Genomic DNA, 53352 nt, shown 5'->3' with positions numbered 1-53352 from the left:
GCTTCAGCGCCACCTCCTCGGCGCCCGTCATCGACTCGAGGGTCGTGCTGCGCTCGACGGGCGTCCGCTTCACGACGTCGGGGTCGTCGAGGCGCTCGCGGGCCGCCTCGATGTCGGCGAACGTCACGGTCCCGTGGTCGGCAGTGGTCATCCGCGGGTCACGCCTCCTGGCCGAGCGACCCCGTGTCGGGGAGGTCGACGGGAACGTCGACCTGCTGGCTCGTCGCCTTCACGGTGTTGTACAGCAGCATCGTGATGGTCATCGGGCCCACGCCGCCCGGCACCGGCGTCACGAGGCCCGCGACCTCCTTCGCGCTCTCGAAGTCGACGTCGCCGACCAGCTCGTACCCCTTCTCGTTGTCCGCGTCCACGCGGTTCACGCCGACGTCGACGACCGTCGTGCCCGCCGAGAGCATCTCGCCGTCGACGAGCTCAGGGACGCCCGCGGCCGCGATGACGATGTCCGCCTGGCGGGTGTGTGCGCCGACGTCGTCAGTCCGGGAGTGACAGACCGTCACCGTGGCGTTCCCGCCGGCGTCCTTCTGGATGAGCAGATTCGTCATCGGCTTCCCGACGATGTCCGACCGCCCGACGACGACCGCGTGCTTGCCGGCGGGGTCGACGCCCGCCGCGTCCAGCAGCAACTGGACGCCGTGGGGGGTGCACGGCTTGAACCGCGCGTCGCCGGCGACGAGGCGGCCGACGTTCTCCGGGTGGAAGCCGTCGACGTCCTTCGCGGGGTCGATGCTCCGGAGGACGCGGCGCTTGTCGACGTGGTCGGGCACCGGCATCTGGACGAGAATGCCGTTCACGTCCGGGTCGGCGTTGAGCTCCTCGACCGTCTCGAAGAGCTCCGCCGCGGGCGCGTCGGCGTCGAGTTCGCGGTGGACGCTCTCGATGCCGAGGTCGTCGCAGGCCCGCTGTTTCATCGACACGTACGTCTCGCTGGCGGGGTCGGTGCTCATCAGCACCGTCGCGAGACTCGGCGTCGCGCCCGCGTCCGCGAGCGCGTCGACGCTGTCCCGGAGCTGCCCGCGGACGTGGTCGCTGACCGCCGACCCGTCGAGGACGTTGCCGTCGCGGACGAAACTCACTGCCGCTCACCTCCGCGCTGGTCGCGACCGCCGGCGAGGCAGCCGCGTTCGAAGTGGGAATCGCGCATCGTATGCCTACGTTCGGCGCGACGGGTATCAATGACGTGGGCTGGCGGCGGGCCGCGGCGGGGACGCGTGCCGCGCCGGCGGCCCGTTCCACATCACCTCAGCGAACCGGCAGGAGTTGCGGAGCCGCGACCGGCGCGGCGGCGGGCCGGGAAAGACCTAACTGCGGCCTGGGTCCTTTCTCCGACAGCGCTCGACCGCTGCGACGGCGACGACGGGGCCGCGGAGACCGGCCGCGTCGACGACGGCCGAACCGGAATCGGCCCAGCCGACCGCTGCGGTCACGCGTGACGCCTCCGGGACGCCAACAATGTCACTCGACACGCCTTCGAACACGACGGACGGGACGACGGCGCTGCTCGCCGACCCGAGATTCGAGCTGATGCCGTTCGACAGCTTCGCCGACCAGATGGCGGCGCTCCCGGCCGGCGCCACCATCGCCATCACGACGTCGCCGACGCTCGGGCTCGACGCGACCCTCGAGTGGACCGAGAGGGCGACCGAGGCCGGCTACGAGATCGTGCCGCACGTCGCCGCGCGGTACGTCGAGGGCCCCGACCACCTCGACGAGGTCGCGGGACGCCTGGTCGACGCGGGCGTCACGGACATCTTCGTCCCGGGCGGCGACCGCGAGGAGCCCGCGGGCGAGTTCGACTCCGCCCACGACCTCCTCGTCTCCCTCGAGGAGCTCGGGTACGACTTCGAGGACGTCGGCATCACCGGCTACCCGGAGGGCCACGAGTTCCTCAGCGACGCCACGCTCCACGACTCGATGGCGGAGAAGGCGCCGTACGCGACGTACGTCGTGACGCAGCTCTGCTACGACCCCGAGGCGATCGTCTCCTGGATCGAAGCGGTCCGCGAGCGCGGCGTCGACCTCCCCGTGGAGGTCGGCGTCCCGGGCGTGATGAAGTACCAGCGGCTGCTCGGCATCTCCCAGAAGGTCGGCGTCGGCGACTCGGTGCGGTTCCTGAAGAAGACCAGCGGCGTCCTCGGCTTCGTCCGCCAGCTCGTGGGGTCGCGCGGGAAGTACACGCCCGACGACCTGGTCGAGGGCCTGGCGCCGTACGCCGACGACCCCGAGTACGGCATCCGCGGCCTCCACATCTACACGTTCAACCAGGTCCCGGACACCGAGGCGTGGCGGCAGTCCGTCCTGTCGGAGTGATGGACCGACCGCGGCCCCGACGGCGCTTACTTGCGGCGGACGCGAACGGGCCCGCGGCGGCGGAACAGCGCGGTGACGACGCGCTCGACGACGCCGGGCTTCGAGAGGCTCGGCGTCGCGGGGAGATACTGCTCGAACGCGGCTGCGTCCGGGACTCGTGACCGTTCGGTGGCGTCTCGCTGTCGGCTCATGTGACTGCTCGTAGCTGTCGCGTCCGTGAAAACGTTCCGAATCCGGCTCGTGACGACCGTTACGGCGACATCCCCCGTTCGACCGGGGAGCACACTCCCTCGATCCCGCCTGCCCGTTCGACCCGGGAAGCCACCTCGTCGACCTCGAGTGCCCGGTCGACCTGGGAGCCCGTCCCGTCGGTCGCGACTGCCGCGGCCGGGCCCGCCAGTCCACAAATGGTGGGTTTTCGAACACGTAGTGGTTCGCCGCGATTCGGCCGGCAGACGCCTGACCGGCGACGCGACGAGCCGATCCACTGAAGTCCAGAAAAACGCCGACAGGGGCGCTGTGAACCGCCTCCTCTATTTTCCCCTCGGTCTGACTACGGGAGTCTTTTATGAGGGTTCGGCGAGCGGGACCTAGCACCGATGACGGACGACCAACACCCGAACCACCCGGGCGTCGACCAGTCCGACAGAGTGCTCCCGCGGAACCTCCGCCAGACCGGCGACCCCGGGATCGAGATGCTCGTGTCCACGCGCGTCAGGAAGTCGCCGTTCTTCCACAAGTCCTTCAACGAGGAGGGCGCGTGGCGCTGCACCGTCTACAACCGCGTCTACCACCCGCGCGGGCTCGTCGAGCCCGAGGACGGCGGCGCGATGGCCGAGTACGAGGCGCTGACGAACAGCGTCACGCTCTGGGACGTCGCGGTCGAGCGCCAGATCCGCGTGAAGGGCCCGGACGCCGAGGCGCTCACGAACTACGTCATCACGCGGGACGCCACGGAGATCGAGCCGATGCACGGGAAGTACGTCATCCTCTGCAACGAGGACGGCGGCATCCTCAACGACCCCGTGCTGTTGCGCCCCGAGGAGGACGAGTTCTGGTTCTCCATCTCGGACTCGACGCTCATGCAGTGGCTGCAGGGCGTCAACGTCGGCATGGACTTCGACGTCGACATCGACGAGATCGACGTCGCGCCGATGCAGATCCAGGGACCGCTCTCGGAGGACGTGATGATCGACGTCGTCGGCGAGGAGGTCAGCGACATCCCCTACTACGGCCTGATGGACGCCGAGATCGACGGCTGCGAGGTGCTCATCAGCCAGACCGGGTTCTCCGGCGAGAAGGGCTTCGAGGTGTACGTGAAAGACGCCTCGAAGTACGCCGAGCGCGTCTGGGACCCCGTCCTCGAGAGCGTGAAAGACCACGGCGGCATGCAGATCGCGCCCGGCCACCACCGCCGCATCGCGGCCGGCATCCTCTCGTGGGGCCAGGACATGGACCACGAGACGTCGCCGTTCCAGGTGAACCTCGGCTACCACGTCCCCGACGACAAGGACGCCGACTACGTCGGGAAGGAGGCCCTCGAGGCCCAGAAAGAACAGATCGAGAACGGCGAGTACCCGTTCAACCTCAAGCTCGTCGGCCTCAAGATGGCGGGCGAGCCCATCCGGGACTACGCGCCGGACTTCTGGCTCATCTCCGACCCGGAGACCGGCGAGGAGTGCGGGTACGTGACGTCGCCGTGGTACAACCCGGACCTGGAGACGAACATCGCGCTCGGGTTCGTGCCGGCGGAGAAACTCGAGGCGCCCCTCGACGACCGCGTGTACGACGCGGACCTCGACACGGAGTTCCGCGTCCACCTGCCGGACGAGTACGCCGAGGAGCCCGGCGAGCCGGTGTACGCGACGGTCGCGAAGGTGCCGTTCAAGGAGTCGGTGAACCCGAGCGCGCGCGAGCAGGCGAAGCTCTCCGCGAAACAGCAGTCCGAGGAGTGACGCGAGCGGGCGGCGCCGGCGTCGGCCGCGCGGCTACCGCCGCTCCGTCCGCTCCCCGTCCGGCGACACCGGCTGGAGATCGGTGACGTCGGGGTCGAAGCCGAGCCACGCGCTCAGCGCGATGGCGACGACCACGAGGTAGACGGGGAGTCCGGTGACGAACGCGACCCCGACGTGGAAGCCGTTGACGGTCCCGGTCGCGTAGAGGAGCGCCGCGAGCCCGACGGCGAGCGCGGTCGCGGCGTACACGCCGAGGCTGAACGCTCTGTCGGCGTCTGGCCCCGGCTGGACGACCGGCGTGTCTGGCAGCGAAGCCATACCGATTAGTTGCCGCCGGAGCACCAAAACTGTGTCACTCCGGCCGCGAGAGGCGGGCCGTCGCACCTTAATGGCCTGCATAATTTGCCGTGAGGATTTATTCCGCTCCCCGGAGTGCCAACACACGACATGGGCGTGGGGAACGAACTCCAGGAGCTCGGCCGCTTCCTGGACGACTGCGAGCGCCAGACGGACGCCGTCGAGTGCTTCGACGTCGCCGCGGTCACCGACGTCGGCGACCGCCGGCTCGCCGCGGACCTCGAACTCACCGTCGCGCTGTCGACCGGTCCGGCCGACTGCATCGAGCTCTCGGACCCCGTGGTGGGGGCCGACGGGACCGTCAGGTTCGCGCTCGGCGCGGCGTCGGACCTGCCGACGGACACCGACCACGACGTCGCCGTCGAACCGACCGCGGCAGCCCTGAACGGCGACGGGACGGCGACCGTCACGCTCGCAGCGACCGTCCCGGCGACCGCCGCGCAGTCGCCGCCGGACGGAGACGCCGAAGCCGGTCTCCCCGAGGACGACCACGGTGCGGCTGCGTCGGCGACAGACGACCAGACCGCGGCCGCGTCAGCGACAGACGGGCCGCCCGTCGCGGGGGACGGTGGCACCGCCACCCGCCCGGTCAGCGCCGACGAGGACGACGGCGACGGCGAGGGCGACGAACCGACGCTCGGGGGTGACAGCGTCGCGGTCGACGACGAGAGCGAGGACGAGCGCGACGACGCCACGCAGCGTCGTTCGTCGTCCGTCGCCGGGGACGCTTCCGGACCGACGAAGCCCAGCGAGTGCGAGGTCCCGCCGTTCAAGGACAGGGCGCTGCTCGCGGACGTCTACGAGTCCTGCGAGACGTTCTCGGAGATGGCCGACGCGCTGCCGATGGACGTCACCGGGGAGACGGTCCGCCGGTACATGATCGAACACGACATCCACGAGCCGACGACCTACCAGACGGGCAGTGACGGCGGCCAGTCGGCGGACCGCAGCGACGACAAGGCGGCCGGCAGCGATGTCGGCCAACCGGCAGACGGCAGTGACGGCCAGCTGTCGAGCAGCAGCGAGGACGCCCGCCCGTCGAACAGCAGCGAGGACGCCAGGCCGGTCGTCCTGTCCGACGGCATCGGTCTCCCGGACGACGTCACCGTGGACACGCTCGTGGAGACGGTCCGGACGTCGAACACCATCTACGAGGTCAGACAGGACATCGACGTCGACCGCGAGGACGCACTCGAGATGCTCCGCGAGCTGAACCTCCTGGACCTCGTCGTGGGCCGCCTGGCCACAGAGGGTGAACGCGAGATCACGCACGACGACGTCGTCGACTGTCTCCGGGAGGCCTCCGCCGTCGAGTGACCCACTGGGCCGCCGCGTGACCCACTGGACCGTCGGGTGATCCACTGGGCCGCCGCGTGCCCCACTGGACCGTCGGGCGACTAGCCGGGCCCTCGGTTGACTGGCCGGACCGTCGGCGTGTCAGCACGACCCAAGGGGTTAAGGCGGGGCCTGCCCGACCATGTGGTACGCAGTCGGCCGCCCCGGGCCGGCCGCCGACCCCCAGATGGCCACGTTCACGGAAGTCCGGTTCGGACACGAGGACGGCGCGCTCGCAGACACACTCGCAGCGCTGCCCGACGTCGACGTCCGCGTCCTCCCGGACACGCGCACCGACCCTGAGCGCGTCGTCTACGCGTTCGCGTTCGAGGGCGCGCCCGACGGGCGGCTCCGTGACGCGCTCGAGGCCGACCACACGGTCCGGGACGCCCGGGAGATCGAGGGGTTCGGCGGCCACGACTTCTGGGGCATCGAGTTCGCCTCCGAGACGGAACTGCTCGGGCCGGCGGTCGTGGCTGCCGGGGGCTTCGTCGTGGACGCGCGCAGCGCGAGCGCGGACCACCAGCCCAGGGGGTGGGTCGAGCGGTGGTCGACGCCGGACACCGCTGCGGTCCACGACGTCTGGGAGCACGCCCGGGACGAGGGCTTCGCGTTCGAGATCCTCGACGTCCTCCGGCAGACGGACGCGGCGACGCAGTACCCGGTCGGCGACGCGCTCACCGACGAGCAGAAGCGCGCGCTCCGGGCCGCCTACGAGTGCGGCTACTTCACGGACCCCCGGGAGGCCTCGCTGGAATCGGTCGCGGAGACGCTGGACCAGTCACCGTCCGCGGTGAGCGGCTGCCTCAGGCGCGGCATGCGGTCGCTCATCGGGACGACGCTCGCCGTCGACGAACCGGAACCGTGACCCGAACAGCCACCGCCGGCGGTGCGGCCGGCCACAGCGACCACCGAACGGGGGCGACGGGACAGTGATCACGACGACGGTGTTCGTCGACCACCGGGACCTCGCGCTCGTGCCGACCATCCGCCAGCTGCCGGAGGCGGACATCGAGGCCGTCGCGCACGCGGGCACCGCCCCGGAGCGCGACGGCCACTACTTCGTCGTCCGGACTGCGAACTTCGCGGCGTTCGAGCGGTCGCTGGACGCCGACCACACGGTCGCGTCCTACGCGGCCGTCGACGGGTCCGGCGACGCGCGGACCTACCGCGTGGTGTACAGCGAGTCCGCGACGCTGGTCACCCCCTCGATGACAGAGGTCGGCGGCCTCGTCCTCCGGTCGTGGAACCGCGACACCGGCTGGGCGCTCGAACTCCAGTTGCGTGACCGCGACGCGCTGCGCGACGTCGACCGCTTCGCGCAGGACCACGACGTCCACGTCGAGGTCCTGGAGATCCGCCAGACCGACGGCGACGGCTACGACGTGGACGCCGGCACGGAGTTCAGCCTCACGGAGCCACAGATCGAGGCGCTCGTCGCGGCGTACGCCAACGGCTACTACGACGAGGACCAGGACGTCACGCTCGCGGAGCTGTCGGAGCTCCTCGGCATCTCCGAGAGCGCGGTCAGCGGCCGGCTCCGCCGCGGGGCCGCTCGGCTCGTCGAGGCGACGCTCGTCGACGAGGACGAGCAGTGACTGACCGCGCGACCGGTCCGCCGGTCGCCGCCGACGACGCCGGGTTCGCGGCCGACCTGGAGACCCGACCGCTGTCGGCCTAGTTCCCGTTCGAACCGCCGCTCTCGCTCTCGACGCCCATCGCCTCGAAGAGCTTCCGCGTGACGGCCTCCTCGGTCAGCGACAGCAGGGTGTCGCGGTTGTCCTCGGTCGCCTCGATGCCGGTGAAGATGCCGAGCGGGATCTCCGCGGACGCCTGCGTGGAGTGGCCGGCTGCCTCCCCGATCTCCTCGAACGCGTCGCCGAGCACGCGGCCGATGTTCAGCCGGATGTCCTTCGAGCGCGCGGCGAGGTAGATGGTGTCGTCGACGATGCCGAACACCGCCGTGGTCGTGATGCCCTCGAGGTTCAGGAGCTGGCTGGCCGCCTGGGAGAGCGCGTCCCGGTCGCTGATGAACCCGGCGTTCGAGACGAGGTGGCTGCCCTCGACCTCGCGGTTCGTGATGGCCTCCGCGAGGACGTCCAGGGTCTCGGGGCTCATGTTCGGCGACTCCACCTGCTCGAGCGTGTCGTGGTCGGCGAACGGGTAGAGGTACGCCGCCGCGGTGAGGTCCGCGGGCGTCGTGTCCCGGCGGAAGTCCAGGGTCTCCGCGCGGATGCCGTACAGCAGCGCTGTCGCGACCGCCTGGCTGACAGAGAGGTCGAACTCCTGGATGTACTTCGTGAGGATGGTCGACGTCGCGGAGACGTTCGGGCGGACGTCCGCGAACTCCGCTTCGTAGGCCTCCTCGACCTCGTAGTGATCGATGAAGATGTCCACCTTGCGGTCCAGGGAGATGTCGCCGGCCTTCGCCGGGTCGACGAGCGCGACGGTGTCGTAGTCGTCGACGTCCACGTCGTCGTACGGCGTCAGTTCGATGTCCAGGAGGTTCACGAACGCGCGGTTCTCCTGGTGGCCGATGTCGCCGAAGTAGAGGATGTCGGCGTCGACCCCGAGGTGGTCGGCGATGGCTTCCAACGCTGCCGCCGCGGCGATGGAGTCCGGGTCGGGGTTGTCGTGGGTGACGATGGCCATCCGCTCGTCGGTGTCCTCGATGACGGCCGCGAGCTGCCGGGCCTTGTACTCGAGTTCGCCGGACTCGAGGGCGCGCAGCGCCGCGTCCGCGATGACCGACGACGGGTTGATGACGACGTCCGCGCCGAGCTCGCGGAGCTCGTCGCTCGTCACGGGGTCGCTGGCGCGCACGACGACGAACTGCTCCTCGTCGCGGCCGCGGATGTTCGCGACGGCGGCCTCGTTCGCCTCGACGTCCGACGCCATGATGAGGACGACGTCCCGGTCGGCGACCAGGCCCGCCACCTCCTCGTCCCGGATGTCCGAGACCTGCGCGTTCAGGTCCTGGTCGCGCAGCGCCTCGACGCGCGACTCGTCGCGGTCCACGATGAGGACGTCCTTGCCCCGTTCGACCAGCTCCTCGGCGACCGCGTGCCCCACGCTCCCACACCCGAGGATGGCGTACGTGGACATCGAGGAGATGGTGGCCCGGCTGCTCATGATGGTGCCGGATAACGGGGGCCGTCACTTAACCTTCCCGACCTCTCCCCGAGGTGCCGGAGCGGGCGTCTGGCGGCCGCCAGCGACGCGAACCGCTCACTCGTAGGTGAGCGTCATGCCGTCGTCGAACCGGAGGTCGCCGCCGTTGAGGTGGCTGCCGAGCTCGGAGAACCCCAGCACGAAGAGGTTCGCGACGTCCACGGGCGCCATCATCTCGGACGCTCGCGCCTGCCCGAGCATCACGTCCTCGACGACCGCCTGCTCGCTGACGCCCCGCTCGGCGGCGGTGTCCGGAATCTGGTCGACGACCAGCGGCGTCTTCACGTAGCCGGTGGAGACCGAGAACCCGCGGACGTCACCGTCGCCCTCGGCGGCGATGGACTGCGTGAGGCCGCGCAGCGCGAACTTCGCGACGTTGTACGCCACCTTGTCCGAGGTCACGTAGTGGCCGTGCACGGACGCCATGTTCCCGATCGCGCCGCCGCCCGACTCCCTGATGTGGGGGAACGCGTGCTTCGACAGCAGGACGGGCGCGCGCACCATCACGGCCTGCATCGCGTCGTAGACGTCCATCGGGAACTCCTCGAGGGGCGCGACGTGCTGGAGGCCCGCGACGTTCGCCACCCACCGCAGGTCGCCGAGGTCGGCCGCCGCCTCGACCGCCGCGACCGCGTCCTCGTCGTCGGTGAGGTCCGCCTCCAGGGGCGCTACCGCGCCGTCGGCGTCGAGGTCCTCGGCCCTCGACTGCGTCTCCGCGAGCCCCTCGGCGTCCACGTCCAGCGCCGCGACCGTCACGCCGTTCACCGCGAGCGCCAGCGCCGTCGCGCGCCCGATGCCCGACGCCGCGCCCGTCACCAGGGCCACGGACGTCGGCGCGAACCGGTCGTCGTCGACGACGTGCACGTCCGCGCGCTCCAGGGTCGGAGATTCGACTGCCATGCCCGCGTCTTCCCCGTGCCGGCCCTTAAATTCGCGCCGTCCCGGCGTCCCGAATCAGAACGTATTTCAATCGCACCGGCCAACGAACGCCTGCACTCGGGCCGGTAGCTCAGTTCGGCAGAGCGACGGACTCTTAATCCGTCGGTCGCGTGTTCAAATCGCGCCCGGCCCGCTTTTCGAGACGCAGTGACCGCGAGCCACCGCCAACTGCACGACGGCCGGCGCTCCGTTCTGGCGGCGTTGGGTGTGGTCGACGTCGAAACTTTTTGTCACCCCGGGGTGAATCCACCGTCGTGAACCACAGCAAGGGGTTCCTCCTGGCGCTCGTTCTCGCCCTCCTCGGCCTGTCCGCGCTCCTCGTCGAGCCGTTCGTCCAGTACGTGCTCGGTGCGGTGTTGCTCGCGTACGTCCTCTACCCCCTGCAAGTACGCCTCGAGGCGCACACGTCGCCGATGGTCGCCGCCTCCCTGCTGGTGTCGCTGGCCACGGCCGGACTGGTCGTGCCGTTCGGGTTCGTCCTGGTCACGATCGTCGAGCGCGCGGACGACGTCCTGCGGCGGCTCAGCTTCGACTCCGCGGCGGTCGAGTCGGCGGAACGACGCGTCCTGGAGCTCACCGGCCTCGAGGTCGACGTCGGCGACCAGCTCGCGGAGACCGGCCGGGAGTTCGGGCGCGTCGTCGTCGAGCGCTCGGTCGACGTGGTCGGCACGCTCGCCTTCCACCTCCTGGGCGTCGTGCTGGCGCTGTTCCTCCTGTACTACCTCCTCAAGGACGGCGCCGACCTGCACCGCTGGCTGCGGGAGACGACGCCGCTGCCCGCGGACACCCAGCGCGCGCTCGCCGACGAGATCGACGACGTGATGTGGGGCGTGGTGTTCGGGCACGTGTCCGTCGGCGTCGTCCAGGGGGTCGTCGCCGGCCTGGGGTTCTTCGTCGCCGGCGTCCCGAACGCGCCGTTCTGGACGGCCGTGATGGTGGTCATGGCGATGGTGCCGCTGGTCGGGACGATTCCCATCTGGGGCGGGGCGGTCGTCCACCTCTACCTGGTGGACGAACCGGCGCTGGCGGCCGGCCTGTTCGTCTACAGCGTCGTCGTGGTGGGGCTGACCGACGACTACCTCCGGCCGTTCGCGGTCGACCGCTACGCGAAGCTCAACCCGGCGGTCGTCCTGCTCGGCATCCTCGGCGGCTCGTACGCCTTCGGCGTGATGGGGCTGTTCTTCGGGCCCGTGCTCCTCGGCGCGCTCAGGGCGACACTCGGCGTCCTCGCCGAGTACTGGAACCGGGACGGCGAGACCGCCTGACGGCCAGTGCGGGCGCTGCGCGCGCCGGGACGGCCGTCGTTGGGCGGGCCACAAGCGCTTTCGGTGACAGCGTGGAAACGGGTAGTCGATGGCGTCACTCCGCTCACTGCTGGCTCGCGAGCGCGTGAACGCGTTCGGCGCGTGGGTCGTCGTGGCCGCGCTGGCCGTGGCGGGCAGCCAGTTCCTCCGCGCGAGCGAGCCGGACTGGACCGCCCTGACGCTCGTGCTCGTCGCTGCCGCGGTGCTCGTGCCGCTCGTCGAGCGCGACCCGTCCGTGACGGTGCCGGGGGAGTTGCTGGCGCTCGTCGCGGTGCCCGTGGTCGTGCGAGCGTTCGGCGTGCTCCCGTCCGTGACGCCGTTTTTCGCCATCGCGGGCGTCGCGCTGCTGGTCGCGGTCCTGCTGGACGCGTACACGTCCCTGTCGATGACGCCGCGGTTCGCGGTGGTGTTCGTGGTGGTGGTGACGATGGCGTTCGCGGGCGCGTGGGCGGTCGGCACGTACGCCGCGGACGTCGTCGTCGGGACGTCGTTCGTCCCCGGCCAGCAGGAGCTGATGTGGGACCTCGTCGGCGCGACGGCGGCGGGCGTGGCCGCGGGCGTCGTCTTCGACGTCTACTTCGAGTACTCGGACCGCGTCAGCCGGCTGCGGCGCGCGACCCGCGACGACGCCGCGTCCGCGGCGGCCGGCGGCGAACTGCCGGGCGACGGTCGCCAGCACGTCCTCGCGGTGCGCGCGATGCAGGCGGTGCTGGTGGCCGCGACGGCGCTGGCGGTACTGGAGTTGAACGCGACGCTCGCGGTGAACACGGCGGTGCCGCTGGCCATCACGCTGCTGCCGGCGGCGCTGCGCCGCGAGTACGAGTACACGATGGACACGGGCCTCGTGGTGTGGGTGACGGCGGCGTCGACGCTGCACGCGCTCGGCGCGGTCGGCCTCTACGAGTGGTTCGGGTGGTACGACAGCGTCACGCACGCGCTGTCGGCGTCGCTCGTCGCGGGCGTCGGGTACGCGGTCGCGCGCGCCGTCGAGCGGCACTCGCGGGCGGTGGCGTTCAACCGCGGCTTCCGCGCGACGTTCGTCGTCCTGTTCGTGCTGGCGGTCGGCGTCGGCTGGGAGCTCCTGGAGTTCGCGAGCGGCGGCCTCGCGTCGGCCGTCGGCGGCGAACCCGTGCTCGCGCAGTACTCGACCGCGGACATCGTGAACGACCTCGTGTTCAACGCGGTCGGCGCGGTGGTGGTCGCCGCGGGGAGTTCCGCGCACTTCGAGGACGTCGCCGCGCTGGCGACGGACTGGGTCGGCGTCGCCGTCCGGAGCGGCGAGTAACGGGACCGCGGCGAGTACCAGTACCGCGCCGAGTACCGGTACCGCAGCGGCCGCCGCGGCGCGCGTAGATTTAAGCCACCGACGAGAGTTGTCCCGCGTATGTACCGCGTGCTCGTTCCGGTCGACGACGACGTCGAACGCGCGCTCGCACAGGCCGACTACGTGGCGGGCCTCCCGGACGCCGCCGAGAGCGTCGAGGCCGTCCTGCTGTTCGTGTTCACGGGCGACACGAGCGACCTCCCCGAGGACGTCCAGCAGTTCAAGTCCGCGACCCGCGTGCAGTCCGTGCGGCGCGCCCGGGAGCGCCTCGAGGAGGCGGGCGTGTCCGTCCAGGTGCGTGACGACTCCGGGGACACCACCGAGGACATCCTCGAGGACGCCGAGGAGTTCGACGCCGACGCCATCGTGCTCGGCGGGCGGAAACGCTCGCCCGCCGGGAAGGCCATCTTCGGCAGCGTCACGCAGTCGGTCATCCTGAACACGGACCGGCCGGTCGTCGTCACGGGCGGTGGAGGGGACTGAGGGCACAGTCGGCGCACGCGCCGGACGTTCCGGGGCGGGCGTCCGGACCGGTCTCGGCGACCGTAACGCATTTTCCGCCGTCAGCGCAAACGCCGCACATGGCGTTCGAAACCTACGAGTGCCGCCACTGCGGCGACGACTTCGAGGCGTACGAGGACTCGAACGCAGCACAGAACCGGTACTGCAGTCCGCGCTGCGAGACCGAAGGCGAAGGGCTGTAGGGCGGTCGAACGTCGGCGTACCCCCAGTTCGGGAGCCGACCGGAGTTCCCGAGGCGCGACGCCGGTCAGCGACTATTCACTCGCTTTGCGGGCTGTAGTTCGGGGCTTCGTCCGTGATCATCACGTCGTGGGGGTGGCCCTCGGTCTGGCCGGCCGACGAGACGCGGACGAACGCCGCGCGCTCCTTGAACTCCGGGATGGTGGGCGCGCCGACGTACCCCATGCCGGACTGGATGCCGCCGACGAGCTGGTGGAGTTCCTGGGCGAGCGGTCCCTTGTACGGCGTCGCGGCCTCGACGCCCTCGGGGACGAACTCCTCGTCCTCGTCGTCCTCCTTGAGGTAGCGGTCGCCGCCGCCGGACTGCATCGCGCCGACGGAGCCCATGCCGCGGTACTGCTTGTACTTCTTGCCGTTCATCGTGATGACTCGGCCGGGCGCCTCGTCGGTGCCGGCGAAGTACGAGCCGAGCATGACGGCGTCGGCACCGGCGGCGATGGCCTTCGCCGCGTCCCCGGAGTACCGGATGCCGCCGTCCGCGATGACGGGGACGCCCTCCGGGTGCGCGACGTCGGCGACCTCGGAGACGGCCGTAATCTGGGGCATGCCGGCGCCCGTGACGACGCGCGTCGTGCAGATGGAGCCGGGACCGATGCCGACCTTGACGCCGTCCGCGAAGTCGACGACGGCCTCGGCGGCCTCGCGGGTGCCGACGTTGCCGACGACGACGTCCGCGTCGACGGTGGACTGGATGTCGCGCGCGGAGTCGATGACGTTCTCGTTGTGCGCGTGCGCGCAGTCGATGAACAGGACGTCCGCGCCGGCGTCGTCGGCGGCCGTCGCGCGGTCGGTCTCGAACGGGCCGACGGCGACGCCGACGCGGAGGCGGCCGTCGTCGTCTCGGGCGGCGTCCTCGTGCTCGCGGCGTTCGAGGATGCCCTGCATGGTGACGAGGCCGACGAGGCGGTCGTCGCCGTCGACGAGCGGCACGCGCTCGATCTTGTGCTCGTACATGAGCTCGAGCGCGTCGCGGGGCGTGACGTCCTCGCTGGCGGTGATGACCTCGTCGGTCATCGCCTCGCGGACGGCGTCGGTCTCGCCGACCTCGAGGTATGGCCGGATGTCCGTGCCGGAGATGATGCCGAGGACGGTGTCGTCGTCGTCGACGACGGGCGCGCCGGAGACGCCCTCGTGGTTCATCATGCGGTCGACCTCGCTGACGGTCTGGTCGGGGGAGGCGGTGACGACGTTCTCGCGGTCGATGACGAGCTCGTCGGCGCGCTTCACGCGCTCGATCTCGGCGACCGTGTCCTCGACGTCCATGTTGCGGTGGAGGACGCCGAGGCCGCCCTCGCGGGCCATCGCGATGGCGAGGTCGGACTCGGTGACGGTGTCCATCGCCGCGGAGAGCACGGGCGTGTTGAGGTCGACGTTCGTGGAGACGCGCGTGGAGACGTCGGCGTCGTCGGGTTCGACGCGGCTCTCGGCGGGGCGGAGCAACACGTCGTCGAAGGTCAGCGCTTCCGGGACGCGGAGCTTCTCGGAGAATCGGCCGTCGGTCGAGGAGTCGTTCGCCATGTAAACCGTCGCGGGCCGGCCGGCAAAAACGTTGCGAGATTGGTCGAACGTGTGTCGGTCACTCACTCGCGGCCCCGAGATACACACGCCCGTGCATTCGAACGGCTCGGGACTGACGAACGTCCACCGTGCGTTCGGACAGTCGACGCGCGTCAGAATCCCGCCGCCCGAATCGTCGAATTCTCGCTTTTCGTCCACTCGCTCCGTGAGTCGGACGCCGACTACTTAAACTGGGGTTTCGGACCCACAACACGTGTGGGCGCTTCTCACGCAATCTTTATGCGTTCGTCACGAATGTTTGGGAGTATGGACTCCATCAGTCCCGCCGCGGTTCGTACGGCCGGCAAGCAGTGCGGCTCCCCCGGCGTACTCACATTCTTCGGCAAACTGATGGAGGCGTTCTGGTTCGGCGACGGCGCGCACGCGACCCGGTCCCGGTCGGCGCCCACGCACCGTCGGTCCAGCCACGCGACCCGTAGACTGGCCCCGTAGTCTATGAGTAGCTCACGCCACCCAATCGCCCTCCGCCTCGAGGAGCGCGTCGGCGGCGACACCCGCCTGCTGGCGACGGTGATGCTGCTGCCGCTCGTCGACGGCATCTTCGCCGCGCTCGTCCTCGCGGGCGCACTCGAGACGCCCGCCGGCATCGCGCAAGTCGGCCTGCTCGTCTTCGGCGGCAGCGCGACGCTCGCCGTCATCCTCGCGGAGATGGACGACGACCCCCGCTCGCAGGCCGCGACCGTGCTGGTCGTCGGCGTCCCCCTGATCGTCGTGGCCGCCGCCGAGGCCGCGCTCGCGCCGGCCATCGAGACCGTCGTCGACGTCCCGACGTTCGAGCGCTTCGCCGCCATCGTCATCCTCGCCATCGCCGCGAAGACCGCGAGCTCCACCATCGGCGACTACCTCCCGCAGCCGAGCGTCATCATCGGGCTCGGGTTCGTCGCGAGCTTCCAGCCCGGCCAGGCCGCGCTCGTCGTCGAACACGACCCCGCGCTGATGCTGCGCGCCGCCGCGGCGGGCGCCGTCGCCGTCGGGTTCGCGCTCGCCGTCGTCGCCCTCCAGCCGTACCTCCGCCGCGTCGTCGACATCGACCGCTTCCGGTTCGGGAGCGCCGTCGCGCTCGGCACGCTCGCGCTGTCCGTGTTCGGGCTCGTGCCCTCCCAGGCGCCCCTCGTCGTCTTCGGGGTCGCCGGCCTGCTCGCGTTCGACCCCGACGACCTCGACGCCGCCACCGGCAGCGACTCCGGAGACGGCGTCGACCCGGACGCGCCGGCCGTCGACGACGGCCCCACCGAGCCGACGCCCGCGACCGCGGCCACGCCGGACGGCGGCAGCGACCCCGACACCGAGGAGCCGGCGTACGGCTACCCGGGCGAGGACGGCGCCGAGGAGCGCGCCCCCTGGCTGTAGCCGGCCGCCGCTGGGGACGGTCCGCGACGGGAAGCCTTTACTCGCCGCCGGCCCTCCCGCCGGTATGGCCGACAACCGCGTCGTGGAAGGGCGGATGGTCACCCCGGAGAAGCTCGCCGAGCTCGTGGAGGGCGAGTCGGTGATGGACGCCGAACCCATCGAGGACGCCGACCGCGAGTGCCCCGAGTGCGGCGGCGACGTCCTCTCCGTCGGCTACATGCCCTCGGTCACCGAGTTCGTCACCGGCTACAAGTGCCAGGACTGCGAGTGGAGCGCGCGCGAGGACTGACGACCGCGGCGGAGGGGCCATTCCAGCGTCGCGACCACGCGCTCCGCCCGGTTCCGCGTCACTTCGTCCACCGCACGGCCGCGACGGTGTCGCCGTCGGCGACGACGACGCCGACCTGCTCGCCGTCCTCGCAGGCGTCGACGTCCACGCGCTCGTAGCCCTCCGTCACCACGTCCCGGAGGTTCGCGTCCAGCGCCTCGGCCTCCTCGACGCCGAGCCGCATCTTCCCGCCGAGTTCGCGCACCACGATGGGGTATTCGGCCATGCACGAGCGTTCGCCGGCCGCCCGGAAAGACCACTCGCTCCCGGCGGACCGCGAGCCGACACGCCGAATCGAAACGCTCTTAGGACAAATCGCCCTACGGGATGACGCACGGGGCTGTGGCCAAGCCAGGCATGGCGACTGACTCCAGAGGCCACGCGCCCGGGACGAGATTCCAGACTGGTATACCGAGCGGCCGACTGATCATCGGTCCGCGACGACGACCCTCTGGAGTTCCGAGGCGCACCGGAGATATCAGTCGATCGGGGGTTCAAATCCCTCCGGCCCCACTTCTCGACCGACTTCACCGCGAAGCGACGCGTGCGCGTGGCCGTCCGTCCGTCACTCCCAGGGACGGCGCACGGCGGGGAGTTCGATGGTGACGGTGTTGCCCGTTCCGGGCGTCGACTCGATGGTGAGGTCGCCGCCGGACTGCCGGACGGCGAGGTGGATCGACCAGATGCCGAGCCCGGAGGGGTGGTACGTCGAGCGCACGTCCCCGGGGGCGTCCTCGAGGAAGGAGTACTCCATCTTCGAGATGGGCGGGCCGTCGTCGCTGACCGCGACCCGGACGACGTCGTCGCCGGCCGCGACGGTCACGTCGACCGCTGGCCGAGTGGATTCGGCGTGGTCGACGGCGTTCTGGAGGAGTTCCCGGAGCGCGTACTCGACGGCGGGCGTCGCCGACACCCGGGCCGTCTCCGGGGCGTCCAGCGCGAACTCGGCGTCGGGCCGGCTCTCGCGGGCGTCGGCGACCACGTTCTCGAGGACGGACACGACGTCGAGGGGCTCCGAGGCCGGCGACTCGGTCAGCTGCGTGACGAGGTGGCGGTGGTGGTCGAACGTCGACAGCATCGAGTCGGCGGCGCGCTCGAGCGCGTCGAGGTGCTCGCCGGCGTCCTCGGGGACCTGGTCCCGGAGGAGTTCCGCTCGGCCGCGGACGACGTTCAGCTGGTTCCGGAGCTGGTGCTGGAGGAGGAAGTCGACGGTGCGGAGGTGCCGGTCGCGCGTCCGGCGCTCGGAGACGTCCCGTCCGATGCCGACGAGCCCGCGCACCTGGCCGTCGCTGGTCAGGCGCTGCTTCCGGAACTCGTAGGGGATGGTCTCGCCGTCGCGCGTGCGAACGGTCGCCTCGAGGGTGTCCGTGCCCTCGGCGAACGCGCGGGCGATGGACGCCGAGACGCGTTCGGCGTCGTCGTCGACGAAGAACTCCTCGACGTCCATCCGGCGGACGTCGTCCTCGCTGTAGCCGGAGACCTCGAGGAGCGCGTCGTTCCAGCGCTCGAGGTCGCCGGCCGTGTCGATGACGTAGAAGACGTCGTCGAGGGCGTCGAGCGCCGCTTCGACGAAGTCCCGTTCGCGTTCGAGGGCGGCACGCATCCGCTCGAGGCGCGTGACGTCGACGACGACGGCCTGCCCGATGTCCCGGCCCTCGTACCGGCCGGGCGCGGTCGCCACGCGGATCGTCCGCGAGTCGCCGTCGGCGCGCTCCAGTTCCATCGTGGTGGGGCCCGTCGCGGCCTTCGCTTCGACGACCTCGGTGAGTTCCCGTTCGGCCGTGTACCGGTCGGCGGGCGTGACGAACTCGAAGATGCTCCGCCCGACCAGTTCCTCCCTTGAGTCGAGCCCCAGGAGGTCCACGACGGCGTCGTTGCCCCACAGCACCTCGCCGGACGCGTCGAAGAGGTTGATGGGCGCCGGCGAGGTCCGGATGAGCTGTCGGTAGCGCTGCTCGCTCTCGTTCATCAATTATCGTGAACGTCCCGCGGCGTTCACATAACCGTTCCCCCGGACCGCCACTCGCGCTCGGCGGCAGTCGTCGCGTGAGCGCGCGACGCCCGAGCCCTGCAGGTCCGTCCGTTCACTCGACGCTGCGCGCGGTCAGCCGCCCGCCGCAGTCGCCACAGCGGTAGTCCTGGGGGCGCTTCACGAGCGCCGACTTCCGGTAGCGCGCGAGCTCGCTGCCGCAGTCCTCGCAGACGACGAGGTAGTTCGGGTCGGCGAACGGCTCGCAGTGCAGCGACGTCCCGAGGCGGCCCGCCCACTCGCGGAACCGCTCGCCGTGCGTGGGGTCGTCGTGTTCCTCGAGGAGGTGGACGTGGACGAGCTCGTGGCGGACGACGTCCGCGGTGGCCGTCCAGCCGTGCTCCTGGAAGTACGCCCAGGTGAGCGAGACGGTCTCGGGGCTGGCGTCGCGGTGCTTGACGGCGCCCGCGCGGCGCTTCGCGCGCTTGCTGACCTCCCAGTCGAGGCCGCTGACGTCGACGGACAGGTCGTGGTGGGCGACGACCTCGCGCGCGTACACCTTCGCGACGGCGAGGAACTCCTCGACGGTCGCGTCGCTGCCGACGCGGTAGCGGTCGACGTCCGGTCTGGTCGGCTCGGATGGCATGTGTCGGTGGCGGACGCCCGGGTCCGCGGCCGGGCGACGGCGTTCGCTGGGAGGTCGTCGCGGGGCCACGAGTAGGCGTCGGTCCCGCGCCGGTGCGGCGGCCGGCGGTCGCGTGCCCGTGGCGTCCGAACGGGACGGCCGTCGCGTCCGAACGGCTCGCCATGGAGCCCGAGCCGTTCCCCGTGGAGTCCGAGCGGCTCGCTACTAGTGTTTATGGGGTGGGGGGCGAGTAATGGGGGTATGGACGACGTCGACGTGGAAGAACTGGTGTCGTCGCTGACGCCGCGCCGGGAGAACCAGGCGGTGAAGACCTACCAGAACACGGTGTCGGTCTCGTGTCCGGCCTGCGGGGAGCCGTTCGACGACCTCGTCGTCTGCAAGCAGAACCCGACGAGCCTCGACCTGACGCGCCAGCTCGACCTCTGCGTCGGGGTCGACGGCGACCGCGCGTTCATCTTCACGCACAAGCAGTGACGACCGGCCGGACGGGTCGCCGAACCAGTCTGTCGGTCGGACAGGGCGGCCCACCAGTCGACGGTGTCAGTCGCTTCTGTCGCGGGCGGAACGCGGAAAAATCGGGGGGCGTTCGGTCGGTCGACGCTCCCTGCCGGGCGGTCAGCCCTCGACGGGGATGGTCTTGCCGCGCGTGACGGCGTCCTCGTGGGCGGGCAGCGTCACCTCGAGCACGCCGTTGGTGTACGAGGCCGAAATCTCGTCCTCGTCGATCTCCTTGGGGAACCTGAAGCGGCGGTGGTAGGTCCGCTTCCGGCCGCGGCCCTCGTCGACGTGCTCGGCGGCGACGTTGAGGACGCCGTCGTCCCACGTGACCTCGAACTCCTCGGTCTCGAAGCCGGCCAGGTCGACGGAGAGGACGAACTCGCCGTTTTCCTCGTACAGTTCGTAGTCGCTGCCACCGAAGCCGCCCTCGCCGAACAGGCGGGACGGCAGGTCGAGGCTCTGCATCCACGAGCCGGCTGTGTTCGTGGGCAGTGCCATCGGTCTCACCTCGATTCCAGTCGGTCGTTTGCTCGCGGTTCGTAAAAATCGCGTCGGAAACGACAGATTTAGAATCGATTGTCCCGATCGTCCTACAGATTTGAGACGCAATCCACAACTGATATACTCCTGTGGTGGCGACTGCCGACAACCGTGACGAACACGCAGGTCACTCTCGTCCAACTCGACAACTACGGCCCGTGGACCGTGACGCCGTCGCCGCGCCGCGAAGTCGACCTCCAGACGATGCAGTCCCGCCTCTACGCCGACCTCTCCCAGGCGTTCGGCATGCGGGACGGCTACGTCTTCTTCACGCGCTTCGACAACATGGTCGCCGTGACGAACGGCCTCGACCTCGAGGACCACGCGCGCATCCAGGAGTCCGTCCGGAACCGCTACCCGGTGACCGTCAGCCTCTCCATCGGCAGCGGGCCGTCGCCCGCGGACGCGCTCGTCGACGCCACCGCCGCCCTCCAGGACCGCGGCAGCGCACAGGACGCCGACCGCCGCGAAGCCCTCCTCGGCCAACCCCTCGAGGAGGGCGACCGCACCGACGACGACGTCCAGATCGCGCACTTCGACGTCGTCGACGCCACCGGCACCTACACGGACGAACTCGACGCCTTCTCCTCGTTCGCGCACATCGAAGCCGGCTACGCGGCCCTCATGCAGTACATGCACGAGGCCCACGACTCCCTGTCGTTTTTCGTCGGCGGCGACAACATCATCGCCGTCTGCCCGTCTCTCTCGCCCGCCGACTACGAGGACGCCATCGACCACGTCGCCGAGACCGCTGGCGTCGACGTCCGCGTCGGCGTCGGCACCGGCGTCTCCGCCCACGACGCCGGCATGGGCGCGAAACACGCCCTCGAGGACGCCCGCGACCGGCAGACCGACGTCGAACTCCTCTCGGAGGCCTGACCGGCCGTTTTTTGCGCGCCGAAGCCGAACGCCGAGTGATGGCAGACGACGAACGGCTCCCCGGCGCGCCCGACCGCGCGGAGCGCATCGTCTTGCACGTGGACATGGACTGCTTCTACGCGTCCTGCGAGCGCCGCCGCGAACCCGAACTCCGCGGCGAGCCCGTCGTCGTCGGCATGGGCTACGAGGACGGCGAGACGGTCGGCGCCGTCGCCACCGCGAGCTACGAGGCCCGCGAGTACGGCGTCGAGAGCGCGCAGGCCATCAGCGCCGCGCTCGACCGCCTGCCGCGGAAGGCCGACAACCCCGAGGACCCGGACGCCGGCTACTACCGGCCCGTGGACATGGACTTCTACCAGGACGTCGCGGCGGACGTCAAGGACGTCCTCTACGACCTCGGGGACACCGTCCGCGAGGTGAGCGTCGACGAGGCCTACCTCGACGTCACCGAGCGCACCGCGTGGCCCGTCGCGGAGGGGTTCGCGCGCCACGTCAAACAGCGCGTCCAGCGCGAGGTCGGCGTCCCCGCGAGCGTCGGCGTCGCCCCCGACATGAGCACCGCGAAGCTCGCCAGCGACCACGACAAGCCCGACGGCCTCGTCGTCGTCGAACCCGGCGAGGTCCGCGAGTTCCTCGCGCCCATCGACGTCGCGGACGTCCACGGCGTCGGCCCGGTCCGCGCGCGCGAGCTCCGCGAGATGGGCATCGAGACCGCCGGCGACCTCGCGGCCGCCGACCCCTACGCGCTCGCCGAGCGCTTCGGCGACCGCGGCCGGGAGCTCCACCGCCGCGCGCGCGGCGAGGACAACCGCCCCGTCGAGCCGCGCGGGAAGCCCAAGAGCCTCTCCCGGGAGTCGTCGTTCGACGGCGCGACCGGCGACTTCGAGCGCGTGCGCGAGCAGGTCGCGACCCTCGCCGACGCGGTCGCCGACCGCGCCAGCCGGAAGGACGCGTTCTACCGCACCATCGGGGTGAAGGTCGTGACGCCGCCGTACGACGTCCACACGCGCGCCCACTCCCTGCCAGGGCCCGTCGACGACCCGGAGCTCGTCGACGAGGTCACCCAGGACCTCCTCGGGGAGTTCGCCGGGGAGTCCGTGCGGAAGGTCGGCGTGCGCGTCTCGAACCTCGACTTCTCGGAGCGCGAGCAGGCGAGCCTCGACGGCTTCGCGGGCGAGGCGGACGGCGCGGCCGACTCGCGCGAGCGCCCGCCGCGCGGTGACGACGGCTGGCGCGAGCCCAGCGGCCAGGTGTCACTGACGGACTTCGAGTAGGCGTATTCGGCCGGCGCGCCGAGGCGCTGGCGTGAACAAGCTCCCGGCGGCCGGCGACGACGCGTGGCGGCTCGCGCGGCACGCCCACGTCGTCGTCTACGAGGCCCGCGACGGCGGCGAACTCCTCACCGTCTACGACTGCGGCGCCGCGCAGGCGCCGCCGCGCGCCCAGATCGTCGGCAGCCTCGCGCGCACGACGGCCGACCACGAGGTCCGGCCCGGGCCCACGGGGGACGTCGTGAAGCTCCGCGAGCCGGCTGTCCGCCGCGAGCGGAGCGAGGGCCACTTCGTCGTCGAGCCGCGGGACGCTGCCGAAAATTGATGCCGGTCGCGGCCGAACGCTCGCACATGTCCGGTGACGGGCCCGAACAGCGGAACCCCATGTCCCCCCTGTCCCCTTCCGAGACGCCGCGAGTACCGAGCGATGCGCGCTGGTGGGTCGCTGTCCTCGTCACGCTGCTGTTCCTGTCGTCGACGCTGTACTGGCTCGGGTCGCTGGCGTTCTGACCGACTGACGGGTGGCCCGCACCGGAGTCCGTCGATCAGTCACGCCAGCGGTTCCACGAGGTCCTCCAGGGCCGCCCGCGGATCGTCGGCCTTCGCGACGCCCGACGCGAGCAGCACGCCGCTGGCGCCGAGGTCGCGGGCGGCAGCGAGGTCGTCGCCCGTGCTGATGCCGGCGCCGCAGTAGACGTCGACGTCCGGGTCGACGGCCTCGGCGGCGGCCACCGCGTCCTCGACGACGTCCGGGTCCGCCTGCGAGACCGGCGTCCCGGTCCCGATGAGCTCGGGGGGCTCGACGGCGACCGCGTCCGGGCCGAGCGCCGCCGCGGCGGCGACCTGCTCGGGGTTGTTCGCGCAGACGACCGCGTCGAGGCCGACGCGGTCCGCGGCGTCGAGGCTGCCGTCGATGTCCGCGAGCCTCCGGCGGTGCTCGCTGTGGTTCAACAGCGTCCCGGCCGCGCCGGCGTCAGCGACGGACTCCGCGAGCACGCTCCCCGTGTGGCTGCCGTGGCCGACCGGGCTGACGTGCTGGGCGTACGTGGTCGCGCCCGTCGCCGCCACGCGCGAGAGGTCCGCGGGCTGGGGCGCGACGGCGATGGTCGTGTCTGTCGCGGCCGCGACGTCGCTGGCCGCCTCGGCGACGGCGACCGGGTCGCAGGGGTAGGCCTTGAGGTTGACGAGTACGAACACGTCCACAAGCGCGTAGCCGCGGGCGAAAAGCGTTGTGAGGTCGGCCGAATCTGCGGCGCGGCGGCCGGCGTCGCGTCAGTCCTTCCGCTTGACCTTGTCGCCGAGCGTCAGGCCCGCGCTGTCGCTCTCCGAGGACCACTCGGTGTCGTCGGCGCCGCCGCCGGACTCCGTCAGCGAGATGCCGAGGCGCCGCTCGAGCTTCTCCCGGACGTCGTCGCTGGGGAGGCTGTCCCCGCGCTCGAGCTTCCGGATGACGCTGGCCTTCTCGTTGAGCTCCTTCGCCAGTTCCTCCTGGCTGAGCCCCTCGCCCTCGCGCGCCGACCGGATGCGCTGGTCGTAGTCGCCGGCCAGTTCCTCCATCTCGTCGAACATGTCGCGGCGGCGCCGTCCCCCCGAGGACCCGCCGCCGCTCGCCGACGAACTGGACCCGGAGCTCCCGCTCGACGACGACGTCGAGTACTTCGTGCTGGTGGTGCTGGAGGACTCGGTCTGCACTTCCGTCCCGAAGTCCGCGCAGTCGCCGCAGACCTCGAGTTCCGCCCCCTCGACCTTCACGGTCTTCGGGTTCGGGACCTCCTTGCCACACATCTCGCACTGAACCATACCCGCACCTAACCCGGGCCGACGCATAAATGGCACGCCGCCCCGAGTGGCGTTCGCGCGCCGGTCAGGCGAGCTGCCGCCACGCGGAGACGAACCGCTGGACGGCGGTGAGGTGGCCGACGACCGCGAACAGCACGAGCAGCCACCCGACCACGGAGAGGCCGGCCGCGCCGAGGCCGGGGCGGAGCGCGGCGACGCCACCGGTGACGCCGACGAGCGCGAGGCGGTCCGCGCGCCCGAGCAGGCCGCCGTAGACGCGGTCCAGGCCGACCGCCTGCGCCTGCGTGCCGAGGTACGACGTCAGGAGCACGCCCGTGACGGCCGCCAGCCCCAGGTCGTAGCGGCCGACGCCGGCGGCGAGGCCGGCGACGACGAACACGTCCGCGTACCGGTCGAGGACGTGGTCGAGGAGGTCGCCGGCCATCGAGTCCGTGCCGAGCTCGCGCGCGACGGCGCCGTCGAGGAGGTCGAGCCAGCCGTTCGCGGCGACCAGCAGCGCGCCGACCGCGTACGCCAGCGGCGTCGCCACGTAGAAGGCGCCGGCGGCGCCGACCGCGAGCAGGAACGCGGCGACGCTGATGACGTCCGGCGTCGCGCCGACCGCGACGGCGCCGCGCACCCACGGCCGCAGCAGCCGCGTCGCGAGCGGTCGGAACCTGTCGAGGGTCATACGCGACTCATCGGCCTCCGGTCATAGGTAGTCTGTGAAGTCCACGTCGCCCGCCGAGGGGTCGCGGTCGCCCGCGAGCACGGCCGAGACGGCGTCGGCGACCTCGCCGGGCGTCAGTTCGGTCGTGTCCACCTCGTAGACGTTCGCCTCGCCGTGGACGCGGACGGCCTCGGAGAGGATGACGTCGAGGGCCTCGCTCTCCGCGTTCTCCTCGGCCTTCCGCGCCGGTTCGCCGCGGTCGCGGAGGCGGCGCTCCAGTTCGTCTGGCGCGCACCGCAGCACGACGACCCGGTCCGCTTCGAGCAGGTGCGCGAGGTGGGACTCGACGAGCACGTCCTCGCGGCCGTCCAGCCACTCGCGGACGCCCTCCAGGTCCGCGACCTTGCTGTCCCTGGCCTCGTCGACCGCCGTGTACAGGCCCTCGGACTCGACGACGTCGTTGAGGTGGACGACCTCGAGGTCCGTGTCGAGGCGGTCGGTCGCCGTGGTCTTCCCGGTGCCGGGCGTGCCGGTGACCGCGACTCTCATCGCCGGACTCCCGCCCCCGTCATCGGTCGGCGAGCACCTCGTTCAGGACGTCGACGGCGCGCTCTGTCTCCTCGCGCGTGCCGCACGTGACGCGGACGTGCTCGGGCAGCCCGAAGCTCGTGCAGTCCCGGACGAGGACGCCCGCGCGCTTCGCGGCTTCGGTCACCGCGGTGGCGTCGCCGACGTGCGCGAGCACGAAGTTCGCGTGGCTCTCGTAGGTGCGCGCGTCGAGCTCCTCGGCGAGGTGCCGGCGGCTCCACGTCACGCTGTCGACGGTCTGCTCGACGTGGTCGTCGTCGTCCAGCGCGGCGAGCCCGGCCCGGCACGCGACGGCGCTCGCCGCGAACGGCGTCTGCACGCGAGCGTACGCGTCGCCCCACGCGGGCGGCGTGAGCGCGTACCCGAGGCGGACGCCGGCGAGCCCGTACGCCTTCGAGAACGTCCGCAGGACGGCGACGTCGTCGCGGTCGCCCAGCAGCGAGACGGCGGAGGGCGCGTCGGTGAACTCGCCGTACGCCTCGTCCACGACGACGAGCGCGTCCTCGCCGGTCTCGTCGGCGACGGTCTCGACGGCGTCCAGCGAGAACCGGTCGCCCGTTGGGTTGTGGGGGCTCGTGAGGTAGACGACGCGCTCGCCGTCGTAGGCGTCCAGGACGGTGTCCGCGGTGAGCGCGAACGCCTCGGGAGCCGCTTCGCCCCGCCGGACGTCGTACTCGGCGACGTTCCCGTGGTGGAAGCGCGCGCTCATCCCGTAGTACGTGAACCCCGGCGTCGGCACGAGCACGCGGTCGCCCGGGTCCAGCGTGGCGCGCGCGAGGTAGTCGAGCGCGCCGTCGCCGCCGTTCCCCAGCCAGACCTGCTCGGCGCCGACGTCCCAGCGCTCGGCGAGCGCGTCCGTCAGGTCGGCGTGGACGGCCTTCGGGTAGCGGTGGACCTCCGCCGCGGCGTCCCGGATGGCGGCCTCGGCCTTCGGACTCGGCCCGTGGGGGTTCTCGTTCGAGGAGAGCTTCACGAACTCCGACGGGTCGCGCCCGAGCTCGCGCGCGACCTCCTCGATGCCCCGACCGGCGCGGTACTCCACGTGGTCGGAGAGGTCCCGTAGTTGCATGCCCGAACGAAGTGGGGGGCGGGCCTTAAGCGTGCCTTCACGGCCCCGCTGGCCGGAACCCCAGCGTTTTACGGCGAATCGCCGCCAACGCCCCGGCATGGCTGTCACCGAGACCGTCGTGTACGCGCTGCACCTGCTGTTCGCGGGCCTCTGGACCGGGAGCGTCATGTACGCCGCCGTCGCCTTCCCCGGCGTCGTCGACGGCCTGCCGTCGAAGGCCCGCGAGACGCTCGCGGGGACGCTCCGGAACGTCTCGCGTGCGAGCGCAACCGTCCTCTTCCTCACCGGCGGCTACATGCTGACGCTCGCCGGCTACACGGAGGGCGACGCGCTCACCGGGACCGGCAGCGGCCACCTCGTGCTGGCGATGGTGGTGCTGTGGCTGGCTCTCGCCGCCCTCACGGAGGTCGCCGGCGGCAGACTCGCGGACGGCGAGGACGCCACGAGCCTGCTGTACGGCGCCGCGGTCGTCGCCGCGCTCCTGTTGCTCGACGCGAGCCTGCTCATCGCCGGCGGCGTCTGACGCGCCGGCCGGCGGGCAGCGGAGGTAGAGCTAACTGCCCGTTCCGCGAGGGAGCGGTATGGACCGAGACCGAACCGTGCTCGTCGCCGGCCTGGGCGGCGTCGGCTACGAGGCGCTCCAGGTGCTCGCCGGCGACCCCGGAATCGACGACGTCGTCGCGACGGACGTGCTCGCCGACGTCGGGGAGACGCGGACGAACGCGGCGATCTACCGGGCGCACTACCGCGGACGGAACCCGGACGTGAGGTTCGCCGAACTCGACCTCCTCGACGTCGACGCCACCACCGAACTGCTCGAGGCGGTCGAACCGGACGTCGTGCTGACGGCGGCCACGCTCCTCCGGTACGCGCCCTTCGAGAAGCTCCCGACCGACCGGCGCGACCGCCTCATCGGGTTCTCGCCGAACGGGCCCGGGTACGCCTGCATCGTCCCGGGGCAGATCCCGCTGGCGTACAACGTGATGCAGGCGATCGAGGCGGCGGACGTCCGCGAGCCCCACGTGGTGAACGTCTCGATGCCGGACGTCGTCAATCCGGCGCTCGCGGCGGCCGGACACGCGCCGCTCGTGGGCGCGGGGAACGTCGGCCTCGTCGTGCCGGCCGTCGAGCGCGCCGCGAGCGAGCGGTACGACGTCCCGCCGTCGGGGGTCGACGCGTACGTCGTCGCCAGCCACGCGAGCGTCCACCCGATGCTGTTCTACGGCGACACCGGCGACCGGCCGTTCTCGGCGGTCGTGTCCGTCGACGGGACGGACGTCACCGACGACTTCGACGTCGCCGCGTCGTTCGAGGCCGGGCGCCTGCCGTTCCCGGACGAGCCGTCGGCCCGCGAGATCAGCGTGCTCACCGGGACGCACGCCGCGAAGATCGTCCAGGCCGTGTTGCACGACTCGGGGGCCGTGCTCCACGCGCCCGGGCCGAACGGACTGCCCGGCGGCTATCCGGTCCGGCTCCGCCGGGACGGGGCGTCGGTCGTGCTCCCGGAGGGAGTCGAGCGTGCCGAGGCCGAGGCCCTGAACCGGCGCGGCCTCCGCTACGACGGCGTGGAGCGCGTCGGCGACGACGGCGCGGTCGTCTTCACCGACGAGGCGCGGGACGCGATGGACGACGTCCTCGGCGTGGACGTGAAGCGGTTCACGCCCGCCGAGGCGCTGGCCGTCACCGCCGACGTCATCGAGGGGTACCGGGACGCCGCCAGGGACAGCGGCGTCGAACCCGAACTCGAAGTCTCCTGGTGACGCGCGGTCGGCGGAGCCCTGCCGGGTCTCGAACAGGGACGACCTTCGAAACGGAGGACGGGGCCGACAGTATGCGCTCGCGCCGACCTGGAATATTCACGGTCCTCCGGGGCGAAGTCACACCGAGCGATGCGCCGACGACTCGCGGACCTGCTCGGCGACGCGTCCGTGCTCGGGGACGCCGACGCGTCGGCGTTCGTCGAGCGCGTGGACGCGCGCTGGCGGACGGTGCTCGTCGCCCTCGCGGTGGTGGTCGTCGGGGGTTCGACGGCCGTCCTGTTCGCCCACGACCCGTTCTACGTCTCCGCAGACTCGGCGCTGTTCCAGCACGCGGGCTGGTACGTCGGCCAGGGTGCGGTGCTGTACGTGGACGTCTGGGACCTCAAGCCGCCGCTGATATACGCCGTCACGGCGACGCTCGCGTTCGTCGCGCGAGGCGACGTGGCGGCGCTGCACGTCCTGAGCGTGCTCGTCTCCGTCGCCGCCGTGGTCGGCGGCGTGGCGTACACCGGGCGCACCGTCTACCGCCTGACGGGGGACGGCTTCGCGGCGGTGGTCGCCGGGACGTCGCTGTTCGCGCTCGCGTCGCTGTACGCGTTCCCGTACGCCGGCGTCCGTCCGAAGTACTTCGCGTTCCTCTGCGGCGCGGCCGCCCTCTCGTACGCCGTCGCGGACCGCCACCTCGCGGCCGGCGTCGCCGCGGCGCTGGCCGCCGGGTTCTGGCAGCTCGGCGCGGGCGTCGCCGTCGTCGTGGTCGCCGTGGCGCTCCAGCGCGGCGGCCCGCGGGCCGCCCTCCGGACGACAGCGAGCGGCCTGGCTGTCGCGACAGTCGTCGTGTCGCCGTTCGTCCTCACGGGGACCGCGGTGCCGCTGTTCGTGGAGGTCGTGCTCGCACCGCTGTACGGCGTCGAGCGCTCGACGGTCCCCGCGCGGCTGCTGGCGCTCGTCGTCGAGGTCGGCTACGGCGTCGGGCTCGTGCCGCTCGCGGCGTACGGCTGGTGGCGCGGCGTCCGCGCCGACCGCCAGCGGTACTGGTGGGTCGCCGCCGGCGGCGCCGCGTACTGCCTCCAGGTGCTCCTCGAGTTCCAGGGCGCCATCGAGCTCGTGCTCGTCTTCGTGTTCCTCGCGCTCGGCGTCGGCGTCCTGGTCGCGGAGTCCCCCTCGCCGGACCGCCGGCTCGCGGTCGCCGCCGTCGTCGTGGTCCTCGTCGCGAGCGGGGCGGTCTGGCAGGCGACGCCGGCCGCGCCGGGCAAACCGCAGGCGGCCGCGCTCCACGACGAGTTCGACGTCCCGGACTACGCGGCCCTGCCGCCGGACCCGCCCGGCGTCCCGCCGATGGACCGCATCTACTGGCAGCGACAGACGCCCGACACCTGCCACTACCGGCTCGGCGACAAGCAGAAGCACTTCGAACGCGCGACCGGCGGCAACCTCACGAAGTCCACGTGCGGCCAGTGGCCCTTCGAGCGCGAGCCCCTGCCGTGGCTCGTCGACCGCGTCGTCTGAGCGCGCCCGGACCGGACGGCGCGGTCGGTCGTGAGAACTATGGGGGGCGACCGCACGGGAGTGCGTATGGCCGACCGCTACCGCCTGACGAGCGTGGAGACGGTCCGCGAGGAGGGGTCGTGGGCGTTTACTGTCCGCGACGAGCACGGCGGTGACGAGGAGGTACTCCTCGTGCCCTGCGAGGACGACGCGGACGACGCCGTGACGGCGTGGGTGAACCGCTGCACGCACGAGGCCCAGCGGCTCTACCGCGAGGGCGTCGGCGCCGTCGTGCGGAACGGCGAGGTCGTCTGCCCCAAGCACGGCTCGATGTTCGACGCCTGCTCGGGGTACTGCGACAACGGGGAGGCGGCTGACACGACGCTCGTGGACGTGGACGTGACCGTCGAGGACGGCCAGGTGTACCTCACGGACGACGACGCGACGTTCCTCTACGAGGGCCTGGCGAGCGACGACGACGGGGGCGACGGACCGAGTTCGACGTCCCACCTCCAGTTCTGAGGCGGCGCCCGGCGCCGCGGACCGGCGGCGAATCATTGACGCGAGCGAAGTTTGTTTGTTCGTCAGTCCCGTTCCACTGTACAAGATGGAACACGTCAGCGTCGTCGGCACTGGGAACATGGGCGGAGCCTTCCTGAAGGGGCTCGCGCGGACGGACGACTACCACCTGACCGCGATCGACCCGGACGAGGACGCGCTCGCAGCGGTCGCTGACGCGGCCGACGAGACGACGACCGACAGCGCGGCGGCCCGCGACGCGGACGTCGTCGTGCTCGCCGTGAAGCCGGACGTCGTCGCGCCGGCCCTCGAGGACCTCGACCTCCGCGAGGACCAGACGCTCGTGACGCTCGCCGCGGGCGTGCCGCGCGCGTTCGTCGCGGAGCGCACGGACGCCAGCGTGGTGCGCGTGATGCCGAACGTCGCCGCCGAGACGGGCAACACGGCGGCCGCGGCGACCGAGGCCGGCATCACCGGGGAGGTGCGCGAGCTCCTCGACGCGGTCGGCGAGTTCGTCGTCGTCGACGAGGACCGCATGGACGTCGCGACGTCGGTGAACGGGAGCGGCCCGGCGTTCGCGTTCTACCTCATCGAGGCGATGAAGGACGCCGGCGTCGCGGGCGGCCTCGACCCCGAGGAGGCGGAGACGCTCGCCGCGCAGACGTTCAAGGGCGCCGCGGAGACGGTGCTCCGGGACGACCGCAGCGTCGACGAGCTCATCGACGCGGTGTGTTCGCCGAACGGCACGACCATCGAGGGGATGGACGTGCTCTGGGACAGCGAGGCCGACGAGGCCGTCCAGGACGCGGTCGGCGCGGCGGGCGAGCGCTCGCGGGAGCTCTCCGAGGCGTTCGGGAATGAGTGAGGGCGCACGCCAGCGGGCCGACGGCGCGGCCAGCGTCGACCCCGAGCGGGTCGAGGCCGCGCGCGAAGCGGCCGCCGACGCGGACCGCGTGGTCGTGAAGGCGGGCACGAACTCGCTGACGGACGCGGACTCGCGGCTGGACCCCGAGAAGCTCGACAAGCTCGTCGACGACATCGCGGCCCTCCGCGAGCGCGGGACGGACGTCCTCCTGGTGTCCTCTGGCGCCATCGGCGCCGGCGAGGGCCTGCTGGGCGTCGACGGGGAGACGGTCGAGGAAGACCAGGCGCTGTCGACGGTCGGCCAGAGCCAGCTGATGCGCCGCTACTCGGAGAGCTTCGACCGCCACGACACCACGACCGCGCAGCTGCTGTTGACCGAACACGACCTCGCGAACCCCGAGCGGTTCACGAACGCCCAGAACACCGTGGAGACGCTGCTGGACTGGGGGGTCGTCCCGGTCATCAACGAGAACGACGCGGTCGCCACCGAGGAGGTCCGCATCGGCGACAACGACATGCTGTCGTCGTCGGTCGCCATCGGCCTCGGCGTGGACCTCCTGGTGACGCTGACCGACGTCGGCGGCGTCTACACGGCGAACCCGAAGGAGGACCCGGACGCCGAGCGCATCGAGGCGGTGGGCGCGAACTACGGCGCCGTCGAGGCGGCCGTCGAGGACAGCGCGGCGGCCCGCTTCGGCGGCATCCGGACGAAGGTCCGGCGGGCGCGGGCGGCCGCCGAGCACGGCGTCCCGGCGGTCATCGCCGGGTCGGCCGAGCCCGACGTCCTGGACCGCATCGCGGACGGCGACCCCGTCGGGACGCTGTTCGTCCCGGTGGGAGGTGACAGCGATGAGTGACGGCGACACCACACAGACCGACGAGGACGCACTGGGAACCGAACGGCAGGTCGAGGCCGCCGAGCGCGCGGCGCTCGAACTCGCGAACGTCGACGAGGCGGCCCGCGACGAGGCGCTGCACGCGATCGCGGACGGCATCCGCGAGCGCGGCGACGAGGTCCTCGCGGCGAACGCCGCGGACGTCGAGGCCGCGGAGGCCGCCCTCGAGCGCGGCGAGTACTCGCAGGCGCTCGTCGACCGCCTGGAACTCGACGACGCGAAACTGCACGGCATCGCGGAGATGGTGGAGTCCGTCGCCGGCCAGGCCGACCCCCTTGGGGAGACGCTGGCGGCGCGCGAACTGGACGACGGTCTCGACCTCTACGAGGTCTCCGTCCCCATCGGCGTGGTGGCGACCGTCTTCGAGTCGCGGCCGGACGCGCTCGTCCAGATCGCGGCGCTGTGCCTGAAGTCGGGGAACGCCGCCATCCTGAAGGGCGGCAGCGAGGCCGGCGAGTCGAACCGCGTGCTCCACGAGGTCGTCGTGGAGGCGACGAGGGACGTCGACGGCGTCCCCGAGGGGTGGGCGCAGTTGGTCGAGGCCCACGAGGCCGTCGACCGCGTGCTCGCGCTCGACGACGAGGTCGACCTCGTGATGCCGCGGGGCTCCTCGGAGTTCGTGAGCTACGTCGAGGACAACACCCAGATTCCCGTGCTCGGTCACACGGAGGGCGTCTGCCACGTCTACGTCGACGAGGCCGCCGACCTCGCGATGGCCGAGGACGTGGCCTTCGACGCGAAGGTCCAGTACCCGGCGGTCTGTAACGCCGTGGAGACGCTGCTCGTCCACGAGGCCGTCGCCGACGACTTCCTGCCCGGACTGGTCGACCGCTACGAGGACGCGGGCGTGGAACTGCGCGGCGACGCGGCGACCAGAGCAGTCGTGGACGTCGGCGAGGCCACCGCAGCGGACTGGGAGACGGAGTACGGCGACCTCGAACTCGCCGTCAAGGTCGTCGAGGACGTCTCCGACGCCGTCCGGCACGTGAACGAGCACGGGTCGAAGCACACGGAGTCCATCCTCACCGAGGACGACGACAACGCGGCGGCGTTCATGCAGGGCGTCGACGCCGCGAGCGTGTTCCGCAACGCGTCGACGCGGTTCGCGGACGGCTACCGGTACGGCCTGGGCGCGGAGGTCGGCATCTCGACGGGGAAGATCCACGCGCGCGGTCCGGTCGGCCTGGACGGCCTGACGACGTACAAGTACTACCTCGAGGGCGACGGCCACGTCGTGGCGTCGTACAGCGGCGAGGACGCGAAGCCGTTCACGCACGTGGACTTCGACGGCGAGTGGCGCCCCGGGGACCCGGACAGACCGTAGGGTCGAAGCGGTCGCGGCAGCGGGGACCGGAGCGGTCGAAGTTGGAGGGCCGAAGCGGTCGCGGCAGCGGGGACCGGAGCGGTCGAAGTTGGAGGGCCGAAGCGAGCGGGGAGTTGGAGGGCCGAAGCGAGCGGGGAGTTGGAGGGCCGAAGCGAGCGGGGAGTTGGAGGGCCGAAGCGAGCGGGGAGTTGGAGGGCCGATAGTGGGGAGGGGCGACCGGTGCCGTCGGCGGTTGGGTGGATGACAGACGCGTGCCGCCGGCGCCGGCCGTGGATTACTTCGCGGGGTTCGCGCGGTGGAGCGTGCGCTCGCGCACCCGGGTGCGGTACGCGGTGGTGAGCCGTTGTGCGCCCAGGACGACGGCGACGGTGCCGGCCACCGTGAGCGCCGTGGCCGGTGCGGCGACGGCGACGACTGCTGCGAACAGCAGCGCGACGGTCACCAGTGCGGCCGCGACTGTGGTCGGGAGGTCGTGGGCGTCGGCGGGCGCGAAGTCGGTTGTCGGTCTCATCACGTCTAGTCCCTGGGGCGCCACCCCCTTAATGGTAATCTGAATGATATTTCTGTAAGCGAGTTTGCTGAAATTCGCTTCTGTAGGCACGCCCTAGCACACCTACAGGCGCTCGGCGACGTGGTCGGCGGCCTTCAGCGCGAGCGCCGCGATGGTGAGCGTCGGGTTCATCGCGCCCCCAGTGGGGAACACCGACGACGACGGAATCGTGAGGTTCGCGAGGTCGTGGGTCCGTAACTGGGCGTCCACGACGCTCTCCGCGGGGTCGCTGCCCATGCGCGTCGTCCCCATGTGGTGGAACGCCGGCCCGGTCGACTCGGGGCCGACCGTCCACTCGATGTCGGCGCCGAGCGCGTCCAGGATCTCGTGTTGAATCTCGTTCGCGCGCTCGATGGTCCGGCGCGCGTAGTCGTCCAGCGACCACACCACCTCCGGCACCGGGTTCCCGTGGTCGTCGGTGCGCTCGGGGTGGAGGCGAACCCGGTTCTCCGCCCGGGGCGCCTGCTCGACGAGCGCGCCGACCGCGACGTGCGTGCCGTAGCCCGCGCGGATGCGCTCGAGCATCTCGTCGCCGAAGTCGTCGCCGCCCAGTGCCATCTCCACGGGGGAGGGACCGGCGTAGTTCAGGAACTCGAGTTTGATGGCGCCCCGGGAGTCGTCCGGCCGGTCGTAGAACTGGTGGCTCTCGCTCGTGTTGAACCCCACGTGGTTCTGGCGCGTCCGCCGGTCGAGCGTCCCGCCGGCGCCCGCGAACAGGTGGTCCATGAAGTACCGCCCCACGAGCCCCGAGGAGTTCGCGAGCCCGTCGGGGTACCGCTCGGACTCCGAGAGGAGCAGCAGGCGCGGGTTCTCCACGCCGCCCGCCGCGAGCACGAACTCCCGGGCCTCCTGTCGGTGCTCCTCGCCGTCGGGCGTCGCGTACACCGCCGCGGTCACGCGGTCGCCCGCGTCGCCGTGTTCGAGGCGCTGGACGGGCGCCCGGTGGAGGACGCGGGCGCCACGTTCCTCGGCGCGCGCGACGTGGACCGTCGCGTCGTACTTCGCGCCCGACGGACAGACGGGCTTGCAGGTTCCGTAGCCGACGCACGCGCTCCGGTCGTCCCGGGACTCCGAGAGCCGCGCGTTCGGCACCGAGTGCATCGCCACCCCCACCTCCTCGCAGGCGTCGGCGAACAGCGAGTCCGAGTAGCTCGGCGGGAACGCCGGCAGCGGGTGGGGTTCCTCGCGCGGCGGCGCGAACGGGTTGTCGCTGGCGCCAGCGACGCCGAGTTCCGCCTCCGCGTCCGCGTAGTACGGCCTGAGGTCGTCGTAGTCGACGGGCCAGTCCGCGCCGACGCCGGTCGCGGACTCGAGTTCGAAGTCCTGCTCGTGCAGCCGCATCACCATCCCCTGCCAGTGCAGGGTCGACCCGCCGACGCCCTTGACGCGCGCCGCGTTCAGCGGGTAGAACCGCTCGCCGGTCGACTCGTAGGCGTCGCGCTCGCCGCCCATCCCCCAGACCGAGTCCGGACCGTGGGCGGGCCGGATGTCCCGCTCCATGCGGCGCAGCCGATCGCTCTCGTCGAAGCGCGGCCCCGCCTCGAGCACCACGACGTCGTGGCCCTCGGCGGCCAGCCGGTCCGCGACGAGGCCGCCTGCCGGCCCGGCGCCGACGACGCAGACGTCCGCGCGCTCGCTCGGCGTCCGGTCGACGTCCGCGGCCTCCGGGGCGGTCATGCCTGCGGCCCCCGCTGGTAGGAGGTACTGCCGCCGGGGTGGCCCTGGGGGTTCTCGATGCCGGCGAGCTCGCCGCCGGTCGGCGTCGTGAACAGCGCGTACAGGAGCTCGTTCACGAGGTAGTAGCGGACGCGCTCGCGCGGCTCGCCGTCCGGGTCGGGGTCGGCGGTGTCGACGCTCATCCCGGAGAGCGCCCGTTCTCTCGCAGTCTCGTCGAGGCCGACGAACGCCTCCGCGTCGTACCACTCGTCGACGTGGCCGTCCAGCGCCGCGACGGCGTCCGCGACCCCGTCGGCGTACTCGGGGCGGTCGCGCACGCGACCGAGGCTGTACTCGCGGACGAACGACTCGACGCCGGACACGTCCGAGGGGTAGACGACGCCGGCGACGGCGAGCAGCGTCTCCACCTCGTGGTCGCCGAGCGGGTCGTCGCCGCCGGGCTCGGAGAGCAGGACTGCGCCGCCGCCCGCCGCCGCGCCGGTCGCGGCGAGCGCGGCGAGCACGTCGCGTCGCGTCAGCTCCATTCGCGGCAGTCTTAGGCCGGCCTAATCTTCAGGGTTGTGCTTTCCGACACGCCGCTGCCCGTCGGGGTCGGCCGCCGCGCTCGGGTGCCCTCGCAGCGCCCTCAGGGGCGCTCGACGCCGTGCTCGAGCGTCCCGACGCCCTCGACCTCGACCTCGACCCTGTCGCCGTCCGCCAGGGGGCCGACGCCCTCCGGCGTCCCCGTCAGAATCACGTCGCCGGGCTCGAGCGTCAGGTACGCCGTGATCTCCGCGATCAGCGTGGGCACGTCGAAGATGAAGCGCTCGACGGTCGAGGACTGCCGCGTCTCGCCGTTCACGCGGAGCTCGACGCGCGCGTCCCCGGGGACCTCCTCGGGCGTCGCCAGCACCGGGCCGAGCGGCGCGGCGCCGTCGAAGGCCTTCCCCCGGACCCAGTTCTGCTCGCGGGACTGGTCGTCGCGGTTCGAGACGTCGTCCGCGCACGTGTACCCGGCGACCACGTCGAGCGCGTCGGCCGCCTCCACGTGGCGGCACTGCTCGCCGACGACCACGCCGAGTTCCGCCTCGTGCTCGATGCGGTCCTTGCCGGCGGGCGCCGTGACGGTGTCCCCGTGCCCCGCGACGGCGCTCGGCGGCTTCAGGAACAACAGCGGGCGGTCCGGGACTTCCTCGTCTCGCTCGGCGGCGTGAGCCGCGTAGTTCCGGCCGACGCAGACGACCTTCGATGGCTCGCACGGCGGCAGCACGTCCACGTCGTCGACGTCGTACGTGCGACCGCCGAACGAGACGGTCCCGTCCTCGTACTCGCCGCGACGCACCGCACCGGCGGGGTCGCGGAATCGCATCCAGTGCACGCACGCCGCTTCCCGCGGCCGGCGCGTAAGGGTTCCGAGTTCGGACGCCGGCACCGTCCGGGGGCCGCGCTACCAGCGGTGGTGGACGTGCTCGAAGACGTACTTCTCGTAGACGTCCCGCACCGCGCCGTGGACGCGGTGTTCGAGCGGCCGCGCGTTCGACGCGGCGACGTTGCTCCGGACGTGCTCGGGGTTCGTCGACCCGGGGATGACCGTCGAGACGGCGTCGAAGTCCAGGATCCAGCGGAGCGCGAACTGGGGGAGCGTGAGGTCCCCGCGGACGTACTCGCGGAGCTCCTCGACCGCGGCGGCGCCGACGTCCAGCGGCACGCCCGCGAACGTCTCGCCGACGTCGAACGCGTCGCCCTCGCGGTTGAAGTTCCGGTGGTCGTTGTCCGGGAACTCGGTGTCCGCGTCGACGGCGCCGGTCAGCAGGCCGGACGCGAGGGGCACGCGGACGACGACGCCGACGTCATCCTCGGCGGCGGCGTCCAGGAAGCGCTCGGCGGGTCGCTGCCGGAGCGGGTTGAAGATGATCTGCACCGTCTCGACGCCCGGGTACTCGATGGCCTTTATGCCCTCCTCGACGCGCTCGACGCTGACGCCGAAGTGGTCGATTCGGCCCTCCGAGCGGAGGTCCGCGAGCGCGTCGAACGTCTCCGGCTGGTAGTAGACGTCCGTCGGCGGGCAGTGCAACTGGAGGAGGTCCAGCGACTCCACGCCGAGGTTCTCGCGGGACCGGTCGACGAACCCGGCGAGGTGCTCGTAGTCGTAGCCGTCCGCCTCGTGGGGGTCGAGGCGGCGCCCGGCTTTCGTCGCGACGACGGGGTCGTCGTCGCGCTCCTCGAGGACGTCGCGGACGAGGCGCTCGCTGCGACCGTCGCCGTAGACGTCCGCGGTGTCGAGGAAGGTCACGCCAGCGCCCAGCGCCGCTCGCACGGCGGCCTTTCCCTCCTCGTCGGCGACGTCGCCCCAGTCGCCGCCGATCTCCCACGTGCCGAGGCCGACCTCCGAGACCTCGAGGCCGGTCGAGCCGAGTCTGCGCGCGTTCATATTGACAGATGGCGGTCCGGCCACCTAACCGTGTGGGAACCCCGCGGCGCTGGCCGGTTCGACGCGCGGAGTCGACGCCCGGAGTCGACGCCCGGAGTCGGTGTTCGGAGTCGGTGCTCGAGGTCGGTGCTCGGAGTCGGCGCTCGGAGTCGGCGCTCGGAGTCGGTGCTCGAGGTCGGCGCCGTGGACCCACGGGGGCTCGTCCCGCCGTTAGCTTTTATGTGCGAATCCGGAGTAGTTCAGTACGCGATGGACCTGACCTGGCACGGACACTCGACGTGGCGCGTCGACCTCGGAGACACCACCTTCCTGATCGACCCGTTCTTCGACAACCCCCACACCGACACCGACCCGGAGGAACTCGACCCCGACCACGTGCTGTTGACCCACGGGCACGCCGACCACATCGCGGACGTCGACCGCTACCGCGGCGCGCACTTCGTCGGCACGCCAGAGCTCACCGGCTACCTCGCCGACGAGTACGGCATCGAGGACGCGACCGGCATGAACCTCGGCGGCACCGTCGAACTCGGCGACGCCTACGTGACGATGGTGCGCGCCGACCACTCCAACGGCATCGACACCGGCTACGGCACGTCCGCCGGGATGCCCGCCGGCTACGTGATCAGCGACACGAACCCCACGCAGGTCGCCGACGAGGAGAGCACGACGTTCTACCACGCCGGCGACACCAGCCTCCACACGGAGATGCGGGACGTCGTCGCGCCGTTCCTCGAACCCGACGCGGTCGCCGTCCCGGTCGGCGACCACTTCACGATGGGGCCCCGGCAGGCCGCCGTCGCCGTCGACTGGCTGGACGCCGACGTCGCGTTCCCGATGCACTACGACACCTTCCCGCCGATCGAGATCGAGACCGAGGACTTCGTCCGCGAGGTCGAGGCCACCGGCAGCGACGCCGACGTCCACGTCCTCGACGGCGACGAGACGTTCGACCTCTCGGAAGCGCTGTACTACTGAGGCGGCCCGAGGGACCCGCTTCGACTCCGCGGCGGCCGCGACGGCCGCGTCGCTCACGCCGCGTCCGCGTCGACCACCGAGACGGCCGCATCCGCCTCCCGAAACGGCCGGGTCGACCCCACGCCGTCGGGGTCGTCTCAGCGGCGTCCGCCGAAAGAACAACGCTTACGGCGCGGGCGCGATTTGCTCCGGACGCAATGACCCTCGAAGTCACGAGTACGTCCGAGGAAGGCTACACCACGCGGTCCCGCGTCGGGGACTTCGAACTGACCGTCGACGCCGCCGACGAGGACGGCCCGAACCCGAACGCCGTCCTGCTCGCGGACTACGCGTCGTGTTTCATCCCGGCGTTCCGCGTCGGCGGCCAGCAGGAGGGCTTCGACGACCTCGGCCGCATCGACGTCGACGTCGAGGGCGACCTCGACGACGACGACGACATCGAGGCCATCCGCTTCCACATCCTCGTGGAGGAGGACCTCGACGACGACGAGTTCGACGCCGTCGTCGACCGCGCGGAGGACATCTGCCACGTCCACAGCGCGCTCCGCGAGGGCCTCCACGCGGAGATCACCGGCGAGACCGGCGCGTTCTGACGGCGGCCGACGCCGCTCGCTCGCGCGCTCGCCTGTCCCGGAACGCGGTCTCCTTCGTCGCGGCGTAGCATACAAGCACGCCCACCCCCAAGCGGTGGGTATGACCGACTGGACGGACCAGATCGTCGGCGCGCGCATGACCGTCGACCAGGAGTTCGCCGAGCGCGTGCGCGGGTCGTCGCTGTCGAACTCCCAGTGGGGGCTGGTGATGACCGCCGTGGAGTTCGACCTCGTGGACGCCGGCGACCCCGAGCGGGCGCGCATCGTCGCCGACACGTCGAAGCTCGAGCACGTCCTCCCGGAGATGCAGAACGTCGACAGCCAGATGGCGGGCATGGGCGGCGGCGCGCCCGACCGCTCCGGCGGCTCCTCGGGGGGCGTGATGGGCAGCATCAAGGACGCGCTCGGGCTCGGCGGTGGCGGCGGCGACGGCGGCGACGAGCTCGCGGACGAGGCCCGCCAGCTCGCCGACGAGTACGCGGAGGCGCTGCAGTCACACCTCGAGTCAGCGGGGCGGTGGGACGAGGTGCGGCGGACCGCGGCGGGCGACTAGCCGTCCCCGGAGTGGAACAGCGTCAGCTCCTCGGCCTCGTAGATGTTCAGCAGTTCCTCGACGAGCTCGTCGTAGGTCTCGTCGTCCTCGCGCAGCCCGTCCAGGCGTTCGACCGTCTCCTCGCTGAGGTGGACCTCGGGCATACGTGTAGGCAGGGCGGCGGCCAGCATAAAGCCACGGGCGCCCAGCGTGCGCCGCCGGGCCGCCGAGACCGGACGTGGTGACGAACGTGTTCGGGGGAACGGACTGGCGGCGCACGCGCGCACCTCCAGGCGATGCCGAAGACCAGTTTCGACGCCGAACGCGAGTACGACGACGACCAGTTCGCCACCAGCGCCGCGTTCCGCAGCGACCGCGCGAAGGTCGTGCTGGGGTACTTCCGGCCCGGCCAGTTCATCCCCGTCCACGCGCCGGACAGCGACGTCGCCGTCTGCGTGCAGTCCGGCGCCGGCGTCGTCCGCGAGGGCGACCGCGAGCACGACGTCGAACCGGGCGACGTCGTCGTCGTGGAAGCCGGCACCGACCGCGGCGTCCGCGCGGACACCGACCTCGAGGCGCTGCTCGTCACCGCGCCGCCGCCGACGGACGCCGAACACGAGCCGGTGCGGCGCGGCGTCGCCACCGGCGAGTTCGACCCCTGACGGCGCACGCGCGTCGGACGGCAGGCGCGAAGGTTTTTGCCGCGGCGCACCCACGCTACGCGTATGACCGACGGCTTCAACCTCGACCTGCGGAACGCCGAGGAGGAGATCGACGTCCCGGACTCGTTCGACGGCGGCGTCGTCCTCGGCGTCCTCGACGGCACCACGCCCGACGGCGAGTGGCTCGCGGAAGTCGCCAGTGGGAACGTCCTCCTGCTCGCCGTCGACGGCGACCTCAACGAACTCGCCGCCGGGTTCGCCGGCGACGTCAAGGACGACGGCGGCACGCTCATGCACTTCCGGGAGTTCCTCGTCGTCGCGCCGCCGGGCGTCGACGTCGACGCCGACCGGCTGTAAAACGGGACTCGCCGGGTCCGTTCTCCGCGCTCGCTACCAGGTCAGGCCCTCGTACGTGATGCCGTCCCGGCGCGTGACGACGCGGCGGCCGTCGACGACGACCGGGTCGGCCATCGCGTCGAACTCCTCGTCGAGCGCGGCGAACTCGTCCCAGTCCGTGACGACCGCCGCGCCCACCGCGCCGTCGAGCGCGTCGCGCGCGCTGTCGGCGTACGCGACGTCCGGCCGCTGTTCGGCCATCTTCTCCGTGGCGACGGGGTCGTAGGCCACCACGTCCGCGCCGCGCTCCTGGAGGCCGTCGATGACCGGGATCGCGCGCGTCCCCCTGATGTCGTCCGTCCCGGGCTTGAACGACAGGCCGAGCACGGCGACGCGCTCGCCCTCGACGTCGACGTGGTCGTCCAAAAGCGAGAGGAGGCGCTCTGGCTGGCGGTCGTTCACATCGACTGCGGCCTCGAGGACCGCGGGGTCGTAGCCCGCGTCCCTCGCGGCGGCGATGATGGCCGCGGTGTCCTTCGGGAAGCAGCTGCCGCCCCAGCCCACGCCCGAGCGGAGGAACTGGCCGCCGATGCGGTCGTCCTCGGCGATGGCGTCCGCGACCTCGTAGGCGTCGACGCCGAACTCCTTGCAGACGTTCCCGATGTCGTTGACGAGGCTGACCTTCGCCGCGAGGAAGCCGTTGTTCGCGTACTTGATCATCTCCGCCTCGCGGACGCCCGTCTCGACGACGGCGGCGTCGTCGGCCTGCGCGAGCAGGGGGCCGTAGACCTCCCGCAGCGTCTCGTAGCCCTCGTCGTCGAAGGCGCCGAACACGACCTTGTCGGGGTCGAGGAAGTCCGCGACCGCGGAGCCCATGCGGAGGAACTCGGGGTTCATCGCGAGCGTCGCGCCGTCGAAGCCGCCGCGCTCGAGCGCGGGCGCGACAACGTCCTCCGTGGTGCCCGGGATCACCGTGCTCTTCACGACGACGACGTGGTCGTCCGTCCCGGCGAGCGCCGCGCCCAGGGACTCGGCGCCGGCCTCCATGATCGAGGTGTCGATGCTGCCGTCCTCGCGGGAGGGCGTCGGGAGCGCGAGGAACGTGACGTCCGTCTCGCGGACCGCGTCGTAGTCGGTCGTCGCGCGCAACCGGTCGCCCGCGTGTTCGCTGATGCGTTCCTCGAGGCCGGGCTCGTGGATCGGCGCGCGGCCGTCGTTGATGGCGTCGACGATCTCCTCGTCGATGTCCACGTTCACGACGTCGTGGCCGAAGTCCGCGAAACACGCCGCGATTGTCGTGCCGACGTAGCCGCTGCCGACGATGCTCACGTTCACGAGAGGTCCACCTTGCCCGCCCCTACGGCAGTCCCGTATTAATGCTGTTCGTCACTCGACCGGACGCGCCGGCGTCCACTCCGACGCCGCGGGCTCAGGCGCGCCCCTCGTAGATGGCGTCCGCGGAGGTGCCGTTCCGGTTGAACGACGTGACCGTCGCGCGGACGACGTCGCCCTCCGAGACGCTCCCCGGGACGTCCTCGGTGAACAGCACGAACCCCTCGACCTTGCCGACGGCGACGCGCTCGCCGGAGTGGTGGTCGGTGAACTCGGTGACGCCGAACTCGTAGGTCTCGCCCAGCTCGACGGGCGCGTCACGCTGCTGGGCTCGTTCGTGCGCGCGCTCGGACGCGGCGCGGTCCGAGGCCCGTCGCCGCCAGCGCACCACCGCGACCAGGACGACCACGCCCGCGGCGGCACCGCCGACCACTATCGGATCGTTCATGTCGACCCCCTCGCAGCCGACCGCCTACAAACCACCGGCTCGCGCGCTCGCGGTCGTCACCGCTCGGTGAACCGCGGGGGCGTCACCGCTCGGTGAACCGCAGGTAGTGGCCGTCGGGGTCGCGGACGCGCACGCCGCCGTCGACGTCCTCGACGCTGCACGCGCGGTCCGCGGCGGCGTCCGCGGCGGCCGCCGGGTCCGCCGTTCGGAACGCGAGGTCCGCGTGGACGCCGCCGCGCGCGTCCGCGATGCCGAGCTGTGGCTCCCAGAGTTCGAGGTCCACGGGCCCGGTCAGGCGCACGCGCTCGCGGCCGTCGCCGCGGTCCGCGACCGCGAACCCGAGGTCGCGGTAGAACGCCTCCGCGCTCGAGAGGGCCTCGACCTCCAGGACGACCTCGAAGACGCCGGTCAGGGGGGCGTCGCCGTCCGGGCCCCCGGTGCCGATTTCGACGCAGTGGCCGTCCGGGTCGTCGACGTACAGCGAGCGCGCGCTCCCGAAGTCGAACTCCACGAGGTCGAAGTGCCGGCCGAGTCGCTCGCGCCACCCCGGATACGCGTCCGCCGCGGTCGCGAACGCGTAGTGGACGTGGAGGCCGCCCCGGGGCACCGTCGAGGGCTCGCGGAGCACCACGGTCGCCTCGCCGGCGTCGAAGGCGGCCTCGCGGTCGCCGCGCCGGCGGGCGTCCACGCCGAGGTGGGTCTCGTACCAGTCGACCGCGCGGTCCAGCGAGCGGACCTCCAGGGCCAGCGACGACAGCGCGTCGAGCATACCAGAGTCTTCCCGGCGAGCCCCTTAGTCGTACCCCGTTTTTTGGTCGTGGTCCGCGTAGACGGCGGTATGCCGTTCAAGGCCAGCGGCCGAGCGACCGACTACCGCGCGATCGACCGCTTCGACGGGGGCGCCGGCTGGATCGCCCACCCCGAGGAGACGATGCAGCGCGCCAGCCACGTGCTCCGCGCGTCCGGCGGCGAGGCGGACGGCGGCGCCTGGGTCGTCGACCCCGTGAACGCGGACGGCGTCGACGACCTCCTCGCGGAGTTCGGGGACGTCCGCGGCGTCGTCGTCCTCATGGACCGCCACGCGCGCGACGCCGCCGCGGTCGCCGACCGCCACGACGTCCCCGTCTACGTGCCGTCGTTCGTCGACCCCGACGTCGACGCGCAGACCCAGCCGCTCGGTGGGACGCTCCCCGACAGCGACTACGAGGTCGTGCGCACCGTCGACTGGCCGGGCTGGGACGAGGCCGCGCTCTCCGACGGCGAGACGCTCGTCGTCGGCGACGCGGTCGGCACGACCGAGTACTTCCGCGCCGGCGGCGAGCGCGTCGGCGTCCACCCCCTGCTGCGCGTGAAGCCGCCGCGCGCGCTCCGCCAGTTCCGGCCCGAGCGCATCCTCACCGGCCACGGCGAGGGCGTGCTGACGGACGCGACGCGCGCGCTCCAGGACGCCCTGGACGGCGCGCGCCGGAACGCGCCCGAGGTCTGGCTGAACGGCCTGAAGGCCCTCGTCTGAGTCGGACCGGACCGGCGTCGGTCCGCGTCAGTCGTCGCCGCGGAGCGCGTCGATGCGGCGCTGCTGCTCGCGGTGGAGGGTGACGACGATGTCCGAGAGCACGCCGAAGATGAGCAGCTGGACGCCCAGCAGCAGGAGCACGCCCGCGACCACGGTGAGCGCCTCGTGGGAGATACCGCGCGCGAACCACTCGTAGCCGATCCACGCCGCGAGCAGGGCGCCCGCCGCGCCGAACACGCTCCCGAGGCTCCCGAAGTAGAACAGCGGGTTCGACGTCTTCGCGAGGCTGTACAGCGTCAGGATGATGCGGCCGCCGTCCGAGACCGGGTGGAGGTTCGTCTCCGAGCCCTCGGGGCGCGCGCGGTACGTCGTGGGGACGACTGCGACGGGGATGTCGTGGCGCGCGCACTCCACGGCCATCTCCGTCTCGATGCCGAACCCCTCCGCCGAGAGGAACATCCGCTCGAAGGACTCCCGCGTGAACGCGCGGTACCCAGAGAGGATGTCGCCGTAGTCCTCGCCGTGGATGCGGCGGAACGCGTGGTTGATGAGGGTGTTGCCGATCTGGTTCAGTCGCGTCATCGCGCCCGGCTGCATGTCCGCCGTGCGATCTCCTATCACGTGCTCGGCGTCGCCGGAGACGAGGGGGTCGAGGAGGCGCGGGGCCTGCTCGGGCGGGTTCGTGGCGTCGCCGTCTAAGAGGAGGACGTACTCGTGGTTGAGGTGGGCGACGCCCTGGCGGACCGCCTGCCCCTTCCCGGAGCCAGTCTGCTGGATGACTTCGGCGCCGTGCTCCTCGGCGATTTCTCGCGTGTCGTCCGTCGAGTGGCCGTCCACGACGAGGACGCGGCCGACGCCGACGTCGGAGAGGCCGTCGATCACGTCGGCGATGGTCTTCGCTTCGTTCCGCGTCGGAACGAGCGCGCACACGTCCTCGTACTCTGTCATTGGGTTGGCGTGGACGGGGGGAGCGCAAAAGGTTTGCTTTCGGCGGTGAAGAAACGCGGTATTGATACGGCGGGAACTGAAACTCGTCTCCATCCGCGAATCACCGCGTGACAACTAATGAAGTACGGTCGCACTTCGATGGTCCACTTCCTGTCGCGGCTGGTTATGTCGTTCTCGGGGTTCGTCGCTACCATCGTACTGACGCGGACGCTCGGCCAAACTAGGTACGGGACGTACGTCGTAGTATTGTCCGTGTTGTCTTGGGTGGCGATGGCCGGTCAGTTTGGACTCCCTGGTGCCATTCGGAAACGGGTAAGCGAAGAGAACGACGGGAATTACGTCGTTTCCGGTGTGGTTGTGCAGTTCGCTCTCTACACGATCGTCGCCATCTGTCTTTGGATTACCCGTCCTTACCTGAATGACTTCATGGGAATCGCGGCAACGTGGATTCTCATTCTGATGTTGGGCGTGCGATTGGCGCTCACGTTCGTTCGAACGGTTCTCGATGGCCAACATCTTGTACACGTCTCGAGCGTGCTGTCACCGCTCGAATGGACGAGTCGGAGCATCGTTCAAGTCGCGCTCGTTCTCTCTGGATTCGGAATCGCTGGCGCGTTCGCCGGATACGTAACCGGAGCGGTTGTAGCGACCGTCATCGGTGCGTACTTTATCAGCATTCCTGAACGGACGCCGACTCGTGAGGAGTTCCGTCGATTGAAGGCCTATGCTCAGTTCTCTTGGCTCGGGTCTATCAAAGGTCGTACGTTCATGTCGATGGACACTATCATCCTTGCGGCATTCGTTCCACATGGCCTCATCGCCGTCTACGAGGTGGCGTGGAACCTCGCTTCGCTGTTCGCTATCTTCGGGGAATCCATCTCGAGAACGCTGTTTCCGGAAATGAGTATGATCGCCTCCGAAGACAAAGGGGAAGATCAGATATCCGGCCTTTTGCGAGTCAGCCTCGCTTATTCGGGGCTTTTCATTATTCCCGGACTCGTCGGAGCCGCTATTGTGGGCGACGTGGTTCTCACCATCTACGGTCAAGGATTCGAAACAGGGTATTACATTCTCTTAGTTCTCACGTTCGCACGTCTCCTCTATGGATTCATGGGCCAGTTCTTGTCGACCATCAATGCGCTTGACCGGCCAGACCTTACGTTCTACATTAACGGAATATTTGTCGCAGTGAACCTAGGACTGAACGTCGTTCTCACGTGGCGGTTCGGCTGGTACGGTGCCGCAGCAGCGACGACGATATCTGCTGGAGCCGGGCTTCTGCTGGGCTACTACTACGCGACTCGTGTCATCGAATTCGAGGTGCCTGTAGATGAAATTGCTAAACAGTGTCTCTCCGCAGTCGTCATGGCTGTCACCGTGTTCACGGCTCGTTACGTCGTCGGTGATTCGTTACCAGTTGTGGTGATGCTCGTCGGCATCGGTGCCGGTATCTACTTCGCAACGTTGCTCGCCCTCTCCCGTGAATTCCGCTTAACCGTTGAAGAAAACCTCCCGTTCCGACTTCCGTTGTTTCCCTCGGAGTAGACCGGTCGTTTCATCACCACCCGTCGTGCTACGAGGGACACATGCAGACGAACGTCCGGCAGTGGCTCGCGGAAATGGGTGAGCACTTCCGCGAAAATCCAATCCGAGCGCCGCTCTACCTCATTTACTCGTGGTATCTCGTAGCCTGGTTCGGTGTGACCTCACGGTTCCCCGTCGGGACGAACGTCTACGAGCGTGACTGGGACCTACTCGTAGTTCTGGACGCATGCCGTGTGGACACGCTCCGAGAAGTCGCCGATGAGTACGACTTCATTGAGGAAGTCGACGAGATGTGGTCTATCGGAAGTCACTCCGCGGAGTGGATTGCACAGACCTTTACCGAGAGCCAACGGCGAGACGTTGAACAGACGCGGTACGTTACGGGGAATGCTCACGCCAGCCGCGTACTAGAAGAGCGACGGACGCCACCGTTGATCAATACCCTCCCAGTCGATCTCTCGCGGTGGAATTTCGTCGATACCGATTCGTTCGATGCTATCGATATGGTCTGGGAGAACTACAACGACGAGACGTACCGTGTGGCGCTCCCGGAAGTGATGACAGATTACACGATTGATGTTAGCCGAGAATTGGATCAGAATCGGCTAATCGTCCACTACATGCAACCCCATCTCCCGTACATTGGGCAAGCGCACCCCGAGGGAAGATCGCCGACAGAACTGGAGATGGAAGGGTACGAAAAACTAGAAACTGGAGACGCGGATCGCGAGGAAGTGTACGAATTGTACAAGGATACTCTTCGGCTCGTTCTCGATCAAGTCGAATTATTGCTCGAAAACGTCGACGCCGACCGAGTCGCAATTACGGCTGACCACGGGGAGGCGTTCGGCGAATTACGTGCGTACGGCCATCCGGAGGGATTCCCGCATCCGATCGTGAAGAAAGTACCCTGGGTGGAGACGACGGCCGAAGATTCGGGGACACGTGAACCGGATTTGGAGAAGAAAACTGCAACCAGCGTCGACATCGAGGAACACCTCAAGGACTTGGGCTATCGTTGAATGAAGGAGATCAGTTCTACGAAGCGTTTTTACCACCTTCGCTACCAGTGGCGTGTATGCAAGCAGTCGTCCTCGCCGCCGGCGAAGGCACGCGACTCCGCCCGCTCACCGAAGACAAACCGAAGGGGATGGTCGAAGTCGCCGGCAAGCCGATCCTCACGCACTGTTTCGAGCAGCTCGTGGAGCTCGGCGCCGACAAGCTCGTTGTGATCGTCGGCTACAAAAAACAGAACATCATCAGCCACTACGGCGACGAGTTCCAGGGCGTCCCGATCACGTACGCCCACCAGCGCGAACAGGAGGGGCTGGCGCACGCGCTCCTCAAGGCCGAGGAGCACGTGGGCGACGACTTCATGCTGATGCTCGGCGACAACATCTTCCAGGCGAATCTCGGGGACGTCGTCAGTCGTCAGCAGGAAGACCGGGCGGACGCGGCGTTCCTCGTCGAGGAAGTCGACTGGGAGGAAGCCAGCAGGTACGGCGTCTGTGATACCAACGAGTACGGCGAAATCCAGGAGGTCGTCGAGAAGCCCGACGACCCGCCGTCGAACCTCGTGATGACGGGGTTCTACACGTTTAGTCCCGCGATCTTCCACGCGTGCAAGCTGGTGCAGCCGTCGGACCGCGGCGAGTACGAACTTTCGGACGCGATCGACCTGCTGATTCAGAGCGGCCGCACGATCGATGCGATTCCGATGGAAGGCTGGCGCATCGACGTCGGATATCCCGAGGACAGGGACGAGGCGGAGGAACGGTTGCAGGCTGAGGCGTAATGGATGGGGATTATCTCACAAAACATCCGGAACTGATAGGTTTCGAATAGTCACAAAGATAGAATCCATTAGTCCGAATCTCTCCGAGAGGCTTTTACCGGTAATACTTCTTAGAGATAGGAAAGATGGAATCTGATAGCGGGACCGTCACGTTATATGATATAATCGAACGAAGTGCAAGAGACGGTCTTGATCTGCAACGCGACGATGGATCATTTCCACCAGGACGGAACTATACCTACGACGAACCGGAGACGCCGGTACGAACCACCTCACACTGGTTGCAGATTCTAACGAAGGCGTACGAAATATCCGGTGACGAAGAGTTTGAAGACGCAGCAAATAGCGCTATAGATTATCTCCTCTCGGACAACGTGCGTCCATCAGGGTTCACGTACCACTGTCGGAACGTCGAATCGAAGGACAAGTGCAATGGATTAGTGGGACAAGCAGTCCCGATTCGCGCGTTAACACGAGCGAGTGAGGTTTTTGAGCGAGCTGACGCCAAGGAAACAGCCGAAGAGGTGTTTCGACTACATCCATTCAGCGAAGAGTTAGGGCTGTGGGAGAGAGTGGAAATTAATGGGCGGACTTTGTCGTTTGATCGGACGCTGAACCATCAGATTATATTTGCCGCGGCGGCCTCCGAGCTTGCACCAGATGTCAAAGTTGTGAAGGACCGCGTTGAGGCCTTTCTAGATAATCTCTCGACGAACATGCGGCTTCACTCGAATGGTCTCATAAAACACTACGTTCGTCCCCCGCTCACAGATGTAGTCAGGTCGATTAGTCGCGCTCTAAGACGCCGATACGACATGCTCACCAACGAGATCGCGTTTCACTACTACTCGTATTCTGATGAACGCCGGAAGAAGGAACGAGGATATCAGACAGTGAATCTCAATGCACTTTCGAGGCTGAAACCGGCTTTCCCGAACCACGAGTTCTGGGGGTGTGAGAAACTATCACGGTCTCTTGGCTTCGTTCACAATAACGAGCATGACCTTATCGAAGGCGTCGATACGAAGCACGGAAACTTACTGCAGGGAATCAGTATAGCGAAAATCCGCCGCCGCTTAGAGGATATCCCAATTGCAGAACAGCGACAACGGATAGTGACTGATCTCCGTGTCGACGCGGACAGCGTCTCTGAATTATTTGATATTGACGGTGTTGACGAGAATACTCAGGCAGCGTTGGTTTCAGCACTCACTGATCTTCCAGATGTGGAGATTCGGTAATCAGCATGCGTGATGATCTACGCAGATCGGTACTCGTGTTGCCCCATAACAATCTTCGACGCCACAGGGGAACCGTCTAGCTTGACGGCCTCTCAATTCTTGAACTAGCTCAACTCGACTGTCCCGAGATCTATTTTCTCTAGTGTATCTCGGCTAAGCAGGGAGAAGAATATGTATGATTGCCCATCGTAATATTCTTTCAGCTCCGACTTTGACATTATTCCGTATCTCGGGTCTGACTGATAAATGTCTTCCAACTTATACTCAACCATGTACTTTTGTTTCATCCAGCTATTATCCCACAGAGCATAGGATCGGCTAACCAGAGGCCAGATTAGTGAACCTCGAAGTTTATCCGCGACCATCAATTTAAAACTATCATCTTCTGTTGATTTCGCTTCATCAATACTTACCGCACCGATGTCAGCATACAGAATCTTGATGTACTCCTCGTAAAATGACCTGTGGCGCTTGTAACTCATCGGGACGCGACGCCAAAATTCGTACAAAGCTTCGTCTTCTAGAGGCATCCACCAGTCCCACCCGAGGAAGTCGTAGACGCGACTTCCATTTATGATCAATTTCGCTCGTCGCTCCTTTAACCGCCATCGCTCAAACGCTTCAACAGAAGACCTGGGTTCAATTGAGGTATCCATCCCGATCGACTCGGCTACCCTACTTTCAATATCGCAACTCGGAATCCTCGTACTCTCGTTGTACTTGAAGTGCTGATCAACGATGTGGTCGGTGAGCCGTCCTAGTTGGATATCATTCGCCCTTTCTAACTCCTCTGGCGTAGCTTTCATTGAATCCAGGGCAGAGTGACCTGGAACGAACAACGCATCTTCAGGTATCTTGCCCAATCTCTTCAACTTCATTAACGCAGGAACTTCGGTTGGACTTGGAAGTCCTCCAAGATACGCTGCGGAATGGAAGAACTCATCCCACGTATCAGAATTATAGAATTCGCCCCATTCATCATGTGTTACGTTTGCAGTTACCCAAGGGAAACCTAGATTTTCAGCCACTCGTTCTGCAATGGCAAGTGTATCTCCGCCAGTGTTGACGGTGTACGTGATGACGTTTTCATATTCGAGGCGTTTGAGCATCAATGCAATCAGTCTAGAATCGTACCCACCGCTCAGGGGTACAGCAATTGGTCGTCCGTCAGCTGCGTCAATCAATCGCTCAAACGCAGCATCAAGGACTCGCTGAAACTCGATTCTCAGTTCGTCCTCGTCGATTCGACTGTTGGTGGTCGTATGGGTGTGGTGTTGATAAGTAGAGATATCTGCTGATGATTTGTCGAAGACTACAATCTCCCCCGATTGTAACTGACTGATTTCTTTGTATAACGTATTAGAACTAGTGACGAATCGTGAGGTCTCGTACTCGACCTCCGATACTTTCGAGCGGGTGAGGGGCGGTGTCTCCTTGGTCATCCATCCACAATCGTCACTCACCAATATCTTCCCGTCGTCGACAGAGTAAAATACTGGGCCGGTACGCATCCGGTCTGATGCCAAAACGGTCTCATCGTCAGCGTCGACGACTACTGAGAAGAATCCATTAAGTGAGGACAGGAACTCGGAGAGTTCCTCAACATCGTCTGTTTCCTGAACGAGACTGGCTAAATTTTCGGCATCCTGGTATTCATCTTTGTAGAACGCGTGACCTCGCACGTAGGTTTCACCGTTGCGAGCCCAGATATCCGAATTTAAGTTTATTTTTGAGGGCATAGCGTAGTCTCTGATGTGATGTCTTGAACCAGTGTACTGGTAAAAAACCAATCGTTTTAAGCGAATTGTTCGCGTGCGCTCGAACAATGACGGACCAACACCCGCTTGACGACGTAGACCAAGCTGGGGGCTGCATGGTGACTGCCGAAGCCATGCAGGAATATCGTAACAGGAAACGGAACGGGGATTCTACCCCACCCTACGACGTTGAAGACCCGATTCTCTCTCTCATTGGTAACACACCGATTGTCCAGTATCCCGAGGATCTGCCCGGCGACGTGTGTGTAAAACTCGAGAAGGAGAACCCGACCGGTTCGATGAAGGATCGGATCGCCCTCGGGATGATTCTCGAGATGGAGGAATCAGAAGAGCTAGCGAAAGACGACTTGGTCGTCGAAGCGTCGTCCGGGAATACTGCCGGTGGGGTCGCTCTTGTCACTAATCGCTTGGGATACGATAGCGTCATTACGACACCGGAAACGACGAGCAATCAGAAAATTGGGTACGTGGAAGCCCTCGGATCCGAGTTAGTCGCGTGTCCCATTGTCGACTCTGCGCATGAGGACCATTACCGGAATACAGCGGAGTCGATAGCTGCCAAACGCGACGGAGTTTTTCTCAACCAATATCACAATCAGTTGAACCCTCGTGTCCACGAAAAGTGGACTGGCCCGGAACTGTGGGCACAGATGGACGAATTAACTCATATTGTCTGTCCGATGGGCACGGGTGGCACCCTCTCTGGAATCGGAAAGTACGTCAAGGAACAAGACGAGTCTGTGGATATTGTTGGCGTAGATGCTGAGGAGTCGAACATTAGTACTGCGTTCTACGGGGACGATCCCGTCGAGTACAACACCGAAATTGAGGGACTTGGAAAGGGGAGCGAAACACCGACGATGTGGTTCGACTATATCGACCGAGTAGCGTCCGTCGATGACGAGACTGCGATTACCTGGACGAAGAAAGCCGCTAGAGGACACGGTCTTCTGATCGGGACCTCTAGTGGCGCGGCATTGAGTGTCGCTCGAGAGATTGCTATGGAAAACGAGAACGCAACTATCGCTCTAATCGCTTGTGACGGCGGAGAGCAATATTTCGATACATTTTGAAAGGAAGCACAATTTCGGAGTTTAGTTACCGTAGGATTTGACCGAGAGCATTTCCGTGAAAGTTTTTGCTACACAGGGATACAGGCAATACAATGCCTTCTTCGCCTGTCTTATCTGTTATCATCCCAGTGTACAACGATCCTGACGGGGTTCGGCAGACGCTGTCCTCACTCGTCGCCCAGCGCGATAACCCGAAATTCGAGATTATCGTTGTCGACAATAATTCGACCGACGAGACGCCCCAGGTCATAGAGGAGTTCGAACGCGAGCACCCCGACATCGTGTATGGCTACGAGGAGACGGACGTCCAGAGCTCCTACGCAGCTCGGAATACTGGCATCGAAAATGCGTCCGGCGAGATACTCGCATTCATTGACGCAGACGTCACGGTCGCCGATACGTGGGTAGCCGATATCTCTGAGAAGTTCGAGAATTCGAGTGTAGACTATATCG

The 53352-nt window shown here is 68.9% G+C and carries 63 protein-coding genes and 2 tRNA genes (2 of these 65 running past the window's edge); 38 read left to right on the top strand and 27 right to left on the bottom strand.

Translation table 11 applies throughout. The features are described from left to right. Positions 1–151, bottom strand: partial view of a threonine ammonia-lyase gene (ilvA, locus tag U5911_RS13665; protein WP_336037589.1) — the start only. 1118 nt of this gene lie to the left of the window's left edge; the window shows 151 of its 1269 coding nt (coding positions 1–151); it begins with the start codon at positions 149–151; its stop codon lies beyond the left edge, outside the window. 7 nt (positions 152–158) lie between these two features. Further along, the gene (locus U5911_RS13660) at positions 159–1094 is read right to left on the bottom strand and encodes a tetrahydrofolate dehydrogenase/cyclohydrolase catalytic domain-containing protein (protein ID WP_336037588.1); all 936 of its coding nucleotides are present in this window, start codon (positions 1092–1094) and stop codon (positions 159–161) included. Positions 1095–1470: 376 nt separating this feature from the next. On the opposite strand from U5911_RS13660, the gene U5911_RS13655 reads away from it, so the two are divergent. Further along, a complete protein-coding gene (locus tag U5911_RS13655; protein ID WP_336037587.1) occupies positions 1471–2328 on the top strand; it encodes a methylenetetrahydrofolate reductase in 858 nt (285 codons plus the stop codon). Between the two features lie 26 nt (positions 2329–2354). Here U5911_RS13655 and U5911_RS13650 read toward each other — a convergent pair whose 3' ends face one another. Further along, positions 2355–2519: a hypothetical protein gene (locus tag U5911_RS13650; protein WP_336037586.1), complete on the bottom strand. Its 165-nt coding sequence runs from the start codon at positions 2517–2519 to the stop codon at positions 2355–2357. 408 nt (positions 2520–2927) lie between these two features. Between U5911_RS13650 and U5911_RS13645 the strand changes: the two genes are divergently transcribed. Beyond that, positions 2928–4283, top strand: coding sequence for an aminomethyltransferase family protein (locus U5911_RS13645; RefSeq protein ID WP_336037585.1), 1356 nt, complete (start codon positions 2928–2930; stop codon positions 4281–4283). A 33-nt stretch (positions 4284–4316) separates the two neighbouring features. Here U5911_RS13645 and U5911_RS13640 read toward each other — a convergent pair whose 3' ends face one another. Next, positions 4317–4601, bottom strand: coding sequence for a hypothetical protein (locus U5911_RS13640; protein ID WP_336037584.1), 285 nt, complete (start codon positions 4599–4601; stop codon positions 4317–4319). 129 nt (positions 4602–4730) lie between these two features. On the opposite strand from U5911_RS13640, the gene U5911_RS13635 reads away from it, so the two are divergent. The 3 genes from U5911_RS13635 to U5911_RS13625 all read left to right on the top strand — a co-directional run bounded on the left by U5911_RS13635 (position 4731) and on the right by U5911_RS13625 (position 7573). Then, complete coding sequence (locus U5911_RS13635) at positions 4731–5957, top strand: DUF8073 domain-containing protein (RefSeq protein ID WP_336037583.1); 1227 nt, start codon at positions 4731–4733, stop codon at positions 5955–5957. A gap of 160 nt (positions 5958–6117) precedes the next feature. Further along, a complete protein-coding gene (locus U5911_RS13630; protein ID WP_336037582.1) occupies positions 6118–6843 on the top strand; it encodes a helix-turn-helix domain-containing protein in 726 nt (241 codons plus the stop codon). 64 nt (positions 6844–6907) lie between these two features. After that, positions 6908–7573, top strand: a complete 666-nt coding sequence (locus tag U5911_RS13625) for a helix-turn-helix domain-containing protein (RefSeq protein ID WP_336037581.1) — start codon at positions 6908–6910, stop codon at positions 7571–7573. 79 nt (positions 7574–7652) lie between these two features. Here U5911_RS13625 and U5911_RS13620 read toward each other — a convergent pair whose 3' ends face one another. Both U5911_RS13620 and U5911_RS13615 read right to left on the bottom strand, forming a co-directional pair. Further along, positions 7653–9107, bottom strand: a complete 1455-nt coding sequence (locus U5911_RS13620) for a DHH family phosphoesterase (RefSeq protein WP_336037580.1) — start codon at positions 9105–9107, stop codon at positions 7653–7655. 96 nt (positions 9108–9203) lie between these two features. Continuing rightward, positions 9204–10046, bottom strand: coding sequence for an SDR family NAD(P)-dependent oxidoreductase (locus U5911_RS13615; RefSeq protein ID WP_336037579.1), 843 nt, complete (start codon positions 10044–10046; stop codon positions 9204–9206). Positions 10047–10144: 98 nt separating this feature from the next. On the opposite strand from U5911_RS13615, the gene U5911_RS13610 reads away from it, so the two are divergent. The 5 genes from U5911_RS13610 to U5911_RS13590 all read left to right on the top strand — a co-directional run bounded on the left by U5911_RS13610 (position 10145) and on the right by U5911_RS13590 (position 13417). Continuing rightward, a tRNA-Lys gene (locus U5911_RS13610) sits at positions 10145–10218 on the top strand. 121 nt (positions 10219–10339) lie between these two features. After that, complete coding sequence (locus U5911_RS13605) at positions 10340–11350, top strand: AI-2E family transporter (protein ID WP_336037578.1); 1011 nt, start codon at positions 10340–10342, stop codon at positions 11348–11350. Between the two features lie 88 nt (positions 11351–11438). Beyond that, positions 11439–12674 (top strand): DUF2238 domain-containing protein, encoded by a 1236-nt coding sequence (locus U5911_RS13600; RefSeq protein ID WP_336037577.1) that lies wholly within the window; start codon positions 11439–11441, stop codon positions 12672–12674. Positions 12675–12773: 99 nt separating this feature from the next. After that, positions 12774–13196, top strand: coding sequence for a universal stress protein (locus tag U5911_RS13595; protein WP_336037576.1), 423 nt, complete (start codon positions 12774–12776; stop codon positions 13194–13196). A gap of 98 nt (positions 13197–13294) precedes the next feature. After that, positions 13295–13417, top strand: coding sequence for a hypothetical protein (locus U5911_RS13590; RefSeq protein ID WP_336037575.1), 123 nt, complete (start codon positions 13295–13297; stop codon positions 13415–13417). A 76-nt stretch (positions 13418–13493) separates the two neighbouring features. On the opposite strand, the gene guaB is transcribed toward U5911_RS13590, so the two are convergent. After that, the gene (gene guaB / locus U5911_RS13585) at positions 13494–14993 is read right to left on the bottom strand and encodes an IMP dehydrogenase (RefSeq protein WP_336037574.1); all 1500 of its coding nucleotides are present in this window, start codon (positions 14991–14993) and stop codon (positions 13494–13496) included. Between the two features lie 306 nt (positions 14994–15299). On the opposite strand from guaB, the gene U5911_RS13580 reads away from it, so the two are divergent. From U5911_RS13580 to U5911_RS13570, 3 genes are all read left to right on the top strand, one after another. Then, positions 15300–15485 (top strand): hypothetical protein, encoded by a 186-nt coding sequence (locus U5911_RS13580; protein WP_336037572.1) that lies wholly within the window; start codon positions 15300–15302, stop codon positions 15483–15485. A 3-nt stretch (positions 15486–15488) separates the two neighbouring features. Beyond that, on the top strand, positions 15489–16403 hold the full coding sequence (locus U5911_RS13575; protein ID WP_336037571.1) for a DUF5794 domain-containing protein: 915 nt from the start codon (positions 15489–15491) through the stop codon (positions 16401–16403). Between the two features lie 64 nt (positions 16404–16467). Further along, positions 16468–16692: a DUF5795 family protein gene (locus U5911_RS13570; protein ID WP_336037570.1), complete on the top strand. Its 225-nt coding sequence runs from the start codon at positions 16468–16470 to the stop codon at positions 16690–16692. Between the two features lie 58 nt (positions 16693–16750). Here the strand turns inward: U5911_RS13570 and U5911_RS13565 are convergent, their stop codons facing one another. Continuing rightward, on the bottom strand, positions 16751–16957 hold the full coding sequence (locus tag U5911_RS13565; RefSeq protein ID WP_336037569.1) for a hypothetical protein: 207 nt from the start codon (positions 16955–16957) through the stop codon (positions 16751–16753). Between the two features lie 110 nt (positions 16958–17067). Between U5911_RS13565 and U5911_RS13560 the strand changes: the two genes are divergently transcribed. After that, positions 17068–17244: transfer RNA gene (locus U5911_RS13560), tRNA-Trp, on the top strand. A 52-nt stretch (positions 17245–17296) separates the two neighbouring features. On the opposite strand, the gene U5911_RS13555 is transcribed toward U5911_RS13560, so the two are convergent. Continuing rightward, positions 17297–18700: a PAS domain-containing sensor histidine kinase gene (locus tag U5911_RS13555; protein ID WP_336037568.1), complete on the bottom strand. Its 1404-nt coding sequence runs from the start codon at positions 18698–18700 to the stop codon at positions 17297–17299. 115 nt (positions 18701–18815) lie between these two features. Continuing rightward, on the bottom strand, positions 18816–19346 hold the full coding sequence (locus tag U5911_RS13550) for a SprT-like domain-containing protein (RefSeq protein WP_336037566.1): 531 nt from the start codon (positions 19344–19346) through the stop codon (positions 18816–18818). Positions 19347–19586: 240 nt separating this feature from the next. On the opposite strand from U5911_RS13550, the gene U5911_RS13545 reads away from it, so the two are divergent. After that, on the top strand, positions 19587–19820 hold the full coding sequence (locus U5911_RS13545) for a DUF7385 family protein (RefSeq protein WP_336037564.1): 234 nt from the start codon (positions 19587–19589) through the stop codon (positions 19818–19820). Between the two features lie 141 nt (positions 19821–19961). Here the strand turns inward: U5911_RS13545 and U5911_RS13540 are convergent, their stop codons facing one another. After that, complete coding sequence (locus U5911_RS13540) at positions 19962–20342, bottom strand: Hsp20/alpha crystallin family protein (protein ID WP_336037563.1); 381 nt, start codon at positions 20340–20342, stop codon at positions 19962–19964. A gap of 153 nt (positions 20343–20495) precedes the next feature. Between U5911_RS13540 and U5911_RS13535 the strand changes: the two genes are divergently transcribed. The 4 genes from U5911_RS13535 to U5911_RS13520 are packed head-to-tail and all read left to right on the top strand — an operon-like array spanning position 20496 to position 23044. Then, positions 20496–21263 carry a GTP cyclohydrolase III gene (locus U5911_RS13535; RefSeq protein WP_336037562.1) on the top strand — a complete coding sequence of 256 codons (768 nt, stop codon included), beginning with the start codon at positions 20496–20498 and terminating at the stop codon, positions 21261–21263. A 38-nt stretch (positions 21264–21301) separates the two neighbouring features. After that, entirely contained in the window at positions 21302–22537 is a 1236-nt protein-coding gene (dinB, locus tag U5911_RS13530) for a DNA polymerase IV (protein WP_336037561.1), read from the top strand. Positions 22538–22568: 31 nt separating this feature from the next. Continuing rightward, on the top strand, positions 22569–22859 hold the full coding sequence (locus tag U5911_RS13525) for a hypothetical protein (RefSeq protein WP_336037560.1): 291 nt from the start codon (positions 22569–22571) through the stop codon (positions 22857–22859). A 26-nt stretch (positions 22860–22885) separates the two neighbouring features. Then, positions 22886–23044: a hypothetical protein gene (locus U5911_RS13520; protein WP_336037559.1), complete on the top strand. Its 159-nt coding sequence runs from the start codon at positions 22886–22888 to the stop codon at positions 23042–23044. A 39-nt stretch (positions 23045–23083) separates the two neighbouring features. Here the strand turns inward: U5911_RS13520 and tpiA are convergent, their stop codons facing one another. The 5 genes from tpiA to hisC form a co-directional block, all read right to left on the bottom strand. Further along, a complete protein-coding gene (gene tpiA, locus U5911_RS13515; protein WP_336037558.1) occupies positions 23084–23731 on the bottom strand; it encodes a triose-phosphate isomerase in 648 nt (215 codons plus the stop codon). 75 nt (positions 23732–23806) lie between these two features. After that, entirely contained in the window at positions 23807–24334 is a 528-nt protein-coding gene (locus U5911_RS13510; RefSeq protein ID WP_336037557.1) for a multiprotein bridging factor aMBF1, read from the bottom strand. 64 nt (positions 24335–24398) lie between these two features. Further along, positions 24399–25004 (bottom strand): CDP-alcohol phosphatidyltransferase family protein, encoded by a 606-nt coding sequence (locus U5911_RS13505; protein WP_336037556.1) that lies wholly within the window; start codon positions 25002–25004, stop codon positions 24399–24401. A gap of 21 nt (positions 25005–25025) precedes the next feature. Then, a complete protein-coding gene (locus tag U5911_RS13500) occupies positions 25026–25532 on the bottom strand; it encodes an adenylate kinase family protein (protein ID WP_336037555.1) in 507 nt (168 codons plus the stop codon). A 19-nt stretch (positions 25533–25551) separates the two neighbouring features. Further along, positions 25552–26640, bottom strand: coding sequence for a histidinol-phosphate transaminase (hisC, locus tag U5911_RS13495; RefSeq protein ID WP_336037554.1), 1089 nt, complete (start codon positions 26638–26640; stop codon positions 25552–25554). A gap of 97 nt (positions 26641–26737) precedes the next feature. Here hisC and U5911_RS13490 point away from each other — a divergent pair, with 97 nt between their 5' ends. The 7 genes from U5911_RS13490 (at position 26738) to U5911_RS13460 (ending at position 33488) form a co-directional block, all read left to right on the top strand. After that, positions 26738–27163 carry a hypothetical protein gene (locus tag U5911_RS13490; protein ID WP_336037553.1) on the top strand — a complete coding sequence of 142 codons (426 nt, stop codon included), beginning with the start codon at positions 26738–26740 and terminating at the stop codon, positions 27161–27163. A 58-nt stretch (positions 27164–27221) separates the two neighbouring features. Beyond that, positions 27222–28400: a Rossmann-fold NAD(P)-binding domain-containing protein gene (locus U5911_RS13485; RefSeq protein WP_336037552.1), complete on the top strand. Its 1179-nt coding sequence runs from the start codon at positions 27222–27224 to the stop codon at positions 28398–28400. A gap of 129 nt (positions 28401–28529) precedes the next feature. After that, on the top strand, positions 28530–29906 hold the full coding sequence (locus U5911_RS13480) for a DolP-mannose mannosyltransferase (RefSeq protein ID WP_336037550.1): 1377 nt from the start codon (positions 28530–28532) through the stop codon (positions 29904–29906). A 66-nt stretch (positions 29907–29972) separates the two neighbouring features. Then, the gene (locus U5911_RS13475; RefSeq protein WP_336037549.1) at positions 29973–30407 is read left to right on the top strand and encodes a Rieske (2Fe-2S) protein; all 435 of its coding nucleotides are present in this window, start codon (positions 29973–29975) and stop codon (positions 30405–30407) included. Positions 30408–30492: 85 nt separating this feature from the next. Next, a complete protein-coding gene (proC, locus tag U5911_RS13470; protein ID WP_336037547.1) occupies positions 30493–31269 on the top strand; it encodes a pyrroline-5-carboxylate reductase in 777 nt (258 codons plus the stop codon). Then, positions 31262–32125: a glutamate 5-kinase gene (gene proB, locus U5911_RS13465; protein WP_336037545.1), complete on the top strand. Its 864-nt coding sequence runs from the start codon at positions 31262–31264 to the stop codon at positions 32123–32125. Before proC ends, proB begins: the two co-directional genes overlap by 8 nt. Next, complete coding sequence (locus U5911_RS13460; RefSeq protein ID WP_418771540.1) at positions 32109–33488, top strand: glutamate-5-semialdehyde dehydrogenase; 1380 nt, start codon at positions 32109–32111, stop codon at positions 33486–33488. Before proB ends, U5911_RS13460 begins: the two co-directional genes overlap by 17 nt. A 274-nt stretch (positions 33489–33762) precedes the next feature. Here U5911_RS13460 and U5911_RS13455 read toward each other — a convergent pair whose 3' ends face one another. The 5 genes from U5911_RS13455 to U5911_RS13435 all read right to left on the bottom strand — a co-directional run bounded on the left by U5911_RS13455 (position 33763) and on the right by U5911_RS13435 (position 38125). After that, complete coding sequence (locus U5911_RS13455; protein WP_336037543.1) at positions 33763–33999, bottom strand: hypothetical protein; 237 nt, start codon at positions 33997–33999, stop codon at positions 33763–33765. Between the two features lie 102 nt (positions 34000–34101). Next, positions 34102–35715 (bottom strand): GMC family oxidoreductase, encoded by a 1614-nt coding sequence (locus tag U5911_RS13450; protein ID WP_336037542.1) that lies wholly within the window; start codon positions 35713–35715, stop codon positions 34102–34104. Beyond that, positions 35712–36239: a twin-arginine translocation signal domain-containing protein gene (locus U5911_RS13445; protein WP_336037541.1), complete on the bottom strand. Its 528-nt coding sequence runs from the start codon at positions 36237–36239 to the stop codon at positions 35712–35714. Before U5911_RS13445 ends, U5911_RS13450 begins: the two co-directional genes overlap by 4 nt. 101 nt (positions 36240–36340) lie before the next feature. Continuing rightward, positions 36341–37072 (bottom strand): fumarylacetoacetate hydrolase family protein, encoded by a 732-nt coding sequence (locus U5911_RS13440; protein ID WP_336037540.1) that lies wholly within the window; start codon positions 37070–37072, stop codon positions 36341–36343. A gap of 69 nt (positions 37073–37141) precedes the next feature. Further along, positions 37142–38125 carry an aldo/keto reductase gene (locus U5911_RS13435; protein ID WP_336037539.1) on the bottom strand — a complete coding sequence of 328 codons (984 nt, stop codon included), beginning with the start codon at positions 38123–38125 and terminating at the stop codon, positions 37142–37144. Between the two features lie 249 nt (positions 38126–38374). On the opposite strand from U5911_RS13435, the gene U5911_RS13430 reads away from it, so the two are divergent. The 3 genes from U5911_RS13430 (at position 38375) to U5911_RS13420 (ending at position 40249) form a co-directional block, all read left to right on the top strand. After that, positions 38375–39103, top strand: coding sequence for a metal-dependent hydrolase (locus U5911_RS13430; RefSeq protein ID WP_336037538.1), 729 nt, complete (start codon positions 38375–38377; stop codon positions 39101–39103). A 197-nt stretch (positions 39104–39300) separates the two neighbouring features. After that, positions 39301–39696 (top strand): OsmC family protein, encoded by a 396-nt coding sequence (locus U5911_RS13425; protein WP_336037537.1) that lies wholly within the window; start codon positions 39301–39303, stop codon positions 39694–39696. Between the two features lie 100 nt (positions 39697–39796). Continuing rightward, positions 39797–40249 (top strand): DUF5799 family protein, encoded by a 453-nt coding sequence (locus U5911_RS13420; RefSeq protein ID WP_336037535.1) that lies wholly within the window; start codon positions 39797–39799, stop codon positions 40247–40249. Here U5911_RS13420 and U5911_RS13415 read toward each other — a convergent pair. Further along, positions 40246–40392, bottom strand: coding sequence for a DUF7557 family protein (locus tag U5911_RS13415; RefSeq protein WP_336037534.1), 147 nt, complete (start codon positions 40390–40392; stop codon positions 40246–40248). The two genes, U5911_RS13420 and U5911_RS13415, sit on opposite strands and share 4 nt — an antisense overlap. Positions 40393–40524: 132 nt before the next feature. On the opposite strand from U5911_RS13415, the gene U5911_RS13410 reads away from it, so the two are divergent. Beyond that, on the top strand, positions 40525–40890 hold the full coding sequence (locus tag U5911_RS13410; protein ID WP_336037533.1) for a cupin domain-containing protein: 366 nt from the start codon (positions 40525–40527) through the stop codon (positions 40888–40890). Between the two features lie 63 nt (positions 40891–40953). Next, on the top strand, positions 40954–41247 hold the full coding sequence (locus tag U5911_RS13405; RefSeq protein ID WP_336037532.1) for a DUF5779 family protein: 294 nt from the start codon (positions 40954–40956) through the stop codon (positions 41245–41247). A 33-nt stretch (positions 41248–41280) separates the two neighbouring features. Here the strand turns inward: U5911_RS13405 and aglM are convergent, their stop codons facing one another. From aglM to U5911_RS13390, 3 genes are all read right to left on the bottom strand, one after another. After that, positions 41281–42561: a UDP-glucose 6-dehydrogenase AglM gene (gene aglM, locus U5911_RS13400; protein WP_336037531.1), complete on the bottom strand. Its 1281-nt coding sequence runs from the start codon at positions 42559–42561 to the stop codon at positions 41281–41283. Positions 42562–42655: 94 nt separating this feature from the next. Continuing rightward, positions 42656–43006 (bottom strand): TRAM domain-containing protein, encoded by a 351-nt coding sequence (locus U5911_RS13395; protein WP_336037530.1) that lies wholly within the window; start codon positions 43004–43006, stop codon positions 42656–42658. Between the two features lie 82 nt (positions 43007–43088). Next, a complete protein-coding gene (locus U5911_RS13390) occupies positions 43089–43775 on the bottom strand; it encodes a VOC family protein (protein ID WP_336037529.1) in 687 nt (228 codons plus the stop codon). 69 nt (positions 43776–43844) lie between these two features. Between U5911_RS13390 and U5911_RS13385 the strand changes: the two genes are divergently transcribed. Beyond that, the gene (locus U5911_RS13385; RefSeq protein ID WP_336037528.1) at positions 43845–44519 is read left to right on the top strand and encodes a hypothetical protein; all 675 of its coding nucleotides are present in this window, start codon (positions 43845–43847) and stop codon (positions 44517–44519) included. 27 nt (positions 44520–44546) lie between these two features. Here the strand turns inward: U5911_RS13385 and aglJ are convergent, their stop codons facing one another. Further along, positions 44547–45467 carry an S-layer glycoprotein N-glycosyltransferase AglJ gene (gene aglJ, locus U5911_RS13380; RefSeq protein WP_336037527.1) on the bottom strand — a complete coding sequence of 307 codons (921 nt, stop codon included), beginning with the start codon at positions 45465–45467 and terminating at the stop codon, positions 44547–44549. A 138-nt stretch (positions 45468–45605) separates the two neighbouring features. Here aglJ and U5911_RS13375 point away from each other — a divergent pair, with 138 nt between their 5' ends. The 4 genes from U5911_RS13375 (at position 45606) to U5911_RS13360 (ending at position 50048) form a co-directional block, all read left to right on the top strand. Next, complete coding sequence (locus U5911_RS13375; protein WP_336037526.1) at positions 45606–47012, top strand: oligosaccharide flippase family protein; 1407 nt, start codon at positions 45606–45608, stop codon at positions 47010–47012. A 41-nt stretch (positions 47013–47053) separates the two neighbouring features. Beyond that, positions 47054–48034 carry a hypothetical protein gene (locus U5911_RS13370; protein WP_336037525.1) on the top strand — a complete coding sequence of 327 codons (981 nt, stop codon included), beginning with the start codon at positions 47054–47056 and terminating at the stop codon, positions 48032–48034. 56 nt (positions 48035–48090) lie between these two features. Further along, positions 48091–48807 (top strand): UTP--glucose-1-phosphate uridylyltransferase AglF, encoded by a 717-nt coding sequence (gene aglF, locus U5911_RS13365; RefSeq protein WP_336037524.1) that lies wholly within the window; start codon positions 48091–48093, stop codon positions 48805–48807. 125 nt (positions 48808–48932) lie between these two features. After that, positions 48933–50048 carry a glycoside hydrolase family protein gene (locus U5911_RS13360; RefSeq protein ID WP_336037523.1) on the top strand — a complete coding sequence of 372 codons (1116 nt, stop codon included), beginning with the start codon at positions 48933–48935 and terminating at the stop codon, positions 50046–50048. A gap of 104 nt (positions 50049–50152) precedes the next feature. Here U5911_RS13360 and U5911_RS13355 read toward each other — a convergent pair whose 3' ends face one another. Beyond that, positions 50153–51730 carry an asparagine synthase-related protein gene (locus U5911_RS13355; RefSeq protein WP_336037521.1) on the bottom strand — a complete coding sequence of 526 codons (1578 nt, stop codon included), beginning with the start codon at positions 51728–51730 and terminating at the stop codon, positions 50153–50155. Positions 51731–51873: 143 nt separating this feature from the next. Here U5911_RS13355 and U5911_RS13350 point away from each other — a divergent pair, with 143 nt between their 5' ends. Beyond that, entirely contained in the window at positions 51874–52899 is a 1026-nt protein-coding gene (locus U5911_RS13350; protein ID WP_336037519.1) for a PLP-dependent cysteine synthase family protein, read from the top strand. 92 nt (positions 52900–52991) lie between these two features. Continuing rightward, positions 52992–53352, top strand: the start of a protein-coding gene (locus U5911_RS13345) for a glycosyltransferase family 2 protein (protein ID WP_336037517.1). 521 nt of this gene lie beyond the right edge of the window; 361 of the gene's 882 nt are visible here — the first part of the coding sequence; its start codon is at positions 52992–52994; the stop codon falls past the right edge of the window.

It is taken from the genome of Halobacterium yunchengense (assembly GCF_037031165.1).
Lineage (GTDB): Archaea > Halobacteriota > Halobacteria > Halobacteriales > Halobacteriaceae > Halobacterium > Halobacterium yunchengense.
Note: the sequence above shows the minus strand (reverse complement) of the source record. Positions and strands in the feature narration are given on the sequence as shown.

Bases quoted from the DNA above. Each gene is read 5' to 3' on its own strand.
- U5911_RS13655 (WP_336037587.1), top strand. From the start codon at position 1,471: ATGTCACTCGACACGCCTTCGAACACGACGGACGGGACGACGGCGCTG.
- U5911_RS13650 (WP_336037586.1), bottom strand. From the start codon at position 2,519: ATGAGCCGACAGCGAGACGCCACCGAACGGTCACGAGTCCCGGACGCA.
- U5911_RS13645 (WP_336037585.1), top strand. From the start codon at position 2,928: ATGACGGACGACCAACACCCGAACCACCCGGGCGTCGACCAGTCCGAC.
- U5911_RS13640 (WP_336037584.1), bottom strand. From the start codon at position 4,601: ATGGCTTCGCTGCCAGACACGCCGGTCGTCCAGCCGGGGCCAGACGCC.
- U5911_RS13635 (WP_336037583.1), top strand. From the start codon at position 4,731: ATGGGCGTGGGGAACGAACTCCAGGAGCTCGGCCGCTTCCTGGACGAC.
- U5911_RS13630 (WP_336037582.1), top strand. From the start codon at position 6,118: ATGTGGTACGCAGTCGGCCGCCCCGGGCCGGCCGCCGACCCCCAGATG.
- U5911_RS13620 (WP_336037580.1), bottom strand. From the start codon at position 9,107: ATGAGCAGCCGGGCCACCATCTCCTCGATGTCCACGTACGCCATCCTC.
- U5911_RS13615 (WP_336037579.1), bottom strand. From the start codon at position 10,046: ATGGCAGTCGAATCTCCGACCCTGGAGCGCGCGGACGTGCACGTCGTC.
- U5911_RS13600 (WP_336037577.1), top strand. From the start codon at position 11,439: ATGGCGTCACTCCGCTCACTGCTGGCTCGCGAGCGCGTGAACGCGTTC.
- U5911_RS13595 (WP_336037576.1), top strand. From the start codon at position 12,774: ATGTACCGCGTGCTCGTTCCGGTCGACGACGACGTCGAACGCGCGCTC.
- U5911_RS13590 (WP_336037575.1), top strand. From the start codon at position 13,295: ATGGCGTTCGAAACCTACGAGTGCCGCCACTGCGGCGACGACTTCGAG.
- guaB (WP_336037574.1), bottom strand. From the start codon at position 14,993: ATGGCGAACGACTCCTCGACCGACGGCCGATTCTCCGAGAAGCTCCGC.
- U5911_RS13580 (WP_336037572.1), top strand. From the start codon at position 15,300: ATGGACTCCATCAGTCCCGCCGCGGTTCGTACGGCCGGCAAGCAGTGC.
- U5911_RS13575 (WP_336037571.1), top strand. From the start codon at position 15,489: ATGAGTAGCTCACGCCACCCAATCGCCCTCCGCCTCGAGGAGCGCGTC.
- U5911_RS13570 (WP_336037570.1), top strand. From the start codon at position 16,468: ATGGCCGACAACCGCGTCGTGGAAGGGCGGATGGTCACCCCGGAGAAG.
- U5911_RS13565 (WP_336037569.1), bottom strand. From the start codon at position 16,957: ATGGCCGAATACCCCATCGTGGTGCGCGAACTCGGCGGGAAGATGCGG.
- U5911_RS13555 (WP_336037568.1), bottom strand. From the start codon at position 18,700: ATGAACGAGAGCGAGCAGCGCTACCGACAGCTCATCCGGACCTCGCCG.
- U5911_RS13550 (WP_336037566.1), bottom strand. From the start codon at position 19,346: ATGCCATCCGAGCCGACCAGACCGGACGTCGACCGCTACCGCGTCGGC.
- U5911_RS13545 (WP_336037564.1), top strand. From the start codon at position 19,587: ATGGACGACGTCGACGTGGAAGAACTGGTGTCGTCGCTGACGCCGCGC.
- U5911_RS13540 (WP_336037563.1), bottom strand. From the start codon at position 20,342: ATGGCACTGCCCACGAACACAGCCGGCTCGTGGATGCAGAGCCTCGAC.
- dinB (WP_336037561.1), top strand. From the start codon at position 21,302: ATGGCAGACGACGAACGGCTCCCCGGCGCGCCCGACCGCGCGGAGCGC.
- U5911_RS13520 (WP_336037559.1), top strand. From the start codon at position 22,886: ATGTCCGGTGACGGGCCCGAACAGCGGAACCCCATGTCCCCCCTGTCC.
- U5911_RS13510 (WP_336037557.1), bottom strand. From the start codon at position 24,334: ATGGTTCAGTGCGAGATGTGTGGCAAGGAGGTCCCGAACCCGAAGACC.
- U5911_RS13505 (WP_336037556.1), bottom strand. From the start codon at position 25,004: ATGACCCTCGACAGGTTCCGACCGCTCGCGACGCGGCTGCTGCGGCCG.
- U5911_RS13500 (WP_336037555.1), bottom strand. From the start codon at position 25,532: ATGAGAGTCGCGGTCACCGGCACGCCCGGCACCGGGAAGACCACGGCG.
- hisC (WP_336037554.1), bottom strand. From the start codon at position 26,640: ATGCAACTACGGGACCTCTCCGACCACGTGGAGTACCGCGCCGGTCGG.
- U5911_RS13490 (WP_336037553.1), top strand. From the start codon at position 26,738: ATGGCTGTCACCGAGACCGTCGTGTACGCGCTGCACCTGCTGTTCGCG.
- U5911_RS13485 (WP_336037552.1), top strand. From the start codon at position 27,222: ATGGACCGAGACCGAACCGTGCTCGTCGCCGGCCTGGGCGGCGTCGGC.
- U5911_RS13480 (WP_336037550.1), top strand. From the start codon at position 28,530: ATGCGCCGACGACTCGCGGACCTGCTCGGCGACGCGTCCGTGCTCGGG.
- U5911_RS13475 (WP_336037549.1), top strand. From the start codon at position 29,973: ATGGCCGACCGCTACCGCCTGACGAGCGTGGAGACGGTCCGCGAGGAG.
- proC (WP_336037547.1), top strand. From the start codon at position 30,493: ATGGAACACGTCAGCGTCGTCGGCACTGGGAACATGGGCGGAGCCTTC.
- proB (WP_336037545.1), top strand. From the start codon at position 31,262: ATGAGTGAGGGCGCACGCCAGCGGGCCGACGGCGCGGCCAGCGTCGAC.
- U5911_RS13455 (WP_336037543.1), bottom strand. From the start codon at position 33,999: ATGAGACCGACAACCGACTTCGCGCCCGCCGACGCCCACGACCTCCCG.
- U5911_RS13450 (WP_336037542.1), bottom strand. From the start codon at position 35,715: ATGACCGCCCCGGAGGCCGCGGACGTCGACCGGACGCCGAGCGAGCGC.
- U5911_RS13445 (WP_336037541.1), bottom strand. From the start codon at position 36,239: ATGGAGCTGACGCGACGCGACGTGCTCGCCGCGCTCGCCGCGACCGGC.
- U5911_RS13435 (WP_336037539.1), bottom strand. From the start codon at position 38,125: ATGAACGCGCGCAGACTCGGCTCGACCGGCCTCGAGGTCTCGGAGGTC.
- U5911_RS13430 (WP_336037538.1), top strand. From the start codon at position 38,375: ATGGACCTGACCTGGCACGGACACTCGACGTGGCGCGTCGACCTCGGA.
- U5911_RS13425 (WP_336037537.1), top strand. From the start codon at position 39,301: ATGACCCTCGAAGTCACGAGTACGTCCGAGGAAGGCTACACCACGCGG.
- U5911_RS13420 (WP_336037535.1), top strand. From the start codon at position 39,797: ATGACCGACTGGACGGACCAGATCGTCGGCGCGCGCATGACCGTCGAC.
- U5911_RS13415 (WP_336037534.1), bottom strand. From the start codon at position 40,392: ATGCCCGAGGTCCACCTCAGCGAGGAGACGGTCGAACGCCTGGACGGG.
- U5911_RS13410 (WP_336037533.1), top strand. From the start codon at position 40,525: ATGCCGAAGACCAGTTTCGACGCCGAACGCGAGTACGACGACGACCAG.
- U5911_RS13405 (WP_336037532.1), top strand. From the start codon at position 40,954: ATGACCGACGGCTTCAACCTCGACCTGCGGAACGCCGAGGAGGAGATC.
- U5911_RS13395 (WP_336037530.1), bottom strand. From the start codon at position 43,006: ATGAACGATCCGATAGTGGTCGGCGGTGCCGCCGCGGGCGTGGTCGTC.
- U5911_RS13390 (WP_336037529.1), bottom strand. From the start codon at position 43,775: ATGCTCGACGCGCTGTCGTCGCTGGCCCTGGAGGTCCGCTCGCTGGAC.
- U5911_RS13385 (WP_336037528.1), top strand. From the start codon at position 43,845: ATGCCGTTCAAGGCCAGCGGCCGAGCGACCGACTACCGCGCGATCGAC.
- aglJ (WP_336037527.1), bottom strand. From the start codon at position 45,467: ATGACAGAGTACGAGGACGTGTGCGCGCTCGTTCCGACGCGGAACGAA.
- U5911_RS13375 (WP_336037526.1), top strand. From the start codon at position 45,606: ATGGTCCACTTCCTGTCGCGGCTGGTTATGTCGTTCTCGGGGTTCGTC.
- U5911_RS13370 (WP_336037525.1), top strand. From the start codon at position 47,054: ATGCAGACGAACGTCCGGCAGTGGCTCGCGGAAATGGGTGAGCACTTC.
- aglF (WP_336037524.1), top strand. From the start codon at position 48,091: ATGCAAGCAGTCGTCCTCGCCGCCGGCGAAGGCACGCGACTCCGCCCG.
- U5911_RS13360 (WP_336037523.1), top strand. From the start codon at position 48,933: ATGGAATCTGATAGCGGGACCGTCACGTTATATGATATAATCGAACGA.
- U5911_RS13350 (WP_336037519.1), top strand. From the start codon at position 51,874: ATGACGGACCAACACCCGCTTGACGACGTAGACCAAGCTGGGGGCTGC.